This is a genomic window from Nonomuraea cypriaca (assembly GCF_015645445.1).
In the GTDB taxonomy this organism is placed as follows: domain Bacteria; phylum Actinomycetota; class Actinomycetes; order Streptosporangiales; family Streptosporangiaceae; genus Nonomuraea; species Nonomuraea cypriaca.
Window position 1 is genome coordinate 1 of sequence record NZ_JADOGI010000017.1, and the last position, 55,768, is coordinate 55,768.

At 69.8% G+C, this 55,768-nt stretch carries 54 protein-coding genes (1 of these 54 cut by a window edge); 33 read left to right on the top strand and 21 right to left on the bottom strand.

What is annotated here, in order from left to right:
• Positions 1-141: 141 nt before the first annotated feature.
• Positions 142-339, bottom strand: coding sequence for a hypothetical protein (locus tag ITP53_RS08020; protein ID WP_195894670.1), 198 nt, complete (start codon positions 337-339; stop codon positions 142-144).
• Between the two features lie 127 nt (positions 340-466).
• On the opposite strand from ITP53_RS08020, the gene ITP53_RS08025 reads away from it, so the two are divergent.
• The 5 genes from ITP53_RS08025 to ITP53_RS08045 all read left to right on the top strand — a co-directional run bounded on the left by ITP53_RS08025 (position 467) and on the right by ITP53_RS08045 (position 4,176).
• Positions 467-1,150 (top strand): winged helix-turn-helix transcriptional regulator, encoded by a 684-nt coding sequence (locus ITP53_RS08025; RefSeq protein WP_195894671.1) that lies wholly within the window; start codon positions 467-469, stop codon positions 1,148-1,150.
• 76 nt (positions 1,151-1,226) lie between these two features.
• Positions 1,227-2,120 (top strand): ABC transporter ATP-binding protein, encoded by an 894-nt coding sequence (locus ITP53_RS08030; protein WP_195894672.1) that lies wholly within the window; start codon positions 1,227-1,229, stop codon positions 2,118-2,120.
• Positions 2,117-2,932, top strand: coding sequence for a hypothetical protein (locus ITP53_RS08035; protein ID WP_195894673.1), 816 nt, complete (start codon positions 2,117-2,119; stop codon positions 2,930-2,932). Before ITP53_RS08030 ends, ITP53_RS08035 begins: the two co-directional genes overlap by 4 nt.
• Before the next feature lie 24 nt (positions 2,933-2,956).
• Positions 2,957-3,613 carry a TetR/AcrR family transcriptional regulator gene (locus ITP53_RS08040; protein ID WP_195894674.1) on the top strand — a complete coding sequence of 219 codons (657 nt, stop codon included), beginning with the start codon at positions 2,957-2,959 and terminating at the stop codon, positions 3,611-3,613.
• A 113-nt stretch (positions 3,614-3,726) separates the two neighbouring features.
• The gene (locus ITP53_RS08045; RefSeq protein ID WP_236050573.1) at positions 3,727-4,176 is read left to right on the top strand and encodes an aldo/keto reductase; all 450 of its coding nucleotides are present in this window, start codon (positions 3,727-3,729) and stop codon (positions 4,174-4,176) included.
• 495 nt (positions 4,177-4,671) lie between these two features.
• Here ITP53_RS08045 and ITP53_RS08050 read toward each other — a convergent pair whose 3' ends face one another.
• The 3 genes from ITP53_RS08050 to ITP53_RS08060 form a co-directional block, all read right to left on the bottom strand.
• On the bottom strand, positions 4,672-5,595 hold the full coding sequence (locus ITP53_RS08050) for a methyltransferase domain-containing protein (RefSeq protein ID WP_195894675.1): 924 nt from the start codon (positions 5,593-5,595) through the stop codon (positions 4,672-4,674).
• Between the two features lie 225 nt (positions 5,596-5,820).
• Positions 5,821-6,039 (bottom strand): DUF397 domain-containing protein, encoded by a 219-nt coding sequence (locus ITP53_RS08055; protein ID WP_195894676.1) that lies wholly within the window; start codon positions 6,037-6,039, stop codon positions 5,821-5,823.
• Complete coding sequence (locus tag ITP53_RS08060) at positions 6,036-6,854, bottom strand: helix-turn-helix domain-containing protein (protein ID WP_195894677.1); 819 nt, start codon at positions 6,852-6,854, stop codon at positions 6,036-6,038. The genes ITP53_RS08055 and ITP53_RS08060 overlap by 4 nt, the downstream gene beginning before the upstream one ends.
• A 234-nt stretch (positions 6,855-7,088) precedes the next feature.
• Here ITP53_RS08060 and ITP53_RS08065 point away from each other — a divergent pair, with 234 nt between their 5' ends.
• The 4 genes from ITP53_RS08065 to ITP53_RS08080 all read left to right on the top strand — a co-directional run bounded on the left by ITP53_RS08065 (position 7,089) and on the right by ITP53_RS08080 (position 12,014).
• Positions 7,089-7,499 (top strand): hypothetical protein, encoded by a 411-nt coding sequence (locus ITP53_RS08065; protein WP_195894678.1) that lies wholly within the window; start codon positions 7,089-7,091, stop codon positions 7,497-7,499.
• Between the two features lie 200 nt (positions 7,500-7,699).
• Entirely contained in the window at positions 7,700-9,289 is a 1,590-nt protein-coding gene (locus tag ITP53_RS08070; protein ID WP_195894679.1) for an alpha/beta fold hydrolase, read from the top strand.
• A gap of 240 nt (positions 9,290-9,529) precedes the next feature.
• A complete protein-coding gene (locus ITP53_RS08075) occupies positions 9,530-10,387 on the top strand; it encodes an SAM-dependent methyltransferase (protein ID WP_195894680.1) in 858 nt (285 codons plus the stop codon).
• 211 nt (positions 10,388-10,598) lie between these two features.
• Entirely contained in the window at positions 10,599-12,014 is a 1,416-nt protein-coding gene (locus tag ITP53_RS08080) for a hypothetical protein (RefSeq protein ID WP_195894681.1), read from the top strand.
• A gap of 51 nt (positions 12,015-12,065) precedes the next feature.
• Here the strand turns inward: ITP53_RS08080 and ITP53_RS08085 are convergent, their stop codons facing one another.
• From ITP53_RS08085 to ITP53_RS08105, 5 genes are all read right to left on the bottom strand, one after another.
• A complete protein-coding gene (locus tag ITP53_RS08085) occupies positions 12,066-13,403 on the bottom strand; it encodes a lipase family protein (protein WP_195894682.1) in 1,338 nt (445 codons plus the stop codon).
• Between the two features lie 285 nt (positions 13,404-13,688).
• A complete protein-coding gene (locus ITP53_RS08090) occupies positions 13,689-15,734 on the bottom strand; it encodes a xanthine dehydrogenase family protein molybdopterin-binding subunit (protein ID WP_195894683.1) in 2,046 nt (681 codons plus the stop codon).
• Position 15,735: 1 nt separating this feature from the next.
• The gene (locus tag ITP53_RS08095; protein ID WP_195894684.1) at positions 15,736-16,707 is read right to left on the bottom strand and encodes an FAD binding domain-containing protein; all 972 of its coding nucleotides are present in this window, start codon (positions 16,705-16,707) and stop codon (positions 15,736-15,738) included.
• A complete protein-coding gene (locus ITP53_RS08100; protein WP_195894685.1) occupies positions 16,707-17,321 on the bottom strand; it encodes a (2Fe-2S)-binding protein in 615 nt (204 codons plus the stop codon). Before ITP53_RS08100 ends, ITP53_RS08095 begins: the two co-directional genes overlap by 1 nt.
• Before the next feature lie 100 nt (positions 17,322-17,421).
• Positions 17,422-18,489, bottom strand: coding sequence for a LacI family DNA-binding transcriptional regulator (locus ITP53_RS08105; protein ID WP_207755657.1), 1,068 nt, complete (start codon positions 18,487-18,489; stop codon positions 17,422-17,424).
• A gap of 164 nt (positions 18,490-18,653) precedes the next feature.
• On the opposite strand from ITP53_RS08105, the gene ITP53_RS08110 reads away from it, so the two are divergent.
• From ITP53_RS08110 to ITP53_RS08135, 6 genes are read left to right on the top strand one after another with little or no spacing between them, the layout of a single operon-like run.
• Complete coding sequence (locus ITP53_RS08110; protein WP_195894686.1) at positions 18,654-19,985, top strand: extracellular solute-binding protein; 1,332 nt, start codon at positions 18,654-18,656, stop codon at positions 19,983-19,985.
• 45 nt (positions 19,986-20,030) lie between these two features.
• A complete protein-coding gene (locus ITP53_RS08115) occupies positions 20,031-20,879 on the top strand; it encodes a carbohydrate ABC transporter permease (protein ID WP_195894687.1) in 849 nt (282 codons plus the stop codon).
• Positions 20,879-21,763, top strand: coding sequence for a carbohydrate ABC transporter permease (locus ITP53_RS08120; RefSeq protein ID WP_195894688.1), 885 nt, complete (start codon positions 20,879-20,881; stop codon positions 21,761-21,763). The genes ITP53_RS08115 and ITP53_RS08120 overlap by 1 nt, the downstream gene beginning before the upstream one ends.
• Positions 21,764-21,792: 29 nt before the next feature.
• Positions 21,793-23,190: a glycoside hydrolase family 5 protein gene (locus ITP53_RS08125; protein ID WP_195894689.1), complete on the top strand. Its 1,398-nt coding sequence runs from the start codon at positions 21,793-21,795 to the stop codon at positions 23,188-23,190.
• On the top strand, positions 23,187-24,278 hold the full coding sequence (locus ITP53_RS08130) for a mandelate racemase/muconate lactonizing enzyme family protein (RefSeq protein WP_195894690.1): 1,092 nt from the start codon (positions 23,187-23,189) through the stop codon (positions 24,276-24,278). The genes ITP53_RS08125 and ITP53_RS08130 overlap by 4 nt, the downstream gene beginning before the upstream one ends.
• 32 nt (positions 24,279-24,310) lie before the next feature.
• A complete protein-coding gene (locus ITP53_RS08135) occupies positions 24,311-24,874 on the top strand; it encodes a TetR/AcrR family transcriptional regulator (protein WP_195894691.1) in 564 nt (187 codons plus the stop codon).
• A gap of 14 nt (positions 24,875-24,888) precedes the next feature.
• On the opposite strand, the gene ITP53_RS08140 is transcribed toward ITP53_RS08135, so the two are convergent.
• On the bottom strand, positions 24,889-25,860 hold the full coding sequence (locus ITP53_RS08140; protein WP_195894692.1) for a CapA family protein: 972 nt from the start codon (positions 25,858-25,860) through the stop codon (positions 24,889-24,891).
• A 174-nt stretch (positions 25,861-26,034) separates the two neighbouring features.
• Between ITP53_RS08140 and ITP53_RS08145 the strand changes: the two genes are divergently transcribed.
• The 5 genes from ITP53_RS08145 to ITP53_RS08165 all read left to right on the top strand — a co-directional run bounded on the left by ITP53_RS08145 (position 26,035) and on the right by ITP53_RS08165 (position 29,009).
• Entirely contained in the window at positions 26,035-26,490 is a 456-nt protein-coding gene (locus ITP53_RS08145; RefSeq protein WP_195894693.1) for an Hsp20/alpha crystallin family protein, read from the top strand.
• Between the two features lie 15 nt (positions 26,491-26,505).
• Positions 26,506-27,471, top strand: coding sequence for a DUF6221 family protein (locus ITP53_RS08150; protein ID WP_195894694.1), 966 nt, complete (start codon positions 26,506-26,508; stop codon positions 27,469-27,471).
• 25 nt (positions 27,472-27,496) lie between these two features.
• Positions 27,497-27,841 (top strand): hypothetical protein, encoded by a 345-nt coding sequence (locus ITP53_RS08155; RefSeq protein ID WP_195894695.1) that lies wholly within the window; start codon positions 27,497-27,499, stop codon positions 27,839-27,841.
• A gap of 156 nt (positions 27,842-27,997) precedes the next feature.
• Positions 27,998-28,255 (top strand): hypothetical protein, encoded by a 258-nt coding sequence (locus ITP53_RS08160; protein ID WP_195894696.1) that lies wholly within the window; start codon positions 27,998-28,000, stop codon positions 28,253-28,255.
• A gap of 91 nt (positions 28,256-28,346) precedes the next feature.
• On the top strand, positions 28,347-29,009 hold the full coding sequence (locus ITP53_RS08165) for a class I SAM-dependent methyltransferase (protein ID WP_195894697.1): 663 nt from the start codon (positions 28,347-28,349) through the stop codon (positions 29,007-29,009).
• A 35-nt stretch (positions 29,010-29,044) separates the two neighbouring features.
• On the opposite strand, the gene ITP53_RS08170 is transcribed toward ITP53_RS08165, so the two are convergent.
• A complete protein-coding gene (locus ITP53_RS08170) occupies positions 29,045-30,223 on the bottom strand; it encodes a glycosyltransferase family 4 protein (RefSeq protein WP_195894698.1) in 1,179 nt (392 codons plus the stop codon).
• Complete coding sequence (locus ITP53_RS08175; protein WP_236050574.1) at positions 30,220-30,930, bottom strand: sulfotransferase family protein; 711 nt, start codon at positions 30,928-30,930, stop codon at positions 30,220-30,222. The genes ITP53_RS08170 and ITP53_RS08175 overlap by 4 nt, the downstream gene beginning before the upstream one ends.
• A gap of 411 nt (positions 30,931-31,341) precedes the next feature.
• Here ITP53_RS08175 and ITP53_RS08180 point away from each other — a divergent pair, with 411 nt between their 5' ends.
• From ITP53_RS08180 to ITP53_RS08200, 5 genes are all read left to right on the top strand, one after another.
• On the top strand, positions 31,342-32,745 hold the full coding sequence (locus ITP53_RS08180; RefSeq protein ID WP_195894700.1) for a family 2B encapsulin nanocompartment shell protein: 1,404 nt from the start codon (positions 31,342-31,344) through the stop codon (positions 32,743-32,745).
• A 23-nt stretch (positions 32,746-32,768) separates the two neighbouring features.
• Entirely contained in the window at positions 32,769-34,061 is a 1,293-nt protein-coding gene (locus ITP53_RS08185; RefSeq protein ID WP_236050575.1) for a family 2 encapsulin nanocompartment cargo protein terpene cyclase, read from the top strand.
• A gap of 34 nt (positions 34,062-34,095) precedes the next feature.
• Positions 34,096-34,950, top strand: a complete 855-nt coding sequence (locus tag ITP53_RS08190) for a geranyl diphosphate 2-C-methyltransferase (protein WP_195894701.1) — start codon at positions 34,096-34,098, stop codon at positions 34,948-34,950.
• Between the two features lie 133 nt (positions 34,951-35,083).
• Complete coding sequence (locus tag ITP53_RS08195; RefSeq protein WP_195894702.1) at positions 35,084-35,551, top strand: septum formation family protein; 468 nt, start codon at positions 35,084-35,086, stop codon at positions 35,549-35,551.
• 283 nt (positions 35,552-35,834) lie between these two features.
• A complete protein-coding gene (locus ITP53_RS08200) occupies positions 35,835-36,710 on the top strand; it encodes a hypothetical protein (protein ID WP_195894703.1) in 876 nt (291 codons plus the stop codon).
• 382 nt (positions 36,711-37,092) lie between these two features.
• On the opposite strand, the gene ITP53_RS08205 is transcribed toward ITP53_RS08200, so the two are convergent.
• From ITP53_RS08205 to ITP53_RS08225, 5 genes are all read right to left on the bottom strand, one after another.
• Complete coding sequence (locus ITP53_RS08205) at positions 37,093-37,866, bottom strand: trypsin-like serine protease (RefSeq protein ID WP_195894704.1); 774 nt, start codon at positions 37,864-37,866, stop codon at positions 37,093-37,095.
• Positions 37,867-38,029: 163 nt separating this feature from the next.
• Positions 38,030-39,073 (bottom strand): trypsin-like serine peptidase, encoded by a 1,044-nt coding sequence (locus ITP53_RS08210; RefSeq protein ID WP_195894705.1) that lies wholly within the window; start codon positions 39,071-39,073, stop codon positions 38,030-38,032.
• Positions 39,074-39,169: 96 nt separating this feature from the next.
• Entirely contained in the window at positions 39,170-40,186 is a 1,017-nt protein-coding gene (locus tag ITP53_RS08215) for an ABC-2 transporter permease (RefSeq protein ID WP_236050576.1), read from the bottom strand.
• A gap of 20 nt (positions 40,187-40,206) precedes the next feature.
• A complete protein-coding gene (locus ITP53_RS08220) occupies positions 40,207-40,836 on the bottom strand; it encodes a protein-L-isoaspartate(D-aspartate) O-methyltransferase (protein ID WP_195894707.1) in 630 nt (209 codons plus the stop codon).
• 13 nt (positions 40,837-40,849) lie between these two features.
• Positions 40,850-41,827 (bottom strand): ribose-phosphate diphosphokinase, encoded by a 978-nt coding sequence (locus ITP53_RS08225; RefSeq protein WP_195894708.1) that lies wholly within the window; start codon positions 41,825-41,827, stop codon positions 40,850-40,852.
• Positions 41,828-42,001: 174 nt separating this feature from the next.
• On the opposite strand from ITP53_RS08225, the gene ITP53_RS08230 reads away from it, so the two are divergent.
• On the top strand, positions 42,002-43,915 hold the full coding sequence (locus tag ITP53_RS08230) for an aconitate hydratase (protein ID WP_195894709.1): 1,914 nt from the start codon (positions 42,002-42,004) through the stop codon (positions 43,913-43,915).
• 57 nt (positions 43,916-43,972) lie between these two features.
• On the opposite strand, the gene ITP53_RS08235 is transcribed toward ITP53_RS08230, so the two are convergent.
• A complete protein-coding gene (locus ITP53_RS08235) occupies positions 43,973-44,404 on the bottom strand; it encodes a proteasome activator (RefSeq protein WP_195894710.1) in 432 nt (143 codons plus the stop codon).
• Positions 44,405-44,585: 181 nt separating this feature from the next.
• Between ITP53_RS08235 and ITP53_RS08240 the strand changes: the two genes are divergently transcribed.
• Together ITP53_RS08240 and ITP53_RS08245 are read left to right on the top strand one after the other, a co-directional pair.
• The gene (locus tag ITP53_RS08240; RefSeq protein ID WP_195894711.1) at positions 44,586-45,452 is read left to right on the top strand and encodes a universal stress protein; all 867 of its coding nucleotides are present in this window, start codon (positions 44,586-44,588) and stop codon (positions 45,450-45,452) included.
• A 2-nt stretch (positions 45,453-45,454) separates the two neighbouring features.
• The gene (locus tag ITP53_RS08245; RefSeq protein WP_195894712.1) at positions 45,455-46,315 is read left to right on the top strand and encodes a universal stress protein; all 861 of its coding nucleotides are present in this window, start codon (positions 45,455-45,457) and stop codon (positions 46,313-46,315) included.
• Here the strand turns inward: ITP53_RS08245 and ITP53_RS08250 are convergent.
• The 3 genes from ITP53_RS08250 to ITP53_RS08260 form a co-directional block, all read right to left on the bottom strand.
• Positions 46,302-47,981 (bottom strand): SulP family inorganic anion transporter, encoded by a 1,680-nt coding sequence (locus tag ITP53_RS08250; protein ID WP_195894738.1) that lies wholly within the window; start codon positions 47,979-47,981, stop codon positions 46,302-46,304. The genes ITP53_RS08245 and ITP53_RS08250 overlap by 14 nt on opposite strands.
• A 5-nt stretch (positions 47,982-47,986) precedes the next feature.
• Positions 47,987-48,334, bottom strand: coding sequence for an ArsR/SmtB family transcription factor (locus tag ITP53_RS08255; RefSeq protein ID WP_195894713.1), 348 nt, complete (start codon positions 48,332-48,334; stop codon positions 47,987-47,989).
• 256 nt (positions 48,335-48,590) lie between these two features.
• The gene (locus tag ITP53_RS08260) at positions 48,591-49,082 is read right to left on the bottom strand and encodes a hypothetical protein (protein WP_195894714.1); all 492 of its coding nucleotides are present in this window, start codon (positions 49,080-49,082) and stop codon (positions 48,591-48,593) included.
• Positions 49,083-49,388: 306 nt separating this feature from the next.
• On the opposite strand from ITP53_RS08260, the gene kdpF reads away from it, so the two are divergent.
• The 5 genes in view from kdpF to ITP53_RS08285 are tightly spaced (at most 1 nt apart) and all read left to right on the top strand, a layout consistent with a single transcriptional unit that may run on beyond the window.
• Positions 49,389-49,478 (top strand): K(+)-transporting ATPase subunit F, encoded by a 90-nt coding sequence (kdpF, locus tag ITP53_RS08265; protein ID WP_195894715.1) that lies wholly within the window; start codon positions 49,389-49,391, stop codon positions 49,476-49,478.
• Positions 49,478-51,139, top strand: a complete 1,662-nt coding sequence (gene kdpA, locus ITP53_RS08270) for a potassium-transporting ATPase subunit KdpA (RefSeq protein WP_195894716.1) — start codon at positions 49,478-49,480, stop codon at positions 51,137-51,139. Before kdpF ends, kdpA begins: the two co-directional genes overlap by 1 nt.
• Before the next feature lies 1 nt (position 51,140).
• Positions 51,141-53,258 (top strand): potassium-transporting ATPase subunit KdpB, encoded by a 2,118-nt coding sequence (gene kdpB, locus ITP53_RS08275; RefSeq protein ID WP_195894717.1) that lies wholly within the window; start codon positions 51,141-51,143, stop codon positions 53,256-53,258.
• Complete coding sequence (locus ITP53_RS08280) at positions 53,258-54,094, top strand: potassium-transporting ATPase subunit C (RefSeq protein WP_195894718.1); 837 nt, start codon at positions 53,258-53,260, stop codon at positions 54,092-54,094. Before kdpB ends, ITP53_RS08280 begins: the two co-directional genes overlap by 1 nt.
• Positions 54,091-55,768 carry the 5' portion of an ATP-binding protein gene (locus ITP53_RS08285; RefSeq protein WP_195894719.1) on the top strand. The gene runs 869 nt beyond the window's last position, so only the first 1,678 of its 2,547 coding nucleotides appear in the window; it begins with the start codon at positions 54,091-54,093; the stop codon falls past the right edge of the window. The genes ITP53_RS08280 and ITP53_RS08285 overlap by 4 nt, the downstream gene beginning before the upstream one ends.

Consider the following 55,768-nt stretch of genomic DNA (forward strand, 5'->3'; position numbering starts at 1 on the left):
GTTTTCCGGACCGTCGTCTTCACAAACATGATCTCTAGACGATAGCGGCAAATCCCTGTGATATGCACACCGTTGACCACTGACCGCGTCTCTAGGCCATTCCATCGCCATAAGCTCGATCTAACCCGTTGACCTGCACCTTCATCCCATCACCGTCTCTAGATGGCCGGAATTACGTCGAACGCAGGTAAGAGGCCCTCCCTGCTCGGCCAGGAGCGGGGTTCGCACGAGGAACCCCAGGAAGAGCGGGACGAAAATCAAGAGCGTCAGTACGCCGTAGATGCGCAGAAACCAGGCAAAAGCGGTGATCCTTCGGGGCTGGACGTCGAGGGTGTCCATCATCGTCTCCTTGTTGATCTTCCGGTACGCGGATTCAGCTGAGGGCTGGTCCGAGAGTACGACCATATAGTCGCAAAAAACAACCAAACAGCCGAACTTTCGGACCTGCGCTGGTACGGTGGGTGTCATGGCAGGCAAGCGGAAGTACGACGACGGCTGCGCGGTGGCCCACGGCCTCGACCTGATCGGCGAGCGCTGGGCCCTGCTGGTGGTGCGTGAGCTGCTGCTCGGCCCCAAACGCTTCACCGACCTGCGCGCCGGCCTGCCCGGCGCCAGCGCCGACGTACTGACACAGCGGCTACGCGAACTGCAGGAGGCCGGAGTCGTGCGACGCCGCAGACTCCGCCCGCCCGCCGGCTCCTGGATCTACGAGCTGACGGAATGGGGGGCGCAGCTAGAGCCGATCGTCACCCAACTCGGCCGCTGGAGCGCCCGCTCACCCACGATGCGCCACGACGCGGAGATCGGCGCCGACTCGCTCATCCTGTCCCTGCGGGCGCTGTTCGACCCGCAGGCGGCACGCGGGCTCACCACCACCATCGGACTCAGAATCGGCGAGGCGGTCTTCCGCGTGGACATCGCCGACGGCCGGATCGAGCTCGCCCGCGACGAGGCGGACCGGGCCGACACGACCATCACCGGCGACGCGCGCGCCCTCGCCGCGCTCCTCAGGAACACGCGCACGCTCGACGACGTCCTGGGGACCGCGGAGCTGTCCGTCGACGGCCCCGCGGACCTCGTCGAACGCTTCCTCGCAGCCTTCCCGCTACCCCAGCCCGCCCCGCTGGAGCAGGCACACGACCCCGCCTAGCGCCACGCATTGACGACTGTTTACCAATTGGTTAGTTTTCATACTGCTCGGTTAATCGAATCGAGGAGTGACCCTCGTGATCACAGTGGAGAACCTGACCAAGCGGTTCGGAGCGGTGACCGCAGTGCAGGAGCTGAGCTTTGACGTTCCCGCTGGGGTCGTGACCGGGTTCATCGGGCCGAACGGCGCCGGGAAGTCGACGACACTGCGTGTGATCCTCGGGCTCGACCGGCCGACATCGGGGCGGGCGCTGGTGAACGGTGTTGAGTACGCTCGGTTGACCGCGCCCGCTCGTGAGATCGGAGCGGTGCTCGATCCGCACGCTGTTCACCCTGGCCGCACCGCGCGGGATCAGTTGCGCTGGGCGGCGACGGCCGCGGGTGTGTCCACGGCTCGCATCGCCACGCTGCTCGATCAGGTGGGCCTGGCGCACGCGGGCTCGCGCAAGATCGGGGCATTGTCGCTGGGGATGCGGCAACGGCTCGCGATCGCGGTGGGATTTCTCGGGGAGCCGGGGATTCTCGTCCTGGACGAGCCGCTGAACGGCCTGGACCCCGAGGGCATCGTCTGGCTCCGTACGTTGCTGAAGAACCATGCCGCACGCGGTGGGACGGTGCTCATTTCCAGCCATCTGCTCAACGAGTTGGAGGAGACCGCCGACCGGGTGGTGCTCATCGCGGCCGGCCGCCTGGTCGCGAACCTGACCATGGCCGAGCTCACCGCGCGTACGTCCGGCGCGACCCGCGTCGTGACCGATGACGGCGTGAGATTCGCCGAGACGCTGGAACGTGCGGGGGCGACAGTGCATCCGGGGGCGGACGGCGCGCTGCAAGTGAACGGTATCGACTCCCGCGCGATCGGGCGGATCGCCTTCGAACACGGGGTAGCGCTCGTGGAGCTCACCCCCATGCGCGGCGGGCTCGAACAGACCTTCCTGCGACTCACCAACGGGATGGAGCCGGCCACATGACGACCCGGACAGCACCTGACGACAACCAGGCCGGCCGTTCGGAGAAAAGCCCCAGTGCGATCGCGGCCGAGGCGATCAAGCTATGGTCGCTGCCGACGCAGCGGGCTCTCATAGTGGTCGCGGTGGGACTCGCGGCCGTGACGGCGGCACTCTTCTACCTCACCCTCCCCGTCACGCAGGGTCGCACGCTGGCGCAACTGGCCCCTGGCGAGATCTTTGGCGCGGGCATCTTCGGCGTGGACGCCGCGGCATTCGCCGTCATCGTGGTCGCGGCCATCCACGTCGGCTCGGAGTACTCGACCGGAGCCATCTACACAACACTGACGCTCACCCCGTCCAGGTGGCGAATCCTGGCCGGCAAGCTCGTCACCGTAGGGCTCACCGCGCTCGCCGTCGGCATCCTCGCCGCCGTCGTGTGCGTTCTGGCGGCGGTCATCGCCGGCGCGACTGCCGGGATGGACGCGGGCTTGCTGCTCACCGGAGCAAGCCTGCGGTTGGCGGCAGGGTCGGTCGCAATGCCGGTGCTGTACGCCGTCCTCGCCGCGGCGGGGGCGTTCGTGTTCCGCAGCACAGCGCTCGGGATCGTGACACCGCTGACCGTGCTGATGGTGGGCGGGATTTCAGGCTTTTTCGGGGACACGGTCAGCTCAGTCGTGACTCCGCTGATGCCCGTCTCCGCCATCCACAGCCTCGCCGGCAGCGCCACCGGGCACGAGGGGATCGGACTCTTGGGCGCCTTCATGTCGCTCATCGCCTGGATCGGGATCGCGGCCGGCGCCGCGGCATGGCGACTGCATGGGAAAGATGCCTAGCATCAGGCACGTGGAAAGAGCATCGTGAGTCAAACAAGACGGCGGCGCGGCGATGGAGAGTTCACCTTCACGGAGGCCGCCAGGCGGGAACAGATCATCGGCCTCACGATCGATCTGATCGCCGAGCACGGCCTCGCCCGCACCACCCTGGCGCGGATCGCGGAGGCGGTGGGGGTCTCCAACGCGGCAGTGCTGTATTTCTTCGGCTCCAAGAACGCCGTGATTCAGGAGGCGGTCCAGCGCGTGCTCACGGGCGTGGTCGACGCCATCGCAGCGGCGATCGCCGAGGCATCCACCGCCCGCGAGGGAATCGACGCGTATGTACGCGCCCTCGTCGGGCACATGGCCGCGCATCCGACGCACGTACGGGTGGTCATCGAGATGCTCACCAGCGATATCCCTGTCGCCTCCGAAGCGCTCACGGAGGCCGGCTCACGCCAGCCACCGCGGTGGCGGCCGCTCGCCGACCTCATCGAACGCGCCCAACTCGACGGTGACCTGCGCGCCCTCGACGCCCGCACCACCGCGATCGCACTGAGCGGCGCCATCGACGCCGTCTTCGCCGAGTCGCTCACCGATCCCGACTACGACCTGACCGCCGCCGTCGACACGCTCCTGGACCTGTTCGACCGTGCCACCTCACGCGATCCATGCCGGCAGGACGATCGTGCGCGAGAGTGACGATGTGGCCTCTAAGCGGGCAGCTCCCAGCTGAGCCCACGCTCCGCCCCCGAAATCCCGAGATCTACAGATGTAGTACCGGGCGGGCGCATGGTTCAGAACAATTTTGGCTGATGATCTCGGCGGGTCTTCGTGATGTCCTGTTGCGGTCGCCGGGGAGACATCAGGAGGTCATCGTCATGGCTCGTCGCCACACTCTTCTGCGTAGCGGCACGGTCCTCTCGGCGAGACCGCCCGCGTGGGGAAATCCTTGTCCCACCGTCACCTCGCCCTCCCTGGGGTGCCTGGGCCTGTCCGATGGGTACGGTCCCACCGACGACGAACAGGGCGTGCGCACCATCCACGCCTACCTCGATGCCGGTGGCTCCCTTCTCGACACCGGCGATTTCTACGGCTCCGGCCACAACGAATGGCTGATCCGTCAGGCGCTAAGCGGTTGTGACCGGGAGGACGTCGTCTTCCCGGTCGAGTGTGGGCTTGGCCAAGGAATTCGGATACGACAAAACAATGCCGAGGCGAAATTGCGTCGTCGGTCATTCGAGGAAAACCATCACAATCAGTAGATAGCGATCGTCGCTATCTACCACTAATTTCTGGAGGCTATATGCTGGTTCGCAAGGCCCTGGTCATGCTCGGGTGCGTGGCAGCGATCGGAATGGCGGGTGCGGGTACGGCTTCGGCGGCTGCCGCGGAAGCAGTGTACGTCGACACATACAACAGCCAGGCTGAATGCGGAAAGGTAGGAAAAGCCTGGACTGGATTGTTGTGGAAAGGCTTCGGTTGCGAGAATTGGGACCACGACGGGACATGGGAGCTGTGGGTTACGCCCAGGAGTTGATCGCGGACAGTTGACCCGGCAGGTTCGTGATCGTGCCGCCGGCCGAGTCTGAAGATGGGGAAAGCGCCTTCGCCGTATGGGAAACTGGCCTATTTCAGAGTCCAGGTTTACTGAGCGGGAAGGTGCTTTCTTGGGCCAAGCCGATCCTGGTCCGCGCCGACGTGGGCCGCGAGATGGCCACCGGCTCGGTAGCGTCTTCGGGCGTGACGCCGTCCGCAGCTCAGGCGGGCAGTTCCCAGCTGGGCCCATCCTGGTCACCGAGCCATACCCACTGCCTCTCGCGCGTCACCGTGAGGCCGAAGCCGGATTGGTGGGGTCGGCCCGCTTTCTGCGAGATCTCGATGGCCGTTTCGATCTCATCCCACAGTCTGACCCGCCCATGCTGGTGCACCGTCCACCCGCCTGCGGGGTCTGGGCTGGCGTCGGCTCGTGAGCCGGTGCCGACATCGATGAGGAACGTGGTATCGGCGTTCCAGGAATGCTGTGCCTGGGGAACGGCAAGCTGGGCGACCCACGCGGCTGCCTGGTTGTCCTGGAGAAGCGACGGATCGATCCTGCTCCCGCGCGAGTCCCCGATGCCTTCCACCATCGGGGGACGCGGAGGCGGCAGGTGGGATCGAGCGGTCATGAAGTACAGGTCGTCTTTCAGGAAACGACCACTCGCGGTGCCGTCGTGGTCCACGCTGAGGTGAGCGAACGCGACCCCGCCCATCCATCCCCCCATCGGGGCCGTAATGGTTCCGCCTGTGCGAACTTGCCGCGTCCAGGCCAGGGGGATGGTGCGAACCGAGCAGGTTGCGATGAGGCGATCGTATTCGGCGTTCTCGGCGTATCCGTACAGCCAGGCCGGGCGAGGTGGACGACGACCTGGGATCCCGGTCACAATGCCTGTTGCGTCTTCGGCCAGGATGCCGGCCACCAGGGTTACCCACGTCTCATTGGCGTAGGCCAGGGCCAGCCAATCGTCCGTGCTCATATCGGCGCGCCGCACCGGCGTCCACAGGTCGCCTCGGGTTTGGTCGGGCAGGTAGACGGCGTTTCCCAGGAACCGCTCGCGAGGAACCACTTCCAGTGCCTTCCGCCAACCGGCTGATTCGATTTCATCCGCCAGTAGAAGGCGAGGCCGTGCGGCCGTGTTGCTCATGGCCGCCATCCTTCCAGTAGTACGTGAGCGAAGGCGTGTGCTATCGCTTCGGTGTTAGTGCCTTCTTAGGCGAAGTCAAACAGGCAAATTCAATACCGATGATGTCGAGATAGGTGAATAGGGCCTTCGTGATCGCTTGGGGCTTGTTTGCGGCAAAACAAACAAAACGCATCGATAGCAGCAATAGCAAAGCCCCCAACACTACGTCAGGGGCTTTATGTGGTGTTAGAAGTCGAATTCGCCCTTCTTTGCGCCGTCGATGAAGGCGTCCCAGACTTCGGGGCGGACAACGAACGGGGCCTTCTCGGGGGCTTCGGAGTCACGGATGCCGACGCGCCCGCCGGACAGGGGTGCAACTTCCAGACAGTTGCCGCCGTTCGAGCCCGTCTTCGTGGCCCTACGCCAAGCGGCGTTGGCCAGCTCGTCGAACTGCTCGTCGCTCATTGCTCATACCTCACAATCGTCTCTTTGAGCAGGTCCCTGGTGACGTGCACGGGATGCGCCCATGCACGAATAGTGTCATATCTGAGGCTAATTGCCTCTACCTCCTCCACGCGATCGGTTACCTGCCCGTTGCTGGCCGTCTCCAGATAGGCGGCGTCAGGCGCGCCGGGTACGTGTGCGATAGCGAACCCGCCCAGCAGGCCGCAGTTCATTCCTACCGATAGGGGGACAACCTGGATCGTGATTTTGTCCATCAGTGTGAGCAGATACGTGAGCTGCTCGTGCATAACGGCCGCACCCTCGACGGAGCGATGCAGGACCCCTTCGTCGATCACGAATTGCACCGTAGGTGGGTTCGGCCGGCTAAAGATCGACTGGCGGCAGAGCCGAGACTTCAGCGCTTCCTCTACTTTCTCCTTCGTCGCGCCCGGTTCCGCGCGCAGGACAGCGCGAGCGTATTGCTCGGTCTGGAGGATTCCAGGGACGAGCAGCGGTTCCCAGAAGCGCAGCAGGCGGGCCGCTGACTCGATCTTCGGCCACTGCCTGAACCACCTCGGCGGCGCCTTGGGATTGATCTCTTTCCAGAGGGCGACCAGTTCGCCCTTCAGGCCGAAGACGCCCTCGGCGGCGGTAACGGCCTCCTCTGGGACGGGTCGCTTCGCTCGTTCCCAGTAGCCGATCATGGTTCCGGAGTAGCCGAGCCTGTTTCCGAGCCCGTCGAGGGACCAGCCCTCGGCATGGCGCAGTCTGCGTAGCTCAGCACCGAAGACGGCTTCTGGCGACACGTCAGAGGGAATGTTCAGCTCGGCTGACATCTCGGCTCCGCTCGTGGGGCAACGGGAGTTGCGGAGCACCACAACAACAGCCGAAACAGGACTGCTTGGACTCGTTGTGGTGACTCCATCACCGAACGTAGCTGGTAGTGGTCATTCTTGGAATGCCTTTCCGGCAACAAACGAGTGCGGCCCATGAGCGTAGAACAGGACAATTCCCTTTCTTGCTGCGGGCGCGGGTTGCATTCCGGACAGAAACACGGTTGGTGATAGGCAATGACTCGCAAACTGATCGAAACGCCACAAATAAGCCAAGCCCGCGAACCGATCCATCACAAGGTCGCGGCTGCGCATGAGAAGGCGCTGTCCGAGATTCGGGCGTTGCTGGCCGCACGGGGGATTCACAGCTGCGTCGTCGAATGGCTCAAGCTCACGCTGCACTCCGGGGACTTCGCCGCATCCGCTTCCAGCAGTCTGGAGCGGTACGAGCCGGAGCTCCTGGTCTTCGTGCCTCAGGGGCGGCGAGTGGCCACCGTACGCGTAGTGTCGCGGTCGGGCGCGTACGTCGTCGAAGTGGCTCAGGTCGGGGAGGGTGGCGCCGTGACGCCGGACCAGTGGCACACCGTCCCGTCAGGCGATCCGGAGCAGGTCGCTGTTCTGATCCCCGGTTATCTCTCCAGCATGTGACTGCTCACGGTTTGACCCGAAAGTCGCACCATCGTCACAGGGTGCTGTTGTATCGTGCTTGCCGTCGATTTGTCGCGTTTTACGTGGTGGCTGAGCTCGCCACCGCGGACTTCGAGGCCGTCGCGGGGGACCGACCAGGGGTGATGAGGGTTTGGGCGCGTGCCGCGCGAGGGGGCCGATCGACCGACGATTGGAGCAATGTGCGTAGAAGGTTTTCTCTGCTCGCCGGCGCCTTCGTGGCGGTGGCGGTGCTGTTACCCGTCTCGCCGGCCGCCGCTGGGGCCGTAAACGGAAACGAGAACGAAGCGGCCGTGGCCATGGATGAAGGGGAGAAGTGGGGCGGTATCGAGTGGGCGCCCTGTGAGGAGGAGCCGGCCGCAGACTGCGGCAAGCTGACCGTACCGATCGACTGGTCCAGGCCGTGGGGGCCCACCGTCGACATCGCCGTAGCCCGGCGCAAGGCCACCGACCCCGCTGCCCGCGTCGGATCGCTGGTGATCAATCCCGGCGGACCGGGTGGGTCCGGCGTGGAGGCCGCGTACGGCGCCCCCGGGTTCTTCACCGAGGAGCTCCAGCGGCGGTTCGACATCGTGGGGTTCGACCCGCGGGGCGTCGGCCGCAGTAACCCGGTGATCTGCTCGGCGTCCGTGTACAACCAGATGCCGGCCACCGTCATGACCAGCCAGGCCGACTTCGACGCCTGGAACACCTTCACCAAGAAGCTGCACCAGGACTGCCGGGAGCGTACCGGCCCCCTCTACGACCACGTCGACTCGGTCGACGTCGCCCGTGACCTGGACGCCCTCCGCGCCGCGCTCGGCGAGCGCAGGCTCACCTTCTACGGGATCTCGTACGGCACGCTGATCGGCCAGATGTACGCCGAGCTGTTCCCGCACCGGATCCGCGCCATGGCGCTGGACAGCAACATGGACCACAGCCTCGGCGTCAAGGCGTTCCTCGACACCGAGGCCGCCGCCGTCGAGGACGCCTTCGACGAGTTCGTCGCCTGGTGTGAGGCGGATGAGACCTGTCCCCTGCATGGTCGTGACGTCCGGGAGCTGTGGGAGCGGCTGCTCGCGAAGGCGCGGGCCGGCGAGCTGTACTACCCGGGCGTCCCTGATCGTCCGATGACCGAGGCGCAGGTCCTCTGGCAGGGCGTGCTGGGCAACGAGGGGCCCGCCTGGCAGCTGCTGAGCGAGATGCTCATCGCCCTGGACGGCGGGCCGGTCCCGTCGGAGATGCCTCCGCTGCCCGGCAGGCAGCCCGTGACGGGGGAGGTCGCCTACCTGCCGACCGTGATCCTCTGCCAGGACTACAACCTTCGCGTACGCGACTACGAGGAGTACGCCGCGCTCCTGCGCAGCTCCGCGGCCCTCGCCCCCGACATGCGGTACAACCCGATGCCGATCGAGGACCTGCCCATCTGCCTCAACCACCGCACCACCAACCCGCAGCACCACCTGCGGTACAGGGGCAGTGCTCCGCTGCTGCTGGGCAACTCGTTGCACGACCCGTCCACCCCGTACGGCTGGTCCGCCAACGTGGCCCGCCAGCTCGGCCCCAAGGCGGTGCTGCTCACCTACGAGGGATGGGGACACCGCATCTACGGCAAGGACGAGTGCAGTACGGTTCCCATCGACAACTACCTGATCTCGCTGGTCGTGCCCCCGCACGGCTTCCGCTGCCCGGTAGGCGGCAGAGTCGAGACCACACTCAAGCGGCAGGCTGGGGTGTGGCCGACGGACTCGCTCTCCTGGGGCGGTTCGGTCCCGGCCTTCGCCGGCCACTGAGACCGGCCACTGAGACCGGCCACTGAGACCGGCCACTGAGAGAGGCGGCTGAGAGAGGCGGCTGAGAGAGGCGTGAGCCGGGCGGCGGCCCGGCTCACGCCTTCGGCTTGCGCCCGACGCCCGCGTAGAACGACCTGGAATGCCAGGCGGGAGAGGGTGAAGGACCAGGTCAGAGGTCTGTGAATCTTGAAATACCGTAATCGCGACCATGAACGGTCCGGCGGTCCTAAGATCCCAACCGTGTCGCTCGATCCGAACACACCGAACCTCGCCCGCATGTACGACTACATGCTCGGCGGCAAGGACAACCTCCCCGTGGACCGGGTGGCCGTCGACCAGCTCGCCCAGCACATTCCGGCGGCCACGCCGCTGGCCAGGGCCAATCGCGCGTTCCTCCAGCGCGCCGTGCGCCACCTGGCGGCGGCCGGTGTCCGGCAGTTCCTTGACCTGGGCAGCGGCCTGCCCACGCAGGGCAACGTGCACGAGGTCGTCCGCGACGTGGCGCCCGGCGCCAAGGTGGTCTACGTCGACCACGACCCGGTCGTCGCCGCGCACGCCGCGACGCTGCTGCAGGGGGAGGAACGGGTCCGGTTCGTCCGCGCCGACCTGCTGTGCCCGGCCGAGCTGCTGGCCGCTCCCGAGGTCTCGGACTTCCTCGACCTGGCCGAGCCGGTCGGTGTGTCGCTCGTGTCGATACTGCACTTCGTCCCCGACGCCGGCGACCCGGCGGCGATGGTCGCGATCCTGCGAGACGCGGTGGCGCCCGGCAGCCACCTCGCGCTCACCCACGCGGTCTCCACACTCGGCCGGGGCGACACGAAGCCGAGTGCGAGGGAAGCTGCGAAGGGCGCCGGGGAGGCGAGTGCGGAGGAGGGCACCGAAGGGGAGGAGGAGGGGGCGAAGACGGTCTATCGGGGCTCGTCCGCCGGTGGGGCGACGGGCCGGTCCCTGGCGGAGATCCGGGGGTTCTTCGGCGACTTCGAGCTGGTCGAGCCGGGGCTCGTCCAGGCCGCCGACTGGCGGCCCGACGGTTCGGCCGGGCACGTCACCCTGCCGGGCTACCTGCTGGCGGGCGTCGCAAAGAAGACCTTGCTGTAGAAATCTCCCGGTAGGAGGGGAAGACGTCCCGGTAGAAGCGGGCGGCAAAGGTACCTTTAAGCCATCTGGCGCACCCCCTACGTAATCGGATACGTACGGACAGTTACTATGGCCAGGATCGTGCATGTACGCATCGTGCGGGCGCTGCCCCGGAGCGAGCGGTTCCGAGTCCTTGGCCCGCACGGTCGCAACTGCTCCAGGGGGGCTGGAAATGACCGATGAAACCCGGGCCGACAGGACAGAGACCACTGAGCTGGGCACGGAGGCCGAAACCGTACTGCTGCACGCCCAGGACGACCCGGTGGCCTCGGCGGCTGTGGACGCGGCCGTCGAGACCGAGTTGCTGGAGGCCGGCGACTTCGCGACGCGCGCGGCCGTGGAGGCGGAGTGGCTGGCGGCCAAGAGGGAGAGCGACCGCCAGATCGGCGAGCTCGACCCGACGGACCAGGACCGCGTACGCCGGCTCCAGCGTGAGCTGCGTGCCCTGGGCGTCGACGTCTGGCCGGTGGCCAGGTGGTGGGGCTTCGAGATCCACATGAACGAGGCCGGCGCGCTCCGGGCCGCCGAGGTCGCGGACAAGCTGGGCGAGGTCTCGGGCACGGTGCTCGGCGCCTGGCTTGCGCCGATCGTCGAATGGTCGGTGCGCAACAAGTCCGGCTGGATCACCACGATCGCCCGCCCGTACGGCGTCAAGCTGGTCTCCCCCTGGACCGCGCCCGCCACGGTCGTCCCGGCGCGCCCGGCGGGCACGGCAGTGGGTGACTCCAGGCTGTACTGGACGGTGTTCGAGCCAGGCGAGGGCTGGAGCCCGGACCAGCGGTTCGTCGACCACTTCAGCGTGTCGGGCCCGGCCGTCGCCGAATTCCAGGACCGGCTGTACATCGCCCACCGCGGCACCGCCGACGACTCCAGCCTGTGGTGGACGGTCTACGACGCGGAGGAGGGCTGGAGCGAGGCCCAGAAGTTCCCGAAGCACTTCAGTGACGCGGGGCCGGCGCTGGCCGCGTACGACGGTCAGCTCTACTGCGTGCACCGGGGCAACGGCGGCGACGGGAGCCTGTGGTGGACCCGGTGGGACGGCTCCCGCTGGACGCCCGACGCCAAGCTGCCCAAGCACTCCACCGGCACCAGCCCGGCGCTGGCCGCGTACGACGGTCAGCTCTACTGCGTGCACCGCGGCAACGGCGACGACGCCGCCCTGTGGTGGACCCGCTGGGACGGCAAGAGCTGGAGCGCCGACCAGAGGTTCCCGAACCACACCACCGCCGCGAACCCGGCGCTGGCGTCCTACCGCGGCCACCTCTACTGCGTGCACCGCGGCAACGGCGACGACGCCGCCCTGTGGTGGACCCGCTGGGACGGCAAGTCCTGGAGCGCCGACCAGAGGCTGCCCGGCCATCTCGCCACCGGGGGCCCGGCCCTGACCGTCTACAAGGACCGGCTCTACTGCGTACACCGCGGCGGCTCCGACCAGAGCCTGTGGTGGGCCTGCTTCGACGGCTCCACCTGGAGCGGCGACGAGCGGCTGCCCGACCACTACAGCGCCGAGAGCCCGGCCGCGATCGCCTTCCGCGACAAGAACGCCACCCGCGACCAGCTCCTGTGCCTGCACCGGGGCACCCGCTGAAACGGCAAGTGCCGGCTCGCACGCGAGCCGGCACTTGATCGTTCGTCAGCCTCACCAACCGGCCAACTGCTCCACGAACCACTCGGCCAGCGTCTTGGACACGGCGCTGTGCGGCTGGTTGCCCGGGTCGCAGCAGAACGCGTCGAGCAGCGTCTCGTCCTTGGGCAGGTCGCTCAGGTCGGCGTAAAGGTCCGACTGCCACTTGCGCGGGTCCCTGGCCAGCGCGGCCGCGCTCACCGACGGGACGAAGCAGGTGTTGCGGAACCGGTCCTGGATGGGCAGCCCCATCGCGTCGGCGATCCTGCTGAACGAGTCCAGCGTGCCACCGGGCGCCCCGTCGAACCCGGCCACGTGCGAGGTCGCGCTCGACCAGATCGGTTCGCCGGTGAGACGGATCTCACCGATGTTCCTGCGCTCGCCCAGATCCGGCTGGATCCGTACGGTGAGCTCCAGCGGGCCCTCGTTCAGGTCGAACACCGGCGTGCCAGGCGGCAGGTCCTCTCCCGTGCCGTCGCCGGTGCCGTTGACCAGGCCCAGCTTGTACGGGCGCATCGGGAACCAGCCGATCCGCTGCAGGTCCTCCAGGAAGTCGTTGCGCAGGTCGCTGGAGGTGGTCACCTGACCCGAGTAGTTCTCGTTCGGAACCCAGCCCCACAGGAGCTGCTGCGCGGCCGGGCTGCGGATCAGGTCGGCCTGGCCCGGCTTGCCCGGGTTGGGTGTCAGCGACTCCTGCAGGTAGGCGAGCTGCTGGAGCACGAGCGGGATCCAGGCGCCGAGGTGCGGGGTGTCCCAGGAGAAGTACTTGTCCGTCTGGTGGTCGTCGCCGTCGCTCTCCATGCGGGCCAGCGCGTACCTGGTGATCATGCCACCCATGCTGACGCCGCCGACGACCAGCGGGTTGTCGCCTTCCCGGTCGGTGATGGCCCGCCGCACACAGCTGACCGCCACCGCCGCGTTGGCCTGGATGAAGGTGTGCCGCTGGTCGAAGCCGAGCAGCACCACGTCGATGCCCATCATCCTGAGCTGGTCCAGGAGTCCGGGCGTGCCCTTCTCGTAGGCCGCGTTGAGGTGCTGCCACAGCTCGTCCAGGTCGCTCGGCCCGTAGTTGAAGCCGTCGGCCAGGATCAGCGGCCTGACCAGCGCCGAGTGGCCGTCGGCCAGGTAGACGCCGGCCCGGCCGGTGGCCGTGTGGCCCTGGTGCGGCTGGTCGCCCACCAGGTCCCACACGCGGTCGGGGGCGGCCGCCCTGCGATGGCGGGCCGGCGGGGTCGCGAACCAGACCCCCTGGTCGCCCAGCGTGTTCGCGATCCGCTGGGCCTGGTCGGGACTGAGGCCGCGCTCGACGGCCCTGGCTATGGCATTGACGTCGATCCTCGGTTCCTGAGCCATTGCTCGATCCTCTCCTCGGGCCCGCGCGCGGGGCCACTGACCACACTCTATGGTTACTGAGCGTGATATATCGAGCACAAAAGGTAGTGTTGCCGCAGGTCACGGACCTGATCGGGGCGCGCAGGGAAAGTCAGTCGAAGAGCTTGTCCGGCGTGATCGGCAGGTCCCTGATCCGCTTGCCGGTGGCGTTGCGGACGGCGTTGGCGATCGCGGCCGCGCTGCCCACGCTGCTGAGCTCGCCGATGCCGCGTACCCCGGCCTCGTTGTAGTTGGTGTCCGGATAATTCAGGAAATGTACGTCGATTGGGGGATGTCGGCGTTGATGGGGACGAGGTAGTCGGCGAAGTTGGCGTTGGCGTACCGGCCGGTGGACGGCTCCAGGTGGGCGTCCTCCAGCAGCGCCTGGCCCAGGCTCATGACGATGCCGCCGACGATCTGGCTGCGCGCGGTCTTCGGGTTCACGATGGCGCCGGCGTCGACCACCGCGGTCATGCGGGAGAGCACCGCCTCGCCGGTCCACCGGTTGACCCTGACCTCGCAGAAGTACGCCGCGTACGACGCGAACTTGTACCGCGTGGTCTCCGGCTTCAGCGTGGCGGAGGCGGTGACGCCGACGCCGTCCATGCCCGCCGCGGTGAGCACCTCCCCGAAGCCGAGCCGCCGGCCCCCGCCGACGAGGTCGCCCCCGTCGTAACGGACCTCGGCGGGGTCCATGCCGTGGAACGGCGAGCCGGCCCGCTCCACGGCCTGCCTGATCAATTCCTTGACGGCCTCGGCGGCGGCGTCGTGCACCGCGGAGGCCACGTTGGCGGTCGTCATCGAGCCGGCCGCGCCCAGCATGGCGTCACCCTCCCAGCGCACCGGCAGGGTCGAGTCGCCGAGCGCGGGCTTGACGCGTTCGGCCGGGATGCCGAGGAACTGGGCGCCGAGCAGGGCCATCACGGTCCACGCGCCGGTGCCGAGATCGGCGGTGGAGGTGGCCACGGCCACCGTGCCGTTGGCGCGGAAGCGTACGGACGCGTCCGTCGCGAACTGGGTGTTCGGCAGGACGCCACTGGCCATGCCCATCCCGACGAACCAGTCGCCGTCGACGACCGAGCGCGGCCGTGCGGCGCGCCGCGCCCAGCCGAACCGCTCTGCCCCGACTCTGTAGCACTCGTCCAGGTGCTTGCTGGAGAAGGGCAACGGCTCCGGCGCGTCCGGCGCGGGGTAGGTGGTCGTGAGGTAGTTCTTCGTACGCAGCTCGACCGGGTCGATGTCAAGCTTGATCGCCAGCTCGTCCAGGGCGCACTCCAGCGCGAACGACCCCGCTTCGTACCCCGGCGCCCGCATGATCGTCGCCTTGGGCGTGTCCATGATGCCCAGTCGCGGCTCCAGGTACAGGTTGGGGGCCTGGTAGAGGTCCTTCGCGACGCCCGTCGGGTTCTCGATCACCATGGCGGAGACGCCGACGTTCTTGATCGCGGTCAGCCTGCCGTCCCTGCTCGCGCCGAGCGCGATCTCCTGGTGGAACTCGGTGCGGTGGCCGGTCACCGTGTAGAGCTGCTCGCGGGTGGTCACCACCTTCACGGGCCGGCCCAGCGCCCGCGCCGCCGCGGCCGCCAGGAACGTGGGCGACCAGGTGACGACCTTGCCGCCGAAGCCGCCGCCCACGTGCGGGCTGATCACGTGTACGTCCGTCTTGTCGATCCCGAACGCCTCGGCGAGCTCCAGGGCGTGCATCGACGGGCTCTGCGTGCCGCTGTAGATCGTCAGCCGGTCGCCCTCCCACATGGCGACGGCCGCGTGCGGCTCCATGGGGTTGTGCTGCTTCGGCGGCTGGTCGTAGGTCGCCGAGACCGTGACCTCGCTGCCGGCGAGCGCCTCGTCGATGGTGGGGACGCCGTCGGCGAGAATCTCGACCTTCGGCGCCGCCGGCGACGGCTGCGAGTCCCGGCAGGCCTGCTCCCACGACGCCATCGGCTGCCGCGCGTCGTACGTGACCCCGACCAGCGTGGCGGCGTCGCGGGCCTGCTCGAACGTCTCCGCCACGACCAGGGCGACGACCTGACCGTAGTAGTTCACGTCGTGGTCCTGCAGCGGGCGGCGCGCCTCGCCGCCGATCTGGATCACCAGTGACTGCGGCGGGAGCATGGTCAGCGGCTCGTCCGGCGTGTAGACGGCGATCACGCCGGGCGCGCTGCGGGCGGCGGCGATGTCCATGGCGGCGACCAGGCCCTTGCCGACCGTGCTGGTCACCAGGTAGCCGTACGCGACGTCGTGCGGGGTGTTGTCGGCGGCGTACTTGGCCGCGCCGGTGACCTTGAGACGGCCTTCGATCCGGTTGAGCATGTCAGCCTGCCAGCTTCATGAGAGCGCGGACGATGGTTCTGCGCAGCAGCGAGGGCTTGAAGCCGTTGTGCGCGAGCGGCCTGGCCCCCTCGGCGGCGCCGGCCGTGGCCGACTCGAACGCCTCCTCGGTCATCCGCCGGCCGATCAGCGCACGCTCTACGGCAGGCAGCCGCCAGGGCCGCGTGCCCACGCCGCCCGCCGCGACCCGCGCGCCTGCGATGACGCCGTCCCTGACGTCCACGGCCACGGCGGCCGAGGTGAGCGCGAACTCGTACGAGCGGCGGTCGCGTACCTTCACGTACGTCGAGCGCCGTGCCCAGGGCAGGGCGGGCACCGACACGGCGGCGATCAGCTCGCCGGGCCGTAACTCGTTCTCCTGGTGCGGGGTGCCGGCCGGCAGCCGGTAGAAGTCGGCGAGGCGTACGTCGCGCGTGCCGTCGCGGCCGGCCAGGCGTACCGTCGCGTCCAGCGCCACCAGCGCCACCGCGAGGTCGCTGGGGTGCGTGGCCGCGCAGGCGTCGCTGGTGCCCAGCACGGCGTGCGTCCGGTTCGCGCCCTCGATGGCCGGGCAACCCGACCCCGGGTCGCGCTTGTTGCACGGCATGGCGACGTCGCGGAAATAGCCGCAGCGGGTGCGCTGGAGCAGGTTGCCGCCGATCGTGGCCATGTTCCTGATCTGCGGCGACGCGCTCTGCGTCAGCGCCTCGGCGAGCACCGGGTACGCGCGGGTGACCAGGGCGTGCTCGGCCACGTCGCTCATCCGCTCCATCGCGCCGATGCGCACGCCGCCGCCCTGCCGCTCGATCCCGCGCAGCGGCAGCCCCGTGATGTCCAGCACGTGCTCGGGCGCGACGACCTCCAGCTTCATCAGGTCGACCAGCGTGGTGCCGCCGGCCAGGAACGCCGAGCCGGCGCCCGCCCGCTCCAGCGCCTCCCGCACGCTTTCCGGAGCCGCGTACGTGAACGGCCGCATCAGCCCTCCCCCTTCCCCGCCGCCTTCACGGCCTCCACGATGTTCGGGTACGCCCCGCAGCGGCAGATGTTGCCGGACATGAACTCCCTGATCTCGGCGTCGCTCCCGGCGTGTCCTTCGTCGATCAGCGCGACCGCCGACATGATCTGACCGGGCGTGCAGTAGCCGCACTGGAAGCCGTCGCACTCCAGGAACGCCTCCTGCACCGGATGCAGCCGATCGCCGTCGGCCAGGCCCTCGATGGTGGTGACCGGCCGGCCGGTCACGGACGCCGCCAGGGTCAGGCAGGACAGCACCCGCCTGCCGTCCACGTGTACGGTGCACGCGCCGCACTGGCCCCGGTCGCAACCCTTCTTCGTCCCGGTCAGGTCGAGCCGCTCGCGCAGCGCGTCCAGCAGCGTCACCCCGGCGTCCAGGGTGAGCCTGCGGGTGTGCCCGTTGACGTTCAGCGCGACGTCCAGGGTCGTCGCGCCGACCTGTGCTGGGGCGGTGGCGGCGGCGGGGCTCGCGCCCTGGCCGGCGGCCACCAGGGCGGCCGCCGAGACGGCCGCGGAGCGTGCCAGGAAACCCCGGCGGGAGACGTCGTCGCGGATCTCCTCATCCGACTGGTCCATCGGCTCTCCTCCATGAGACACTTCAGACCTCTGATGAGACGTCACTGTCTCAGCAAAGGGATGCAAGTGTCAACGAGCGCGCGCCAGGAGGAGAGCCGTCCTACGACCGGGGCTGGACGGGCAGGCGGGCGTCGTCCGCCAGGTCCGGCAGGCCGGGCCCGCCGGGGAGAGGGGCGCACGAGGCGCGGGTGACCAGGCGAGTGGGCAGGCGCACGTGCCGCTGGGCAGGCTCGCGGCCGGCCAGCATCTCCAGCAGCATCTCCACCGCGAGGCGGCCCATGAGCTGAATCGGCTGCTCGACGGTGGTGAGGGCCGGCTCGGTCATCATGCTCTCTGGAACGTTGTCGAAGCCGATGACCGAGAGGTCGCCCGGCACCCGCAGGCCCATGGCCATGGCGACCTCCATGGTGGAGATGGCCGACACGTCGTTGGCGGCGAAGATCGCGGTGGGCCGCTCGGGCAGGCTGAGCAGGTCGTGGACCGCGTTGCGCACGTCGCTCTCGTCGTAGCCGGCGGCCCGGACGAGCTGTGGGTCGACGGGGATGCCGGCGTCGGCCAGCGCGGCGCGGTAGCCCGCCTCGCGCAGGGGGCCGGACTCCAGGTCGCGCGGCGGCCTGCCGAGGAACCCGATCCGCCGGTGGCCGAGGCCGATGAGGTGGTCAGTGGCGATCCGGCCGCCCTGCAGGTTGTCGGCGTCGACCGTCGGCACGGTCTCGCGCCCGCTGTGCGGGTCGACGGCGACGACCGGGGAGCCGCTGTCGACGTCGAGGACCGTGGGCGTGACCATGACCGCGCCGTCGATCAGCGTGCCGGACAGGCGTGACAAATAGCGGCGCTCCCAGCCGAGCCGGCCTGAGCCCTTGCCGCCGCCCGCGTAGACCACCAACTCGTAGTCGGTGCCCCTGATCGCGCCTGCGGCGCCCTTGAGCAGCTCGGCGCTGAACGGCTCGATGTCCCAGACGAGGACCCCGATCACGTTGGTGCGGTGGTTACGCAGACTCCGGGCCACGAGGCTGGACTCGTAGCCCAGCTCTTCGATGACCTCGCGCACCCGGTCGACGGTGGCCGCCGCCACGCCGTAGCGGTCGTTGAGCACCTTGGAAACCGTCGCCACCGAGACGCCGGCCCGCTCGGCGACATGGCGGATCGTCACGCGGCCACTGTTCACAGCAAGGATCGTACCTCATGTAAAACGTTATCGATAACGATTGACATGAGCGTGGGCACCCTTGCACGATGTCGGCTAACCGAAGCGAAACCGGCTGTGTGCGGGGCCAGGCCGGAGACGTGTCCGGACGGTCAGGTGTCCGGACGGTCAGGAAGGTGAAGGACATGAAGACAGCGGTCGGCTCGCCCAGGGTGCTGCTCGCCATGGGGCTCGCCGCGCTGATGACCGGCGTCGCCGCGTGCGGGACCTCCGGCCCTCAGCCGGGCGGCGGCACCTCAGGAGGCGACGGCGGTGGCCCCTCGGCGTGGATCATCAGTGGCGTCACCGAGAAGGCGTTCCAGAGCTCCTTCGACTCGTGGAACGCGGCGCATCCACAGCAGAAGTTCGCCATCCAGAAGTTCGCCAACGACCCCTACAAGCAGAAGATCAGGACCGCCGTCGGAGCGCGGCAGGCGCCCACGCTGATCTACGGCTGGGGCGGCGGCGTGCTCAAGTCGTACGTGGAGGCCGGTTCTGTCGAGGACCTCAGCGACCTCGCCGCGGACCCGGCGGTCAAGGAACGCTTCCTCCCCGCGATCGCCGCGGCAGGCACGGTGGACGGCAAGACCTACGCGGTGCCGAACAACGGCGTGAAGCCCGTGGTGATCTACTACAACAAGGACATGTTCGCCAAGATCGGCGCGCAGCCCCCGAAGACGTGGGGCGAGCTGATGGCGCTGGTGCCGCGGTTCAAGTCGGCGGGCGTCGCGCCGTTCACCGTCAGCGGGCAGGCCAAGTGGCCGCTGCTGCCGTGGCTGGCGTACCTGATCGACCGCATCGGCGGCCCCAGGGTCATGAACGACGTGATCGCCGGCAAGAAGGACGCCTGGTCGGACCCGGCGGTGACGCAGGCCAACCAGAAGATCCAGCAGTTGGTCAAGGCCGGCGGATTCGTCAACGGCTTCTCCTCGATCTCCACCGACAGCGGCGCCGACGTGGCGCTGATGTACACCGGTAAGGCCGCGATGACGCTCGGGCTGCCGGCGACGTACCAGACGATCAAGACGGCCGACCCCGAGTTCATCAGCGGCGGCAAGCTGGGCTACTTCCCGTTCCCGGCCGTCGAGGGGGGCAAGGGCGACCCCGCCGACGTGGTGGGCAACCCGACCAACTTCTGGTCGATCTCGTCGGCGGCGACCCCGGCGCAGAAGCAGGCGGCCCGCGACTACATCAAGAGCGACCTTCTGAACGAGAAGTACGCCGCCGAACTGCTGGCGGCGGGCAACGTGCCGCCCGTGTCCGGCATGGAGGACGCCATCGCCAAGTCGGAAGACCCGGCGTACTTCTCGATGATCTACGACGTGGCGGCGAAGGCGCCGAACTTCCAGCTCTCCCTGGACCAGGCGCTCGCCCCCGAACAAGCCGACAAGCTGCTGACCGGGCTGCAGCAGATCTTCCTCGAACAGATCACCCCGGAGCAGTTCGCCGCCTCCATGAACGCCACGATCCGCGGCTGAGGCGGGTACGACGTGTCTGTTTCGCATACCAGTACCCGCAGCGGGATGCTCGCCCTGCCGGCGCTCGTGATGTTCGTGATTTTCGCCGTGGTCCCGCTGGCGGGGGCCGTGGTCCTGAGCCTGACGCACTGGGACGGCCTCGGCCCCATCACCTGGGAAGGGCTGGGCAACTGGACCAGGGTGCTGAGCGACCCGGTGACAGGGAACGCGCTCATCCTGACGGTCAAGATCATGGTGGTCTCGTGGCTGGTGCAGACGCCGATCAGCCTGCTGCTTGGCGTGTTCACGGCCGGGACGCAGCGCTACCGGGCCGTGCTCGCCGTGCTCTACTTCATCCCGTTGCTGCTGTCCTCGGCCGCGGTGGCCATCGCGTTCAAGGCCGTACTCGACCCGAACTTCGGGCTGGGCGGGGTGCCGGGCCTCGGCTTCATGAGCCAGGACTGGCTGGGCGATCCGGACCTGGTGCTCTACATCGTGATCTTCGTGATCGCGTGGCAGTTCGTCCCCTTCCACACCCTGCTCTACCAGGCCGCCGTACGGCAGATCCCCGGCTCGCTCTACGAGGCCGCCGACATCGACGGAGCCGGGCGGGTGAAGCAGTTCCGCTACATCACGCTGCCGCAGCTCCGCAACACCATCGTCACGTCGTCGACGCTGATGGTCACCGGTTCGCTGACCTACTTCGACGTGGTCTTCGTGCTCACCGCGGGCGGTCCTGGGAACTCGACGAGGCTGCTCCCGCTCCACATGTACCTCACCGGCTTCACGGCCAACGACATGGGGAGCGCCAGCGTGCTCGCCGTGATCCTGGTCGTGGTCGGGCTGGCGCTGGCCTTCACGATGACCAAGTACACCGGCTTCGCCCGCATGCGCAGTGAACAGGAAGGTCTCTGATGGCCGCCCCGACCACGATCGCCACCTCCGGCCACCGCTCCCGGGCCTCGGCCCCCGGCAGGCGGGTGCGCAGGCTGCCCAACATCGGCGCCGGCATCGGCGGGTTCGTCTGGCTGGCCGTCATCATCGTGCCCATCTACTACGTGGTGATCTCCAGCCTGCGCGGCCAGGCCGGGTTCTTCTCCGGCAACCCGCTGGCGATCCCCGACCACGTGTCGCTCGACAAGTACGCGCTCGTGCTGCAGAGCGGCTTCGGCCGATACTTCCTCAACAGCGTCGTCATCACGGTGGCCTCGGTGGTGGTGACGGTCGCGCTGTCGCTGATGGCGGCGTACGCGGTGGTGCGCGGGGAGGGCCGGATCGCCCGCATGAGCTTCTCGGCCTTCCTGCTCGGCCTGGCGATCCCCGTGCACGCCACGATCATCCCGCTCTACTACATGATCACGCGGCTCCACCTGTACGACAGCCTGCTCGCGCTGATCCTGCCGTCCATCGGGTTCGCGATACCGATCACCGTGCTGATCCTGGCGAACTTCATCCGCGACATCCCCAAGGAGCTGTTCGAGTCCATGCGGATGGACGGGGCCACCGACTGGGTCATGCTGTGGCGTCTGGTGCTGCCGCTCGCCCGGCCCGCCCTCGTCACGGTGGGCATCTACGACGCGCTGCACGTCTGGAACGGCTTCCTGTTCCCCCTCATCCTCACCCAGAGCGCCGACCTGCGCGTGCTGCCGATGGCGCTGTGGGCGTTCCAGGGTGAGTTCACGGTGGACGTCCCCGCGGTGCTGGCCGCCGTCGTGCTGTCCACCCTGCCCATGCTGGTGGCGTACGTGCTCGGACGCCGCCACCTCGTACGCGGCCTGACGGCCGGATTCAGCAAATGACCCCCATCTCAAGGAGCTGTCGCACCACCATGCACGACGAGTCCGTAAGGCTGCACATCAACGGCGACCGATTGGTGACCGCGTCGGGCGAGGCGGTTCGCCTGCGCGGCGTCGGGCTCGGCGGCTGGATGAACATGGAGAACTTCATCACGGGCTACCCCTCGACCGAGGAGCTGCAGCGTGCCGCGCTGCGCCGGGTGCTCGGCCAGGACGTCTACGACGCCTTCTTCGAGCGTTTCCTCGACGTGTTCTTCGCCGACGACGACGCGAGCTTCCTCGCCGGCCTCGGCATGAACTCCGTCCGGGTGCCCTTCAACTACCGGCACTTCGAGGACGACGACCGGCCGATGGAGCTCAAGGAGGAGGGCTTCCTGCTGCTCGACCGGGTGATCGAGACGTGCGCGCGCAACGGCCTCTACACCGTGCTCGACCTGCACGCCGCGCCCGGCTACCACAACCAGCGCTGGCACAGCGACAACCCCACGCACCGGTCGCTGTTCTGGACCCACCGGCACTTCCAGGACCGGGTCGTCCACCTGTGGGAGGCGCTCGCCGACCGGTACAAGGACAACCCGTGGGTGGCCGGCTACAACCCGCTCAACGAGCCCGCCGACCCGTCCGGCGACCGGATCGGCCCGTTCTACGAGCGGCTGCACGCGGCCATCAGGGCCGTCGACCCCGCGCACGTCATCTTCCTGGACGGCAACCGGCACGCCACCGACTTCGAGCAGTTCGAGGACCCGCTGCCCGGCACGGTCTACACCGTGCACGACTACGCCCTGGCCGGCTTCGCCGACAGCGGCGACTACCCGGGGATCTCACGCGGTCAGCACGTCGACCGAGCCTACCTGGAGAGCAGGTTCCTCGAGCGGTCGGCGTACATGCGCCGCACCGGCACACCCGTCTGGGTCGGCGAGTTCGGGCCCGTCTACAGCACGCCGTACGGCGGCGATCCCGCGTACGACGCCGCCCGGTACCGCGTACTCGCCGACCAGCTCGGCATCTACGACGAGCACTCCGCCGGCTGGAGCCTGTGGACGTACAAGGACATAGGGCTGCAGGGCGTGGCCCACGCCGCCGCCGACTCGCCCTACGTGCGCAGGATCGCCCCTGTCCTGGAGAAGAAGGCACGGCTGGGGGTGGACGTGTGGGGCGGCGTCGACACCGGTGTGCGGCACCTCCTGGAGCCGATCGAGAACGCCGTGGCCGAGGAGTATCCGCGCTTCGACCCGCCGCCGTTCGGCCAGCGGCAGTGGATCCACGTGCTGGTGCGCCACATCCTGCTCGCCGAGCCGATGGTGGACGAGTTCGCCGAGCGCTTCGCAGGGATCGACGCCGAGCAGGCCCGCGAGCTGGCGGACTCCTTCAGGTTCGACCGGTGTGACGTACGAACCGATCTGGTCGACGCGTTGAGGAAGCACCTGTGAAGATCACCGAGATCGAGACCCTGACCCGGGGGCCGCTCGCCGTCGTCCGGGTGCGTACCGACGACGGCGCGGAGGGCATCGGGCAGGCCGCGCCCTACGAGGCGGACACCACGGTCCGCGTGTTGCACACGATGGTGGCGCCGATGTTCCTCGGCCGCGACCCGTGGGACGCCGAGGCACTGGTCGACGAGTGCCTGAGGACGCACTACAAGTTGGCGAGCAGCTTCCTGCACCGCGCCGTCGCCGGGGTGGAGACGGCACTGTGGGACGTCATGGGCAAGGCCGCGGGGCGGCCCGTGTGCCAGTTGCTCGGCGGGCGCGCCAGGGCCACCGTGCCGATGTACGCCTCCAGCATGTCCCGCACCATCAGCCCCGAGGACGAGGCCGAGCGGCTGGGCGGCCTCATCGCCGAGCAGGGCTTCCGCGCGGTGAAGATCAGGGTCGGGGAGGCCATGGGCCGCGACGGCGACGCCGCGCCCGGCCGTACCGAGCGCATCATCGGGCACCTGCGGGAGGTCCTCGGCCCGGACGCCGACCTGTCGGCCGACGCCAACGGCGGCTTCTCGGTGCCCCGGGCGATCCGGGTCGGCCGGATGCTGGAGGAGCACGGCTACTTCCACTTCGAGGAGCCCTGCCCCTTCCCCGACCTCGAGGCCACCGCCCAGGTCGCGGCGGCCCTGGACATCGCCGTCTCAGGCGGCGAGCAGGACTTCTCGCTCCCGCAGTTCAACCGCATGATCGCCACCCGCTCCGTGGACATCGTGCAGCCGGACATCGGCTACATCGGGGGCGTCTCACGGGCCCGCAAGGTGGCCGTACTCGCCGAGGCCGCCGGCATCCCGTGCACTCCGCACTGCGCGAACGACTCACTGCTGCGCGTGTTCAGCCTGCACCTCGCCGCGGCGATGCCCTCCTGCATCCACCCCCAGGAGTGGAGCATCGAGACCACCCCGTGGACCCAGGACGTCTACGGCCCGATGCCCCAGGTGACCGACGGCGCCGTACCGGTCCCCACCGCCCCGGGCTGGGGTATCGAACTCCTCCCGTCCTTCGTCCACGCCTCCGACCACGCCCTGTCACGGCTGTAGCCCCCTCTGAGGCGGAGGTAACATCGGCCGGGATGGTCAAGAACTCAACGCTCCGGGCCCATGTCGAGGCCGGGATCCTGCGCGTCGCGGCGACCGTGCTCGCCGAGCGTGGCGACAAGGCGAGCATGGCCGACATCGCGACGGCCGCCGGCGTCGCCCGCGCCACCCTCTACCGCTACTTCCCGAGCCGCGACGCCCTGGTCAAGGCGCTGACCGAGGCCGCGCTCGCCGACCTGCACGACCGGATCACCGATGCCAGGCTCGACGAGGTGGCCCCGGACGAGGCGATCGCGCGGCTGACCCGCGCCGTGGTGGCGGCGACCCACGAATACCGCGCGCTGGCGCTGTTCGGCGAGGAGCACGGCGCGGAGGAGTTGAAGGAGCGGCTGCTCGGGCCGCTGCGCGACCAGATCGAGCGCGGCGTGCGCGAGGGCCGCTTCCGCGCCGACATCCCGCCGGACGTGCTGTTCGCGCTCTACCGTGGGATCGTCGAAGGCGGCGTGTCCCAGGTCATGTCCGGCCGCCTGGGAGCCGAGCAGGCCAGCGCCGCGATCACCACGGTCTTCCTCAACGGCACGCTGACCGAAGCCACCTGACCCCGGGATCCCCATCACGCGGGGGGCCGGAGGGTGACGGCGAGCGTACCCGCCTCCTCGCGGACCTCCGTGCCGAAGGCGGCGCACGCGGCGGCGAAGCGGGCGCGGATCCAGCGGGCCTCCTCCTCATCGGCCAGCCGGGTACGGCAGAAGTCGAGCGCGATCGGCACCGCACGCAGCCGCAGCGGCCCCCGCTCGTCAAGGGTGACCAGGAAGATCAGGCCGAGGTCGTTGCGCAACACGGGATCGACGGCGTAGTCGTCGACGAAGTCGCCCAGGTCGTACAGGATGGGCCCGGTCACCCCGTGGAAGACGTGCGCGGAGTGCCCGGCCACCAGCGACGCCCCGGCGTCGACCAGCTTCCCGGCCACGCGGCGGACGTGCGGGACGGGCTCGGCCGTCATGTTCGGGCCCCAATGGACGGTGACGAGGACCAGGTCGGCGCGCTCGCGCAGCTCGTTGATCGCCGCCGTGAGCCGCTGCGGCACCCCCGCGGTCAGGTCGGCGTACGCGACCCCCGGCCGGCCGCGGGTGGCCGCGAAGTCGGCGGGATGGTCGGTGACGCCCAGCACGCCGAGCCGCAGCCCGCAGGCCTCCAGCACGGCGGGTTCCCAGGCGCGCTCCAGGTCGGCGCCCGCCCCCACGGTACGGATCCCGGCCTCGGCCAGCCCGTCGACGGTGTCGAGCAGGGCGTCGTCGCCGTAGTCGAGCGCGTGGTTGTTGGCCAGGTTGACCGCGTCCGCACCCAACTCGGCGAGCATCGCGGCGGCCCGCGGCGGGGCGCGGAAGTGGAACGCCTTGTGCAGCGCGTCCCACGGCCGGCCGCGGGCGGAGACGCAGCATTCCAGGTTGAGCAGTACCAGGTCGGCTCCGGCGAGCGCGGCACGGACGCCCGCGTCGAAGAACTCCCTGGGATCGGCGGTCTGCTCCAGCCGTTCGGCCACCCCGCGCCCGAGCATGGTGTCTCCGGCCAGTGCCAGCGTCATCTCGGCCATACTCTCCGGCTGCCCTGTTCCGCGGGCTCGACACCCTCGTTGACCTGCGGTGGAGCCCTTTTCAGCGACGTCGGCGGGCTGGTTTGCGGATGAGAGCGGGGGTAGGGGCGAGGTGAATCGGAGCGGGACGGTACGCGTCCCTCGTCGTCATGGAGGTGAGCGGCGATGACATTGCCGATCAGGCGCCATCGGGTACCGGCGCAGGGCGGCCCGTGGCCGGCCCGGCCCTGGGACCCCTTCACCGAGCTCCAGCAGCTGTGGGACCAGATGGGCCGGCTGTTCGAGCAGGGCGGGGAGACCGAGACCGCCGCCTGGCGGCCCATGGCGGAGACCGAGGAGACGGAGGAAGCCTACATCGTACGCGCTGAGCTGCCAGGGCTGAAGCGGGAGGACATCCAGGTCGAGCTCGACGGCAACCAGCTGTGCGTCTCCGGCGAGATCAGCGAGGAGGACAAGGGGCGGACGCTGCGGCGGCGTACCGGGAAGTTCGTCTACCGTACGATCCTGCCGAACGACGCCGACATGGAGCACATCGACGGAGAGCTGACCGACGGCGTACTCACCGTACACGTGCCCAAGACCGAGCAGGGCCGCGCCCGCCGCATCGAGATCAAGGGCTGACCTTCGGGGGAGCGCATGGCCGGGACGCAGGCGTTCTGGATCGACGCCGGGCACGAGGGCACACAGGCCCGGTACGGCGAGCACCTGCGCAGGTGGCGGCACGCCTTCGCGGCGGCGGAGGGGGAGCCGGCGGCCGGCGGCGTCACGCTGGATCCGCTGCATTTCGCGCTGGGCGCGTGGGAGGTGGCCACCCGCCCGATGGCCGAATCCCCCTATGTCCGCTGTCATCCCCGCGTGCTCGACGCGACCTGCCACCGGCCAGAGGAGGCGCCGGGCCCGCTGGCCGTCGTCGAACTCGCCGCCCCGGCCCCCGTCCGGCTCCCCGGCGGGTGGTCGGGCTGGCAGCGGCAGGGCGCGGGCGAGCCGGGGTACGCGGCGCCGCCGTACGAGCGGCGCACCGCGCTGAGCACGCTGGAGCTGCGCGTGCCGCTGGCCGGGGAACGCCTGCCCACACCCACCCGGGCGCGGGCCGAAGGGCTGCCCAACCTCGACGACGCCCAGGCTTCGCTGGAGGCGCTCGTCGGGGAGCTCAACGCCGTCGTCACGCCGTTCCTGCGCCAGATGGACGGTCCCGAGGCGCCGGCCGGTGACGGAGGGGAGCTGCCGGAGTGGCTGCGTACGCAGATCGCCGCCGACCGGGCGATCGCCGAGACCGCCGGGGCACGGGCGTGGCGATACCAGCTGGACGACTCCGGGCATCGGCTGGACTTCGGCGAAGGACGCGGCGTCGAGGCGATCGGCTTCCACGACGGTGACCTGCTCCAGCCGGTCGAGGCGATCCACATCGCGCTGCACGACCCCGCCGACGCGATCGCCCGCTGCGAGGCGGAGCTCATGCTGCTCGACGAGCACACACCGACCGGCGCGGCGCGGCGCTGCCCGGCGTGCGCGGAGGAGACCGCCGCACCCTGCGGCACCCTGCGCCGCCTGGCGTACGGCTACCGCCTGCGCCCAGGCTGGCGCGACGAATGGCGCCCGTGACCCCGCGGACGGAGGTGACGGAGACATGGAAAGGCGAGACCGCGACACCGACGACGAGTTCTTCGCTCCCGTGCTGCGTGAGCCGCCCGAGCAGGAGGAAGTGAGCGACACCGGCGTGCCCGGCGTGCACGGCGCCGGCCGGGGAGGATGGGCGAAGGCGCCCCCGCCGTCGAACGCGCTCAGCCTCCGCCTGCTGGCGGCCGGGCTCCTGCTGCTCGCCGGGGTGGTGCTGGCCGTGCTGGCGCTGCTGGCCGGGCACCTCCCGCTGGCGATCCCGCCCGCCGTCGTGGCGCTGGCGGCGGCGGCGTACCTGGTGATGTTCGGGGTGCGGCGATCCCGCTCCGACGGCGGCCCGCCGACGTTCGGCTGACGGCTTTTCGCTGAGGCGGGCGGCTGAGGCAGCGGCTGAGGCGGGGCTGCTGAGGCCATCGAGGAGGGCGGCGGGCGCTTCCCGGGTTTCACTTACTCCACGTGGGTAGACGGGCTGCTGAGGCAGGCAATCGAGCACCACCGGCGAGGAGCCGACATGTGGACATCATCGCTCATCGACAGAGAATGCGTCCGTCAGCTGCTGACGTCCCAGGACACCGACGCCACGCTGGTCTTCGTACGGGGCGACTGCGTCGTCCTGCCGGCCGCGGACGTGGACGACGCCCACAAGGGGCTCGTCATCGCGACGCGTGACGAGGTCGCCGCCCATCTCCCGGCAGAGGCCCTCACCGACCGGGTACTCGACGACGTGGCGCACCGGCTGGACAACATCGTCCGCGACCTGGGCGCCTGACCGGCGCCGCCGGACAAGGGACAGCCGCTTCTTAAGTGATTTGTCCGGCGGTTCATCACGGTTTGGCGCGGAAGCTCATAGGTTCTAGTACATGCCCGAGTCCAAGAGCGCCAACGGTTCGCGTCCCTTCCCCGAGCTGATGCACCGCGCCCTCTTCAAGAGCGTGTCGGTGCTGCCGTCGCGCGGTCAGGCGGCGGTGCTGCGCCGCTACTTCGACTGGTGGCACCGCTCACCGGATCCCTGGCACCTGCAGACCGACGACTACGAGCAGCAGAAGTACGCCACCACCCTGCGCACCCTCCCCGAGCGCCCCTACAACCGGATCCTGGACGTGGGCTGCGCCGAGGGCGTCTTCACACACGCGCTGGCCGGCGCCTATCCCGACGCGGAGGTCACCGGCGTGGACGTCTCCGAGCGGGCGCTCAACCGGGCACGCGCCCGTCCCGGCACACCGCGCCCCGGCTTCGCGCGCGCCGACCTGCTCTCCTACGACCGCCATCACGCGTTCGACCTGGTCGTGTGCGCGGAGACGCTCTACTATCTCGGCCGCGACGACCGGCTCCGCGCCGCCTCTGCGGCGCTCGTCCGTTTCGTACGGCCCGGGGGCCTGCTGGCGCTCGTACACCCCTGGCCGGAGTCACAGCAGTTGCACGCGTACGTGGGCGGCGCGATGTCCCAGGTGGCCGAGCACGTGGAGGAGAAGACACACCGCCCGTTCGCGGTCACCGTCTTCGAGGCCGGCCCGTCGCGGTAGGGCAGCCGTCCCGCGGCCCTACCGCTACTCGTGTGTCAGTGTGAGGCGTGATGACCGTCGGAGATCGGCTCACCGGCGGTCAACGCGCGGAACAGGTTCTCCCACAGCGGCATCACGACCTCGGGGGTGTAGTCGTGGGCCGTCTCCGCCGCGGCCGCGCCCATGCGCAACCGGGCGTCGCGGTCGCTCATCACCTGCGCCAGCGCCTCGGCCAGCGCCTCCACCTTCCTGGGTGGCACCAGCACGCCGTCGACACCAGGTGTCAGCACGTCGGCGGGGCCGGTCGGACAGTCGAAGGCGACGACGGGCAGGGCGTGGCCCATCGCCTCGATCATCGCCATCGGCAGGCCCTCGATGCGCGAGCTCAGCGCGTAGATCGACGACCTGGCCAGCTCCTCGTGGATGGTGTTGCTGCGGCCCATCAGCTTGATCCGGTCGCCCAGCTCGGCCGCGTCGATCCTGGCCTGCAGCTTGTCCTTCAACACGCCCGTGCCGAAGATGCGCACCTGCCACTCGGGATACTCGTGGGCGATGATGTTGAACGCCTTGATGAGCATGTCGAAGCCCTTTTGCGGCACCAGCCGCCCGACCGCGATCACGATGGGCTCGCTCTGGTCGGAATGCTTGCGGTGACCCATGTGGACCGCGTTGGGCACGCGTACCACGGGGGTGCCGGGGATCAGCTCGTTGTACTCGCGGCGGCTGGTCTCGGTCAGCACGGCCACCGTGTCGAAGCCGCCGTAGTGACGGGCGATCTGCTCGCGTACCGCCTCGTGGTACGCGCCCAGGTTCATGTGCTCCTGGGCCACGCGGATCACGCCGGGGCCGGCGCGGCGGGCGGAGATGAGGTTGAGAGCCGGGCGGGTGGTGACGAGGATGCCGTCGCGCAGGCCGGAGACGTAGTCGATGACCGCGCCTTCCACCCGCTCGGTGAAGTATTGGGCGGCGAACTCACCGTACGGGACGATCTTGCCGCGGGCGCGCCGCCAGACCTTGCGGGCCAGCGAGTCGGGCTCGACTCCGTCGCGCTGGTCCACCAGCGCCGACACGCGGATCCGCTCGTCGATCTCGAACTGGGGGCTCTTGCGCCGGCGGATGGCGCTGACGATCTCGACGTCGTGGCCCGCCTCGGCCATCGCGTTGGCCTGGTTGACGACGGTCCGGATGGTGCCGCCCATGCCGTAGGCGTGCAGCAGCATGTAACGGATCTTCACGGCAGGTACTCCCAGGTCTGACACATGCTCCGCAGAGACGCGGGGATCTCCTCCGGCCGGGGCAGGTCACGGCCTTGTTGTACGGCGCCGGAACGGATCTTGTCCTTCCAGTCGCCGAGTCCCTTCTTCACGACGTCAGGAGTGCCGTACGAGAGCAGCTCCGGCGCCCAGGGCACGTTGAGAAAGTCGCAGATGGCGCGGCCGATCTTCTCCGGCTCCGCGGTCAGCTCCTCGTAGCGCACGGTCAGGCCGGGCAGCGCGGCCCGCGCCCGCTGGACCGCCTTCATGTAGCGCAGCGCGTCCTGCGCCGCCTCCTCGGCCGTGCGCCTGCCGGGGCTCGCCTCGTGCCAGGAGGTCGCGATGGAGGCGGGATGGCGCAGCAGGAAGACGAACCGCGCGTCCGGCCAGCAGGCGGCGAGCCGCTCGTACGCGAACGCGTTGGCGGGGGTCTTCTCCACGATGTGCCGCTTGCCGCTGCGTACGAGCTCCCGATGCAGGACCCGGTCCCACAGGAGGTGTTCGAGGTCGGCCCGGTTGTGCCCCAGTGCCGCCATCGCCTTCTCGGCCAGCGAGGTACCGAAATCCACACTCAACCGGCGTACATGCAGCTCGTGCGGCGCATGCAGGTCCGGATGCGCGTTCAGCATCGACCGCAGCAACGTCGAACCCGACCTGACTGGCGAGATGATGAACACCGGAGCGGTCAACAGGCGGTCGTTTTCCGGATCCGCCGGCGGCCTGAAAGGCGCGTCCGGACGCTTCTCCGGCGTCTTCACCGGTTCCGGCGCCTTCACCGGTTGCCCTGTTTTTCCTACTCGGTTAAGTTGGAATCCCGTGTACCTGGCCAGCGCTCCGTTGATTGTGCGCTGCCACTCCATGCTCATTGAGGGTACCTGCCCTACCTGAGAGCTACCTGTATAAGGAGCTCGTCACATCGGAGTCTGAGGCCGTGTTCGGGAGTTCGATATCCCACGGTCGTAAGCAATCCCTTGCCCATCGGATACTCTACGCAGGGTATCGGACTGGTTACGTTCGGTCATAGATCGATTCCCGAGCGTTGGCGAGGCGACCAGGCTCCCCGGACGGGGTCGGCCCATGGTCGGCGATTGCGAGGACACATGCCCCCTGAGCGCACCGAACCCCCCACCGAGTCGCGACTCAGCCTGGACACCCGGGCCGCGCGAAACCTGGCCACCACCACCAAGACCCGACCGCAGATGCAGGCCATCAGCTCCCGCTGGCTGCTGCGCATGCTGCCCTGGGTCGACGTGGCGGGCGCGACCTACCGGGTCAACCGCCGGCTGGTGCACCGGGTCGGGCGGGGGCGGGTGAGCGTGGCCCAGCACGGGGCCGACGACGTGCGGATCATCCCTGAGACGCTCGCCGAGGTCCCCGTGCTGCGCGGCTTCGACGACATCGAGGTGCTGCGGGCGCTCGCCGCGACGTTCCGGCCACGGGAGATCCACGCGGGCGAGGTCATCGTCGAGGCCGGCGCTTCGGTCACCGAGACGTACGTCGTCGCGCACGGCCGGCTCAACCGCCTGTCCGTCGGCAAGTACGGCAGCACGGAGGCCCTCGGTGTGCTCACCGACGGCGACCAGTTCGGCGACGAGGTCCTCGGCCAGGAGGATCCGCGCTGGCCCTGCACGGTCAGGGCCGACACCGCCGGCACGATCATGGTGTCGCAGTGGCCGGAGTTCCAGCGGCTGCTCGACGAGTCGCCGGCGCTGCGGGAGCACATCGACCGCTATGTGGCGGCCACCGGCAAGCCGGTCAACCGTCGCGGCGAGGCGGCCGTCGACATCGCCTCCGGCCACGTCGGGGAGCCGGTCATCAACGGCACGTTCGTGGACTACGACCTCAACCCCCGCGAATACGAGCTGAGCGTGACGCAGACCATCCTTCGCGTCCACACCCGCGTCGCCGATCTCTTCAGCGAGCCGATGAACCAGTTCGAGGAGCAGCTCCGCCTGACGATCCACGAGATCCGCGAGCGCGAGGAGTGGGAGCTGCTCAACAACCGCGAGTTCGGGTTGCTGCACAACGCCGACTACAGCCAGCGGATCAGCACCTGGTCCGGCCCGCCGACGCCGGACGACCTGGACGACCTGATCAGCATGCGCCGCAAGACCCGGCTGCTGCTCGCCCACCCGCGGGCGATCGCCGCGTTCTTCAGGGAGTGCAACAAGCGCGGGCTCGCCGTGGGCAGCACCGAGGTCGGCGGTCACGAGATCCCGGCCTGGCGGGGGGTTCCGATCTTCCCCTGCGGCAAGATCCCGGTCTCGGCCAAGCAGACCAGCTCGATCCTCGCCCTGCGCACGGGCGAGGAGGACCAGGGCGTCGTCGGCCTCCACCAGACGGGCATCCCGGAGGAGTACGAACCCGGGCTGAACGTGCGGTTCATGGGCATCAGCCGCGAGGCCGTGATGTCGTACCTGGTCAGCGCCTACTACTCGGCGGCGATCCTGGTGCCGGACGCGGTCGGCGTCCTGGAGAACGCCGACGTCGCCGCACGGTCCTGACGATCCAGGAAGGGGGCGGGGTCATGTCCGAGCATGAGACCGTACGACCACAGGCCGCCGGCGAGGGGACGCGGATCCCGGCGGGCCCCACCGGTCTGGGGGCCCCGACGCTGCACGTCCCGCGCGGCACCGAGAGCGCGGCCCGCGACGGCGTGGTGCGTGACGGCGCGGTCCGTGAGCGCCTGGCGCGGGCCCTGTTGCCGGACGGTCCCACCGGCCTGGGGACGCATTCGCTGCGCCGCCCCGAGGCCGATCGGCCGCTCCGCGACGACGACGGTCACGAACCCGCCGCGAGCCCGCCGGTTCCCGGCGCGTACAGCGTCGCCCCGGTGGTCTACCAGGAGCGGGAGTGGGGTGACGGGAGCCACCCGCCGCTCTACTGCCCCGGCACCGTACGCGTCGACGAGGGGCTCGGGGAGGAGGTCAACCGGCGGCTGGTGGCGTGGGCGGAGCGGGTCGGCCTGCACGCAGGGCGGATGGAGGAGTTCCGCGACACCGGGTTCGGGCGGCTGGCGATGCTCACCCATCCCGACACCGACGACCCCGACCTGCTCATGGTCGCCGCCCAGATGAACGCCGCCTGGTGGGCGGCCGACGACTACTACGCCGACGAGAGCGACCTCGGCGCGACGCCGACCGAGCTGCCCCCGCGGCTGGCGCTGGTGATGTCGGCCATGGACCCGCCGCCGTTCGCCGGCGACTACACCCGGCAACTGGAGGAGGCGATCCACGCCGACCCCGTACTCGTGGCGCTGCGCTCCGCGACCGGACACCTGAGCCGCCACGCCACGCCCACGCAGGTCATGCGGGCTTCGAGCACCACCTTCCAGATGTACGTGAGCTGGGCCGCGTACGCCGCCTGGCGATACCTGGACACGCCGCCGCCCGTGTGGCGCTATCTCGCGGCCAGGCAGCACGACAGCTTCTACACCTCCATGACGCTCATCGACGTCGTCGGCGGTTACGAGCTGCCCGCAGGCCTCTTCTGCGACAGGCGGTTCCACACCGCGCTCATGCAGGCGGGCACCGCCAGCGTCATCGTCAACGACCTGCACTCCGTCGAGCGGGAGGCCGCCGACGAGCTGCCCGACTCCAACGTGGTCCTGCTCATCGCCGCCGAGGAGGGCTGCTCCATCCGCGCGGCGACCGAACGCGCGGTGTCCCTGCACAACGACTTCGTCAGAGGGTTCGAGAACAGCCGGCGCGAGCTGGCCGGCGTCCCCTCCATCGAGCTGAAGCGGTATCTGCGTGGAGCGCAGGCGTGGATGGCCGGATGCCTCGAATGGCACGGCGCCAGCAGCCGCTACCAGACCTGACCCCGCATGTCCCAGACAGAAAGGAACGCGTCCCTTGACCGTCAACCAGGAGTCTCCTGTGCTCAGCAGCCTCTACCAGCGTTCGGTGGCCGACTACTGGAACGCCGAGCGTAACCCGGTCAACCTGCGCCTGGGCGAGGTGGACGGCATCTACCACCACCACTACGGCATCGGCGAGGTCGACTGGTCGGTGCTGGAGGGCCCGGAGGAGACCCGCGAGGAACGAGTCACCGCGGAGCTCCACCGGCTGGAGTCCGCCCAGACCGACCTCCTCATGAGCCAGCTCGGCGCGCTGCTGCCCGAGCACCGGATCCTGGACGCGGGCTCGGGCCGCGGCGGCTCCAGCATCGTCGCCAACCTGCGCTTCGGCTGCCAGGTCGACGGCGTCTCGATCTCGGAGTCCCAGGTGGCCTTCGCCAACGAGCAGGCCGCGCAGCGCGGTGTGGGCGACCGGGTCCGCTTCCACTTCCGCGACATGCTCGACACCGGGTTCCCTTCGGGCGCGTTCCAGGCGATCTGGAACAACGAGAGCACCATGTACGTCGAGCTCGCCCTGCTGTTCGCCGAGCACGCCCGGCTGCTGCGGCGCGGCGGCCGGTACGTCTGCATCACCGGCTGCTACAACGACGCCTACGGCCTGCCCTCCAGGGCCATCAGCCAGATCAACGCCCACTACATCTGCGACATCCACTCGCGCAGCACGTACTTCAAGGAGATGGCGGCCAACCGCCTCGTCCCGATCGACGTCATCGACCTGACCGCCGCCACGATCCCCTACTGGGAGCTGCGCGCCAAGACGTCCCTGGCCACCGGCATCGAGCAACCGTTCCTCGACGCGTACCGCAACGGCAGCTTCCAGTACCTCCTCATCGCCGCCGACCGCATCTGACCGCTCAGCCCACCTCGCGCAGTGCCGCCGCCAGAAGCGCGGCGGCACCCGGGCCAGCGCCCTCGCGAACGGTGTTCCGGACGTCGGCTCTCCGCGACGGTCTTGTGATCTCCGGCTGCCATCATCCGGCCTCATGGTTCGCTTCTCGCTGGCCATCGTCTGCCTGACCGGCACACTCCTGGGCTGCGCCGCCGCGCCCGACGAGACCCGCCCCGTGTCGTCGTCGCCCGGCCAGGACCCCACCGAGGTCGTGACCCCCGCATCGGAGCGGTACCACGCCACGGATCTGCGTCCGGGCGACTGCGTCGAACCGATGCCGGCGGACTTCGTGGTGACAGTGGTGAGTTGCGACGTGCCGCACGCGGCGGAGTTCGCCACCACGTACGTGCTTCGCCAAGGTCCTTGGCCGGGGGTGGAGGAGATGCGGACGCTGATCGAGCAGGGGTGCGGGCCGCGGATGCGGTACGTGGAGTCCAGACGGGCCGAGGTCGGCGTGACCGGGCTCGTGCCGTTGGAGAGCGACTGGCCGCGGCACCGGACGGTCTACTGCCTGGCCGTCCCGGTGGGCGGCGGGAAGCTCGTGGGCCGCGTCATCAAGTGATCTTCCGCCGGGCGCGGGCGCCTGGATGATCGTATTGACGGTTTTTCATCGGCTCTTTCCGAGTTCGAGGACTACGACTGCGGCGTGGCTTTGCGCAGTGACTATCCGTAACTGTAACCATCGAACCGGTTCCGTTGCTTAGGTACGGGCGGATTCGGGCCTGCGGGTCAGTCGCGACGAGGGGTCGCATTCCGAAAGGTACGGTGACATGTTCTCGCCCATTCATGGGACAAAAGCCACAGCCGCTTCCGATCGGCGGAAGAGGCGTCACACGATGAAGAGAATGTCGACCCTGGCCATGCGCGGCTCGCTTTCGGTGATCCTGGTCGCCACCCTGGCCCCGGCTGCGCACGCCGCCGACGACCCCGACTCGCCCAAACTCAGGCACGACCGTCGTCTCCACGACCGTCATCATCTCCGTCTCAAGGGCAGGCTCCATGACCATGAGGACAAGTGCGGGCCGCGTACCTTCTACAAGCTCGACAAGATCACACCGCGGAACTTCTTCCTGCCCCGCACCCAATACATCGACGGCCCGGGCGGCTCGATGACGGTGTCGGTCACGCGGGAGCACGAGGTGCTGGCGTTCCTCGAAACCGAGCGGGAGCGGCAGACGCAGACAAGGCGGGAGAGGCAGAGGGCGGCGGAGTTGGCGAGGACGAGGGAGTTGGCGAGGGCGAGGGAGTTGGCGAGGGCGAGGGAGGAGACGGAGGAGGAGACGGAGGAGGAGACGAAGGAGGTGGCACAGGATACGGAGACGGATACGGAGACGGAGACGGAGGCGGAGACGGAGGCGGAGACGGATACGGAGACGAAGACGAAGACGAAGACCAAGTCGGACACGGACACGGACTCCCACACCAACATCAGGGAAGTGGTCCGCCACCTGCGCAGGCTGGGGCTGCCCCACCTGGAGGAGCGGCACATGGTCTTCACCGGGCACGAGTACACGCGGGATATCACCGAAGGGAAGTACGGCCACATGTGGTACCGCGTCTTCGGCTACCGCATCGGCTGGTCGGCCTGGGAGGTGCTCGGCACGTGCCGGCACTACAGAGTCGCCGCCGGGATCGCCAACGTGCCCTCCAGGGTCGAGGGCTGGCGCTACTGGGAGACCAAGCATCCGAAGTTCCAGGGTCGCCGGCTGTCGTCCAAGTAGGCACCTACCTGGCAAAGACGCGGGCCGGGGTCGTTCAACCCGATTTCGGAGGTCATGCCCCGGGGTATCGGGGAGAGACGGATGCGGTTTATGTCCGGCCTCCGCCCCACGATTGGGGGGAACAAGGATGACCATCCAGCGGTATCTGCCCTTCCGCCTTCGGCCGGACAGGGCCCAGGATCCCGTGTACCCGGATCGCGGCGCCGAGACGAGTCGGTCACGACGCCGCCGTCGTCGCCATCGGCGCGGCGGCTGAGCGCTGACCTGAGGCTGACCGCGCTGGCTGCCGCCAGGGAAATGTCGCCGCCGAAGCTGGGCGAGGGAGTGTGCGCCAGCCGGTCGGCACCCAAGAGGGCCAGGGCGCGGGTTCAGGGCGCGGGGTTCAGGGCAGGGTGACGAACTTGCCGAGGAAGCGCCGGGCCGAGGTGGTGTCCAGGCGGTAGTCGTAGTTGACGCCCTTGCAGACGTCGTCCGCCCCGCTGATAGACGTGGCGACGAGCAGGTGTGAGTTGGCTTCGCCCAGGAAGTTGGGGCCGCCCGAGTCGCCGAAGCAGGTGCTGCCGTCGTCCTTGAAGCTCAGCTTCAGGTCAAGCCACTTGCGGGACAGGCCCTTGAAGGAGATCGACGCCTGGTTGCGGGTGTCGGTGTAGTGGTAGCGGTTTTTGTGCTTCTTCGTGGTGGGGGCGAGTGAGCCGTACCCGACCGGGGTGAAGCGGGCGGATTTCAGCCTGTTGTCGGCCTTGAGCTGGTCGAGCATGCCCAAAGAGGGCAGCAGGGCGGGTTTGATGTTCGGGATGGGCTCGGAGAAGACGACCACGGCCATGTCGTGGAGCGCCGATTCGTTCTTGTATCGCGGGTCCGGCACGTAACGGCCGGTGTAGAGCTTGCTCCCGGGCCGATAGTGGTCGGCGAAGGACACACGGGCGTGCTTTTGCCCTCCCTCCCCGCAGTGTGCGGCCGTGAGGAAGACGGTGGGCGAGATGAGCGTGCCGGTGCAGTAGGACCATGTGCCGTCGGGGTTCGGCTTCTTGCCGATCAGGGCTCCGACCTCCGGGTGTGCGTTTCCGTCGGCGGACCCGTTGGTGATGGCTGATGCGGGCGTGGCGGCACCGAGAAGAAACCCGGCACTAACCATGACAAAGGGGACAAAACGCATTCCACGAGTGTAGCTGTCTTGGTATTGGCGTGACAGTAGCCGGTAAAAGATCTACCGACAGGCCGTCAGATTCCCGGCGATTTTACGCGGAACGGCCGCACGAACAATGATTCGTGCGGCCACACGCCATTACTGGGTCCCCTGTTACCTGGGTTCAACGACCTCAGAGCGCGTCGGTGTTCTGCGCGGCTCGATAGACGGCCATCGCCTCGTTTCCGAAGAACGGGCCGAACATGAAACCCGGGGCGAAGTTGTAGGTGAAACTGTTGACGGAGTTCAGCCAGCCGGTCCCGGTGGACTCGTCGAACCCCTGGAACCACGGCCCGCCGCTCGACCCGCCGTTCAGGTTGCAGCGCAACCCCTGGTCCCTCGTCATGACGGTGTCGTCGAACGCCCGCCCGCTGCAGTAGATCAGGTCGGAGCCGTCGAAGGGCGCCGCCGCCGGGTACCCGAAGGCGAACGTCTGCTGCTGTCTGGACTGGTTGAACGCCACCCCCTGCCCGCCCACGACGTCGGTCAGCGTACGTCCATCGAGCGGTGCGACCACGGCGGCGGCGATGTCGAAGTTGATGTCCTCACGGGCGTTCCACTGCTGGGTGGTCAGCAGGGAGGTCGCCACCCAGGTGCCGAACGGGCGGCGGCCGTCGTCGAAGCCGGGGACGAACACCCAGTTGCGGTGGGAGGCGCCGTTCAGCTTCACGCAGTGGCCGGCGGTCATCACCACGCTCTCGTTGGCGCTGGTCACGGCCGTGCCGGAGCACGAGGAGTTGGCGCCGTCCGCGGTGGTGAAGAAGACGCGGCCCGTGGTGCGTACGACGGTGCCCTCGTCGGTCCACTGCAGGCCGCGGCTGTTGGGCGCCTGGGCTCCGGTGCCGGCCGAGGCCGTCCGGGTCCACGAGGCGCCCTGGGTGGTCCACGGGGCGCGGCGCGTCGTGGTGGCCGCCGCGCCGCGGGTCGCCCAAGGGGTGCCCCGGGTCGGCCCGCTCGACCTGGTGGCGCGGCGCGGCGGGGGCGCCGACAGCGGCTCGGCCGCCAGCATGCGCTGCGATGTCCAGTACTGCAGCACGGTCCTGCGTTCTGACGAGGAGTCCGCGGCGGACCACCCGGCGGGCCGGGGATCGACACCGGCCTGAGCGGTGCCGGTGGGGACCAGCGCGCCTGTCACGGTGAGCGCGACGGCGGAGAGCAGGGCGACTCTGCGGTGCATGACGTACCTCCCGAAACGGAACTTGCCGTTGAGAGGTACGCGCCGCACCCGCCGTCTCGCTCAATACACGCCAAAATGCCTATAGGAGGGGCGACCTCAACTCGGGGATTCGCGGCCGGTCAGCGGGCCGCGACCCTGCCGGATCAGGAAGACGGCGCACGAGCCCAGTGCCCATACGGCCAGTACCAGGAACGGTGTCAGGCTCTGGTGGCCGCCGAAGTAGACGGCGGTGTGCTGGGCGTTGACCGAAGCCCCCGGCGGCAGCCAGCGGCCGATGGCGCCGAGCGGCGACGGCAGCAGCGGCCAGGAGACGGCCCCGCCCGAGGAGGGGTTGCCGAGCAGCACCATCAACCCCCAGGTCGGGAGCATCGCCCAGCGCCCGATGAGGGCGTGGAACATGGTGTACACCAGCCCGGTGGTGATCATGGTCAGCGCCAGGATGAACCAGGACTCCAGGAACGGCAGCCTGAGCGCGCCGAGCAGCCAGTCCACGATCGCGACGATGGACAGCGCGCCCAGCATCGCGTACGCGGCCATGAAGGCGATGCGGGCGCCCGGCCTGAGCCCGGGGGCGTTCACGTTGAGCTGGGTCCCCCCGATGAAGCCGATGACGACCGCGGCGAGCGTGATGTAGAAGATCGCGAGCCCGCGCGGGTCGCCCCGCTGGAGCGGCTTCATGTCCTGCACCGTCAGCCGCATCCCGACCTTCGGGGCCACCTTCGGCGCCGCCGCGCTGAGCAGCTGCGCCACCGACGCGCCCGAGGCGCTCGACACGTGCAGCGTGACATCGTTTCCGTGCACGGTGAACACCCCGAACACCCGCTGCTCCTCGGCCTCCTCGCGGGCCCGCTCGAACGAGCCGGGGAAGGACAGGGCGAGCGAGGTGTTCAGCGCCTGCTCCATGCCCGCCACGAACGCCTTCCCGCGAACGGTCTCATAGCTGACGCCCACGACCGCCACGGGGACGCGGTGCGGGGTCGGGGCGGCCATGGCGTACGTGTACGAGCCGGCGAACAGCCCGGCCCCCGCGGCGAGGATCACCACCAGAACGGACGCGGGCAAGAACGGTGACTCCTTGAAGGCCGTCCACCACTCGCGTATCCGGTCGTTCATCCCGCGTTCTTTCCCCTCCATCAGAGGGGCGTGCCGTTCCTGCCGACAAGGGGGACGAACTGGGCGGGTGTCAGGGAGCGCCGCCGTTCCAGGCGGCCGCGCCGCTTGGCGAACAACGTGACGATGTCGGCCACGCCCGCCGCGATGGGCATGACCAGCCGCCCGCCCTCGGCGAGCTGCTCGGCCAGCGGGGCGGGCACCTCCGCGGCGGCGGCGGACACGATGACGGCGTCGAAGGGCGCCCGGCCGGGCAGTCCCGCGCTGCCGTCGCCGACCACCACCTCGGCGTTGGTCACGCCGGCCGCGGCGAGGTTGGCCCGCGCGTGCTCGGCCAGGTCGGCGTGGCGCTCCACCGAGTACACCTGGCGGGCCAGGCGGGCCAGCAGGGCGGTCTGGTAGCCGTACCCGGTGCCGATCTCCAGGACGGTCTCAGGGCCGGACAGCAGCAGCGCGTCGATCATCTCGGCGACCAGGGACGGCTGCGAGGTGGGCTGTCCGTGGCCGATCGGGATCGGCTCGTCGAACTGGGCGCGCGGGACCGAGCGCGCCGGTACGAACCGGTCGCGCGGTGTGGCGGCGATGGCGGCCAGCAGGCGAGGGTCGGTCACCCCTGACTGCCGGATGATCTCGACCAGAGTGTCGTACGGCATCGGCGGCCCCCGCTCACGGCTCGCCCTCGAACAGGCTGGTCACCGAGCCTTCGAGGAACACCTCTCTGATGGCCCTGGCCAGCAGCGGTGCGATGGACAGCACGACGAGCCCGCCGGGCGAGAAGCCCGAGGGGGTGGGCAGCGTGTTCGTGATGACGAGCTGGGCCAGGTTCGCCTTCTCCAGTCGCTCCAGGGCGTCGCCGGAGAGCACCCCGTGGGTGGCGGCCGCGATGACCTGGGTGGCGCCCCTGGCGGTCAGCGCCTCGGCCGCCCGCAGAACGGTCCCGCCGGTGTCGATCATGTCGTCGATGATCACGCAGGTACGGCCGGCCACCTCGCCCACCACCTCGTGCACGCTCACCTGGTCAGGGCGCTCGGCGTCCCTGCGCTTGTGGATGATCGCCAGCGGCGAGCTCAGCCGGTCGGTCCATCGCTCCGCCACCCGGACCCGCCCGGCGTCCGGCGCCACCACGGTCAGCGGGCCCGTGCCCACGTGCCGGGTGACGTGCTCGGCGAGCAGCGGCAGGGCGTGCAGGTGGTCCACGGGCCCGTCGAAGAACCCCTGGATCTGCGCCGTGTGCAGATCGACGGCCATGATCCGGTCGGCGCCGGCCGCGAGGAACAGGTCGGCCATCAGCCGGGCGGAGATCGGCTCCCGGCCGCGGTGCTTCTTGTCCTGGCGGGCGTAGCCGAAGAACGGCGCCACCACGGTGATGCGCCGCGCCGACGCGCGCTTGAGCGCGTCGACCATGATGAGCTGCTCCATGATCCAGGAGTTGACCGGGCTCGTGTGGGACTGGATCACGAACGCGTCCGAGCCGCGGACCGACTCGGCGAACCGTACGTAGATCTCGCCGTTCGCGAAGTCGCGCAGGTCGGTCGGCGTGATCTCGGTGCCCAGCTCCCTGGCCACCTCATGTGCGAGTTGGGGGTGCGCGCGTCCGGAGAAGAGCATCAGCTTCTTCTCCCCGGCTTGCTTGATACCCGTCACGGCCCGCTCCTTCGCCCGACGAGGCCCGCGGAGGTCCCTTGAAGGCGGCTACCCCGGCCCGGGAAACGCTAACCGCTGCGTCTGGTCGGCGTTTGGTCGCGGTCCCACCGGGTAGTCGCCGCTGGTTCGCGAGCCGGCGAATGGGGGACGGATGGCTCTGCGCAGGGGGGACCGGTGAACCTGGCCGAGAAGCTGATCAGCTCGCATCTGGTCAGCGGCGAGATGCGACCGGGCGGGGAGATCGGGCTGCGCGTCGACCAGGCGCTGATCCAGGACGCCACGGGGACGATGGTGATGCTGGAGTTGGAGGCGCTGGGCCTGGACCGCGTACGCACCGAGGTGGCGGCACAGTACGTCGACCACAACCTGCTGCAGTCCGACGAGCGCAACATGGCCGACCACCTGTTCCTGCGCTCGGCCTGCCGGCGGTTCGGGATCTGGTACTCGCCGCCCGGCAACGGCGTCTCCCACCCCACCCACATGCAGCAGTTCGGCGTGCCGGGCAAGACGCTCGCCGGCGCCGACTCCCACACCTGCGCCGCAGGCTCGCTGGGCATGCTGGCGATCGGCGTGGGCGGCCTGGAGGTGGCGATGGCCATGGCCGGGCAGCCGTTGTACGTGACCATGCCCAGGATCTGGGGGGTGCGGCTGTCGGGCGCGTTCCCCGCGTGGGTGAGCGCCAAGGACGTCATCCTGGAACTGCTGCGCCGCCACGGGGTGTCGGGGGGCGTACACAAGATCGTGGAGTATCACGGGCCCGCGCTGGAGACGCTGAGCGCGATGGACCGGCACGTGATCGCGAACATGGGCGCCGAGCTGGGCGCCACCACGTCCGTCTTCCCCTCCGACGGACAGGTTCGCGCGTTCCTCGACGCGCACGGGCGCGCGGACGACCACGTCGAGCTGGCGGCCGACCCGGACGCCGGATACGACCTGCGGGACGAGATCGACCTGTCCGCGCTCGAACCGCTGATCGCGCGGCCCGGCTCGCCCGGCCACGTGGTCCCTGTGCGCGAGGTGGCGGGCGAGCCGGTCCACCAGGTGGTGGTGGGCTCGTCGGCCAACCCGGGACTGCGGGACTTCGCGGTGGTGGCGGAGATGCTGCGCGGGCGGCAGGTGCACCCGCAGGTGTCGATGGACGTCAACCCGACCTCGCGGCAGATCCTGGCCGACCTCACCACGTCAGGCGCCGTCACCGCGCTGGTCGAAGCCGGTGCCCGCATCCACCAGACCGGCTGCCTGGGCTGCATCGGCATGGGCCAGGCGCCGGCCGTCGGGACCAACAGCCTGCGTACGTTCCCGCGCAACTTCCCCGGCCGCTCGGGCACCCACGACGACTCGGTCTGGCTCTGCTCGCCCGAGACCGCCGCGGCGGCGGCGCTCACCGGCGTGATCACCGACCCGCGCGAGCTCGGCCTGGACAGTCCTGAGGTACGCCTGCCGCGCGCCTCCGCCCCCATCACCGGCCCGTTCCAGCGGCCCCTGCCGGCCGAGGAGGCCCGCGCGGTCGAACTGGTGAAGGCGGACAGCATCGGGGCGCTGCCCGAGCTGGATCCGCTGCCCGACTCGCTGGTCCTGCCCGTCGTGCTCAAGGTGGGCGACGACGTCTCCACCGACGAGATCATGCCCGCGGGGGCGCGGGCGCTGCCGTACCGCAGCAACATCGCGGCGCTGGCCGACTTCGCCTTCGGCCAGATCGACGAGACCTATCCCGAGCGGGCCCGCGCGGCCGGGGCGCACGCCATCGTCGGCGGGCGCAACTACGGTCAGGGCTCCTCACGGGAGCACGCCGCGATCGTCCCCCGCCACCTCGGGCTCCGGGTCGTCATCGCCAAGTCCTTCGCCCGCATCCACTGGCAGAACCTGGCCAACTTCGGCATCCTGGCGCTGGAGTTCGCCGACGAGGCCGGCTACGACCGCCTCGGCCAGGGTGACGAGCTGCGGCTGGACGGGCTGCGCGCGGCGGTGGAGACGGGCAGCGAGATCGACGCCGGCGGCCTGCTGCTCAGGCACCGCCTGTCCCCGCGACAGCGCGCGATGGTCCTGGCCGGGGGCTGGATCCCGCAGGTCAGCCGCCCCGGCCCCTGACTCACCCCGGGTGGCGCGTGTCTCAACCCCGGCTCCTGACTCGTGCCGCCCTCTGACTCACCCCGGTGGCGCGTGCCCGGGGTGGTCCAGCTCCTTTTCTCGGGCCTTTGCCCGGCGTGTGGCGAGGCCGGCCTGTACGCCGTGGAAGACCCCTTCCAGCCAGCCGACGAGCTGCCCGTGCATGATGCGGAGCTCGGCCTGGGTCGGCGGCCGGTCGCCGGGCACGTCGGGCCGTAGCCGGGCGAGCTCGTCGCGGAGCTCGGGGCCGACGGCGCGGCCGATCTCCTCGACCGCCCGGCTGTGGATCACGCGCAGCCGCTCCCGGGCACGCTCGTCCAGAGGCAGTTCCCGGGCCTCGTCCAGCAGTTGGCGCACCATGGTGCTCACCCGGATGAGATGCGCGGGCTCCTCGATCTGATCGAGCTCGGCCGACGACGACTGCTGCTCTACGTGCCGCTCTTTCGGGCCGGGGTCGGGAATGCGTGCCATGCCGGTGTGTCCTCCAGCGAGCGTCATTCACCAACCCCTTGCCCACGACGCGCGGGCTCAGTCGTGTGAGGGAGCCCCTGATAGTTGCCGTGATTTCGGGATAGAGGAGTCGCGAGGGGCGTGCCAGTGCCCGCTCTCCCGAGGACGAACCGGGGGGCCGGGCTCGTGAAGGAGAGGCGTGATGGCCGGTCAGATCGTGGCCGGCGTGGACGGGTCCGCGCCGGCGACCGCGGCACTGGAGTGGGCCGCCGCCGACGCCGAGCGGCGCGGGCTGGGCCTGCGGCTGGTGCACGTCTGCGAGACGTGGCGGCACGAGGTGCCGAGCACGAAGTACTGCGCCGGGGTTCTCGAGGCGGCCGCCGACCGGGCGCGCGACCTCACCCGCGACGTCGAGGTGACGACCGCCCTGCTGCCGGGAAAGGTCGTGGACACCCTGGTCGAGGAGTCGGCCACGGCCGACGGCCTGGTGGTGGGGAGCCGTGGTCTCGGCGGGTTCGCCGGGATGATGATGGGCTCGGTCAGCATGGCCGTGGCCGGGCACGCCGCCGGCCCTGTCGTCGTCGTACGCGCTCCCGCCGTGCTGCGGCACGACCGGGTCGTCGTCGGCTACGACGGCTCCGAGCACGCCCGGGTGGCGATGGAGTACGCGCTCGAACAGGCCCGTGCCCGTCTCGCGCACCTGCACATCGTCTCGGCCTGGCAGGTGCCGGGCTTCGCGCCGTACGCGCTGGCCGACGGGGGCCTCATCGAGCAGGCCGTGGAGGAGGAGACCCGCGCGGCCCGCCGGCGCGTCCTGCCCTGGCTGGAGGCCAACAGCGACCTGATCATCACGGACGAGGAGCCCTGCGAGCATCCGGTCTCCGCCCTGGTCAGGGCATCCGAGACGGCCGATCTGGTCGTGGTGGGCTCGCGCGGGCATGGCGGCTTCATGTCGGCGGTGCTCGGCTCGGTCAGCCATGGCGTGCTGCACCACGTGACCTGCCCGGTCGCGGTGGTGCGGCCGCGCGCGGGCCTGACCCCCGGCGCCGGGGGAACATCGGGGGAGTAATCATGATCATCGTGGGGGTGGACGGCTCCACGGCCGCGCAGGACGCCGTGGAGTGGGCGGCCGACGACGCCTTCCGCACGGGGGAGCCGCTGCGGATCGTGCACGCGGTGGACCGTGCGCCGTACCAGGTCGGCAGGTACCGCCATCCCGAGCTGGCCGACCTGCTCCTGCGGGAGGGACAGCGGATCCTGCGGGAGGCGGCGGTCGTGGCCCGTGTGCGCCGGCCCGGCATCGAGGTGACGACCAGGGACATCGAGGGCGCGCCCGCTCCCGTGCTGCGCGAGCAGGCGAGGGACGCGACCGAGGTCGTGATCGGCAGCCGGGGGCGCGGCGGGTTCGCCGGGATGCTGCTGGGGTCGGTCAGCGTACACGTGGCCGGGCACGTCAACTGCCCGGTCGTGGTGTTGCGTGGCGAGCACCGGCCGCCGCGCGGTGAGATCGTGGCCGGTGTGGACGACTCGCCCGAGTGCGAGCCCGCGCTCGCGTACGCCTTCCGCCAGGCCGAGCTGCGCGACGCCACGCTGCGGGTGGTGCACGCGTGGCAACTCCCTGTGCACGCCTTCGCGCCCGAGGCTTCGTACGCCATGGACGAGGTCCGTGCGGCGCAGCGCCAGGCCGTCCAGGACCGGCTGGCGATCTTCAGCAAGGGCCACCCGGAGGTGGCGGTCGTCGAGGACCACCCGGCGGCGCACCCGGTGGACGCGCTCACCGACGCCTCCACCAGGGCCGATCTGCTGGTGGTCGGCTCGCACGGGCGGGGCGCGGTGGCGTCGATGCTGCTCGGCTCGGTCAGCCGGGGCGTCCTGCACCACGCCCACTGCCCGGTCGCGGTGGTGCGCGCGCAGGGCGTCAGGAGAGCGTGAGCACTCCGGAGTGGTGCAACTGGTCGCGGGCGGCCGCGATGGCCTCCGGGGTGCCGCCGAAGACGCGTCCTGCCTGGTCGAGCCGGGCGATGGCGCCGAGGGCCCGCAGGGGCTGCTGGTGGCCGTCGCGGATGCCGGAGACGTAGACGGTGATGCCGCGGCGTTCGAGCCGTTCGATGGCGTCGCCCAGCACCAGCGCGCCGCTCGCGTCGATGGTGGTGACGCGGGACATGCGCAGGATCACCACGGAGACGTCGGCGACGTCGGACAGCTCCAGCAGGAACCGGTGGGCGGCGGCGAAGAACAGCGGCCCGTCCAGTCGGAAGGCGACGATGTGCTCGGCGAGCAGGTCGTGCTCCTGCTCGGTGTGGTCGCCCGGCAGGTGGGGCTGCAGCGACACGGGCTCCAGGCGTACGTTGCGGGAGATGGCGCGCAGGGCCAGCGCCCCGGCCACGACCAGCCCGAGTATGACGGCCTGGACCAGGTCGAGTGCCAGGGTGGCGAGCGCGGTCAGTACGAGCACCACGGCGTCGCCACGGGTCGAGCGCACCATGGCCTTGACCGAGCCGACCTCCACCATGCGCACCGCGGTGGCGAGGAGGACGCCGGCCAGCGCGGCGAGCGGGATGCGGGCGACGAGCCCGGCGGCGCTGAAGACGATCACGGCCAGGACGGCCGCGTGGACCAGCGCGGCCAGCCGGGAGTAGGCGCCCGAGCGGACGTTGACCGCCGTACGGGCGATGGCCCCGGTGGCGGGGACGCCGCCGAACAGCGGCGCGGCCAGGTTGGCCAGCCCCTGGCCGAACAGCTCCCGGTCGGGGTCGTGCTTGTGGTTGACGCTCATGCCGTCGGCCACGGCGGCCGACAGCAGCGACTCCAGCGCGGCCAGCGCGGCGACGGCGACCGCGGGCATGAGCAGCGTGCTCAGCGCGGCGGCGTCGAAGAAGGCCAGTGAGGGGGCGGGCAGCGCGGCGGGCAACTCGCCGATGCGGGCCACGTCCAGGCCGGCCACCTCGGCGACGAGGGTCGCGGCCGCGACGGCGATCAGCGAGAACGGCACGGTCGGCCGCCGGCGCGCGCCGAGCAGCATCAGGGCGGCCACGGCGACGGCGATGGCCGGCGGCCACCAGGTCGGCGCGGCCACGAAGTCGAGTATCCCCTGCCAGGCCACGGCGACGACCTTGTCGCCTTCAGGAGTCGGGATGCCGAGCGCGGCGGGGATCTGCTGCAGTCCGATGACGCAGGCGATGCCGATGGTGAAGCCCTCCACCACGGGCGCGGGCACCAGGGCCATGTACCTGCCCGCGCGGGCCAGCGCGAGCGCGATCAGCAGCAGCCCGGCCAGTACGCCGACCGTCAGCACCCCCGTGGCGCCGTATTCGTGCACGATGGGCACCAGCACCACCGTCATGGCCCCGGTCGGGCCGGACACCTGCAGTCCGGAGCCGCCGAACAGGGCGGCGATCGCGCCGGCGACCACCGCGGTGGCCAGGCCCGCCTCGGCGCCCAGGCCGGAGGAGATGCCGAACCCGAGCGCCAGCGGCAGCGCCACGATCGCCACCGTCAGACCGGCCACCAGGTCGCGGCGGGGACGGCGGCCCATCGCGGTGAGGTCGGCGCGCGCGGGCAGCACCGAGCGGACGCGGGCCCAGCCCGCGGACATCATGGAGTTCACGAGGGACCGCTCTGCCCCTTCGCCTGGAGCAACTCGCCCAGGAGCTCGTGCTGCCCGGACAACTTCGCGGTGAGCAACTGGCGGGCCGCGCGCAGCAGCTCGGCGACGTCGCCGCCGGCCAGCGCGTAGACGACCGTGGAGCCCTCGCGCTGCGCGGTGACCATGCCCGAGCGGCGGAGCACGGCCAGGTGCTGTGACAGGCCCGTCGGCTCCACCTCGATGGCGGTCAGCAGCTCGCGCACCTGCATCGGCCCGTCCTGCAGCAGCTCCAGCACCCTGATCCGGACCGGATGGCCCAGCAGGCGGAACAGCTCCGCCTTCGCCTCATACAGCGGCAGCGACATCACACCGCCGCTTTCCCGGCCGATGCAGCACAAGCCCCGGTCACGTCATCTCCCGTCCAGCATTCAGAACGGACCCCATCATGTACGTAATTGCAAAGTTTCGCAATTCGTTGATCCGTCCGGCCACGAGGAGCCCGCCCGGCGCCAGGCGGCGTCAGGGACTCGGCCGCGGCTGTGATGGGATCTAAGCACGACGGGTTGGCGGCACGGGGCTGCCTCGCCGCAACGACGCTGATCAGAGCCTTGGCTCAGTCGGTCAGCCGCACTTGTATTCGTTGAGCGCCTTCTGGTCGGCGTCCGCGCGGTCGTTGTACATCGGGTCGACGACGTCGAAGGCGTTGTTGCCGGTGGACAACTTGCCGGACGACTTGCGGACCGCCGTCAACTGGCGGTGGAAGGCCTCGGCGATGTCGGCGGGCGCGCTGTCCTCCATCCCCTCGCCGAGCCTGGCGATCACCCCGGCCAGCCTGCGTGCTTCCTTGAAGTCCACCGGCTTGCCCTCGATCGCCTGCCCCACCTCGGCGGAGTAGGCCACCAGCGCGATGTTGAAGGTGGTCAGGTCGAGGCAGAACGCGGACTGCGACGCGCCGGCCGACGGCGTCGTGCTCGCGGCCGGCGCGGCGGTCCCGGAAGCCCGCGCCGGCCCCGTGGCCGGCGGTTCGCCGGCCTGCCGTTCGCCGCCGCAGGACACGAGCGCGATCCAGGAAACGAGGACGATCAGCACCCGCCATACCCCGCCGGCCCGCATGGCCCCTCCAGTGTCGTCGGCTACCACGACCCTAGTACGCCGGTATCCGTTCCCGTGGCGCTCGTCACAACGCCCGGGTGGCCGCGTACTGATCGCGTCAAGAACCGACCTCCGGCCGTATGAAAGCCGTCAAGAAACGCTAAACGCCGCTATTTCCGCGTTTTCCTAGGTCAGGCACCGCTCATCCCGGGCGGTAGGGAATGTGTTCCGGAGTTGAGGAGTCGGGATGGCTGACGTCATCTTCGTCGCCCTGACGATCGCGATCTTCGTGATCTTCGGGTTCGTCGTGAAGGCGGTGGAGCGCCTGTGAGCGCTGTCAACGCCATCGGTCTGGCGGTCGTCGTGGCCCTGGTGATCTTCATGGTCGCGGCCCTGCTGTTCCCGGAGCGCTTCTGATGACTACGACCGCCGCAGGCATGATCTTCATCGCCTCCCTGATCGTCGTGCTCGTCCTGGTGCACAAGCCGTTCGGCGACTACATGCACCGGGTCTACACGAGCACCAGGCACAACGTCGTCGAGCGGGGCGTCTACCGGCTGCTCGGCGTACGCGCCGACGCCGAGCAGAGCTGGGGCGTGTACGCGCGCAGCCTGCTGGCCTTCTCGGTGATCTCCATCCTGGTCGTGTACGGCATCCAGCGCCTGCAGGACAGGCTCCCGCTGAGCGTGGGCATGGAGCCGGTCACCGACCACATCGCCTGGAACACCGCGATCAGCTTCGTCACCAACACGAACTGGCAGGCGTACTCGGGCGAGTCCACGATGGGCCACCTGACTCAGATGGCCGCGCTCGCCGTGCAGAACTTCGTCTCCGCCGCGGTGGGCATGGCGGTGGCCATCGCCCTGGTCCGCGGCTTCGCCAGGCGCAGGGCCGACACGATCGGCAACTTCTGGGTGGACCTGGTCCGCGGCTCACTCCGCATCCTGCTGCCGATCGCGTTCGTCGGCGCGCTGGTCCTGGTGGCCGGCGGGCTGGTCCAGAACTTCTCCGGCCTGCACGAGGTCACCACGCTGACCGGCGGCAGCCAGTCGATCACCGGCGGCCCGGTCGCCTCGCAGGAGGTCATCAAGGAGCTGGGCACGAACGGTGGCGGCTTCTACAACGTCAACTCCGCCCATCCCTTCGAGAACGCCACGAGCTGGACCAACTGGGTCGAGATCTTCCTCATCCTGGTGATCCCGTTCTCGCTGCCGCGTACCTTCGGCAAGCTCGTCGGCCAGGTCAGGCAGGGTTACGCCATCGTCGCCGTGATGGGCGTCATCGCGCTCGCCAGCGTCCTGCTCACCAACGTCTTCGAGCTCAGCGGCGACGCCACCGTGCCGCAGGCGGTCGGCGCGGCCATGGAGGGCAAGGAGATCCGTTTCGGCGTCTCGAACTCCGCCACGTTCGCCGCCTCCACCACGCTCACCAGCACCGGCGCCGTGGACTCCTTCCACGACTCCTACACGCCGTTCGGCGGCATGATGACGCTGTTCAACATGATGCTGGGCGAGGTCGCCCCCGGCGGCGTCGGCGCCGGCCTGTACGGCATGCTCATCCTCGCCGTCATCACCGTGTTCGTGGCGGGCCTGATGGTCGGCCGCACCCCCGAATACCTCGGCAAGAAGATCGGCGCCCGCGAGATCAAGCTCGCGTCGATGTACTTCCTGGTCACCCCGGCGCTGGTGCTGATCGGCACGGCGTTCGCGATGGGCTCGGCGGAGCGGCGCGCGAGCATGCTCAACTCGGGGCCGCACGGCCTCTCCGAGGTCCTCTACGCCTTCACCAGCGCCTCGAACAACAACGGCTCCGCCTTCGCCGGCCTCACCGTCAACACCCCCTGGTACGACGTGGCCCTCGGCCTGTGCATGGTGTTCGGCAGGTTCCTGCCGATCATCCTGGTGCTGGCCCTGGCCGGTTCGCTGGCCAGGCAGGCGCCCGTGCCAGAGAGCGCGGGCACGTTGCCGACGCACCGGCCGCAGTTCGTCGGCATGGTCGTCGGCGTGACCCTGATCCTGGTCGCCCTCACGTTCCTCCCGGCGCTCGCGCTCGGCCCCATCGCAGAAGGACTGTCCTGATATGTCGACCCCAGTGCTCCAGGCGCCGGGCCAGGCTCCCGACCCCAAGCGCACCGGCCGCGTGGGCGGCGGTCTGCTGGACCCCAAACAGCTGATCGTCTCGCTGCCGGACGCGCTCAAGAAGCTCAACCCCGCCACGCTGTGGCGCAACCCCGTGATGTTCATCGTCGAGATCGGCGCCGTGTTCACCACGGTGCTGGCCGTACTCGACCCTTCCTTCTTCGCCTGGGCCATCGCCGTGTGGCTCTGGCTGACCGCGATCTTCGCGAACCTCGCCGAGGCCGTCGCGGAAGGCCGCGGCAAGGCGCAGGCCGCGACCCTGCGCAGGGCCAAGACCGACACCCAGGCCCGCAGGCTCAAGGACGAGCGGCGGCACGACGCGTGGGAGACCGTCGGCGCGCCCGAGCTCAGGCAGGGCGACCTCGTGATCGTCGAGGCCGGGGAGATCGTCCCCGGCGACGGTGACGTCGTGGACGGGATCGCCTCCGTGGACGAGTCGGCCATCACCGGCGAGTCCGCCCCCGTCATCCGCGAGTCCGGCGGCGACCGCTCGGCGGTCACCGGTGGCACGAAGGTGCTGTCTGACAAGATCATCGTCCGGATCACGCAGAAGCCGGGCGAGAGCTTCATCGACCGCATGATCGCCCTGGTGGAGGGCGCGAACCGGCAGAAGACGCCGAACGAGATCGCGCTCAACATCCTGCTGGCCGCGCTGACGATCATCTTCCTGGTCGCCACCGTCACCATGCAGCCGCTGGCCATCTACGCCAAGCTCACCAACCCCGGCGTGCCTGACTCGCTCGCGCTGAACGCCGACGGCGTCACGGGCGTCGTCCTGGTCTCGTTGCTGGTGTGCCTGATCCCGACCACGATCGGCGCGTTGCTGTCGGCCATCGGCATCGCCGGCATGGACCGTCTCGTGCAGCGCAACGTGCTCGCGATGAGCGGCCGCGCGGTCGAGGCCGCCGGCGACGTGTCAACGCTGCTGCTGGACAAGACCGGCACCATCACCCTGGGCAACCGGCAGGCCAGCGAGTTCGTCCCCGTGGACGGCGTCACCGAGAAGGAGCTCGCGGAGGCGGCGCAGCTGTCCAGCCTCGCCGACGCGACGCCCGAGGGCCGCTCGATCGTGGTCTTCGCCAAGGAGAGGTACGGCCTGCGCGAGCGCGAGCTGCACGGCGCGGAGTGGGTGCAGTTCACCGCCCAGACCCGGATGTCCGGGGTCAACCTGGACGGCCGCGAGGTCCGCAAGGGCGCGGCCACGGCGGTGATGAAGTGGGTACGCGACCACGGCGGCCACCCGACCGGCGACATCGGGCACCTCGTGGACGGCATCTCGGCCTCCGGCGGCACCCCGCTGGTCGTGGCCGAGAAGGGCCGGGTGCTCGGCGTCATCCACCTCAAGGACGTGGTCAAGCAGGGCATGCGGGAGCGGTTCGACGAGATGCGCAGGATGGGCATCAGGACCGTCATGATCACCGGTGACAACCCGCTGACCGCCAAGGCTATCGCGGACGAGGCCGGGGTGGACGACTTCCTGGCCGAGGCGACGCCCGAGGACAAGCTGGCGCTGATCAAAAGGGAGCAGGAGGGCGGCCGGCTGGTCGCGATGACCGGCGACGGCACCAACGACGCCCCGGCCCTGGCCCAGTCGGACGTCGGCGTCGCCATGAACACCGGCACCTCCGCGGCCAAGGAGGCCGGGAACATGGTCGACCTGGACTCCAACCCGACCAAGCTCATCGAGATCGTCGAGATCGGCAAGCAGCTGCTCATCACGCGGGGCGCGCTGACGACGTTCTCGATCGCGAACGACATCGCCAAGTATTTCGCGATCATCCCGGCCATGTTCGCGGCCGTCTACCCGGGCCTGGACGCGCTCAACGTCATGCGCCTGGCCAGCCCCCAGTCGGCCATCCTCGCCGCGGTCATCTTCAACGCGCTGGTCATCATCGCGCTGATCCCGCTCGCCCTGCGCGGCGTCCGCTACCGCCCCTCCAGCGCCTCCAAGCTCCTGTCCCGCAACCTGTACGTCTACGGCCTTGGCGGCATCATCGCGCCGTTCATCGGCATCAAAGTCATCGACCTGCTGATCCAGTTCCTTCCGGGGATGTCGTAATGGAACGTCTGCCCAGCTGGCTGCGCCAGCATCTCGCCGCGATCCGGGCGGTCGCCGTCTTCACCGTGCTGCTCGGCCTGATCTACCCGCTGGTCACCACCGGCGTCGCCCAGGCGCTCTTCAACGACAAGGCCAACGGCTCGATCGTCGAGAAGGACGGCAAGGCGGTCGGCAGCGCGATCATCGGCCAGTCCTTCACGGACGCCGACGGCAACCCGCTCAAGAACTACTTCCAGTCCCGCCCCTCGGCCGCCGGCGACGGCTACGACCCCACCTCCACCAGCGCCAGCAACCTGGGCCCCGAGGACATCGTGGACACGCTGCAGAACGGGTCCGACGAGGGCAGGCAGTCGCTGCTCACCCAGGTGTGCGCCAGGTCCAAGGCGGTCGGCGAGCTGGAAGGCGTCAACGGCGCGCGGCCGTACTGCACGCCCGACGGGGTGGGCGCGGTGCTGAAGGTCTTCCCCCACCGGGCCGTCAGCGTCAACCGGGCATGCCCGGCCGCCCCCTTCGTGGCGGAGTACGAGGGGCTGCGGGTGGAGTGCGCCAGGCCGGGCGAGGACTACGCCGCCGGCCGGACCGTCCCGGTCAGGGGCGACGCGGGCACCCCCGTCGTCCCCGCCGACGCGGTGACGGCCAGCGGTTCCGGCCTGGACCCGCACATCTCGCTCGCCTACGCCGAACTCCAGGCGCCACGCGTGGCCAGGGAGCGCGGGCTGGCGGTCGATCGGGTCAGGGCGCTGATCGACGAGCACACCACCGGCCGGGCGCTCGGCTTCATGGGCGAACCCGCCGTCAACGTGCTCGAACTCAACCTGGCGCTCGACCGCTCATGATCCGGGGCCGCCTGCGGGTCTACCTCGGGGCGGCTCCCGGGGTGGGCAAGACGTACGCGATGCTCGGCGAGGGCCGCCGGGCGGTGGAGCGCGACCGTGACGTGGTCGTGGGTTTCGTCGAGACCCACGGCCGCAGCCGCACCGCCGCCCTGCTGGAGGGCATGGAGATCATCCCGCGCAGGACCATGACGCACAGGGGGGCGACGTTCACGGAGCTGGACACCGAGGCGGTGATCGCCCGCGCGCCCAAGGTGGCGCTGATCGACGAGCTGGCCCACACCAACGTGCCCGGCTCGAAGAACATCAAGCGCTGGCAGGACATCGACGAGATCCTGGACGCCGGCATCGACGTCGTCTCCACGGTCAACATCCAGCACCTGGAGTCCGTCAACGACGTGGTCCAGGAGATCACCGGCGTGCCGCAGCGCGAGACCGTGCCCGACGAGGTCGTACGGCGGGCCGACCAGGTCGAGCTGGTCGACATGTCGCCCCAGGCGCTGCGCCGCCGGATGGCCCACGGCAACATCTACACCCCGGCCAAGGTCGACGCCGCGCTGTCGAACTACTTCCGCGTCGGCAACCTGACCGCGCTGCGCGAGCTGGCCCTGCTGTGGGTCGCGGGCAAGGTCGACGACCAGCTCGACCGCTACCGCGCCGACCACGGCATCGCCAAGACCTGGGAGACGCGGGAGCGGGTCGTGGTCGCCCTGACCGGCGGACCTGAAGGCGACACGCTGGTACGCAGAGCCGCCCGCATCGCCGCCCGTACCAAGGGGGCCGATCTGCTGGCGGTGCACGTGACCAGCGCCGACGGGCTGGCCGGAGCGGATCCGGCGAGCCTGGCCCGCCAGCGCGTCCTGGTCGAGAGCATGGGCGGGACCTACCACCAGGTCGTCGGCGACGACATCCCGGGGTCCCTGCTGGACTTCGCCCGCGGCGTCAACGCCACCCAGCTCGTGCTGGGCGCGTCAAGGAGGGGGAGGTTCGCCCAGCTCTTCTCGCGGGGCGTCGGGGTGGAGACGACCGCCAGGTCGGGCTCCATCGACGTCCACATGATCACCCACGAGGAGGCCAAGAAGGGCCGCAGGCGGCCGGCCCACTCGCGGGCCGTGCTCACGCGCGCGCGGCGGCTGACCGGCTGGGTCCTGGCGGTGGCCGGGATGCCGGCGCTGGCCGCCCTGTTGTCGCCGTTCCGCGGTGTGCTGTCGCTGCCCAGCGAGATCCTGTTCTTCCTCTGCCTGACCGTCGGCGTCGCGCTGGCCGGTGGCATGTGGCCGGCCATCACCGCGGCCGTCGGCGGGTCGCTGCTGCTCAACTGGTTCTTCACGCCGCCCGTCTACACCTGGACCATCGCCGATCCTGAGAACCTGTTCGCCCTGGTCGTGTTCGTCCTGGTGGCCGCCGCGGTCAGCACGATCGTGGACATCGCCGCCCGCCGCACCCGCGAGGCCGCCCGCGCGAGCGCCGACGCCGAGTCGCTGTCGACGCTGGCGGGGCACGTGCTGCGCGGGGAGGCCGCCGTGTCGTCCCTGCTGGAACGTACGCGGGAGACGTTCGGCCTGACCTCCGTCACCCTGCTGGAACGCCGCCCCGAGGCCGCCCGCACCCCCGACTACCAGTCGGACCCGGACGCCTGGCGGATCGTGGCCACTTCGGGCGGCGCCCCGTCCACCT

What these genes read in the sequence shown, in the direction of transcription:
- kdpA (WP_195894716.1), top strand. Translation starts at nt 49,478, where the DNA reads ATGACTACGACCGCCGCAGGCATGATCTTCATCGCCTCCCTGATCGTC.
- ITP53_RS08135 (WP_195894691.1), top strand. Translation starts at nt 24,311, where the DNA reads ATGGTCAAGAACTCAACGCTCCGGGCCCATGTCGAGGCCGGGATCCTG.
- ITP53_RS08085 (WP_195894682.1), bottom strand. Translation starts at nt 13,403, where the DNA reads ATGGCTCAGGAACCGAGGATCGACGTCAATGCCATAGCCAGGGCCGTC.
- ITP53_RS08200 (WP_195894703.1), top strand. Translation starts at nt 35,835, where the DNA reads ATGTCGACCCTGGCCATGCGCGGCTCGCTTTCGGTGATCCTGGTCGCC.
- ITP53_RS08145 (WP_195894693.1), top strand. Translation starts at nt 26,035, where the DNA reads ATGACATTGCCGATCAGGCGCCATCGGGTACCGGCGCAGGGCGGCCCG.
- ITP53_RS08250 (WP_195894738.1), bottom strand. Translation starts at nt 47,981, where the DNA reads ATGATGTCCGCGGGCTGGGCCCGCGTCCGCTCGGTGCTGCCCGCGCGC.
- ITP53_RS08025 (WP_195894671.1), top strand. Translation starts at nt 467, where the DNA reads ATGGCAGGCAAGCGGAAGTACGACGACGGCTGCGCGGTGGCCCACGGC.
- ITP53_RS08150 (WP_195894694.1), top strand. Translation starts at nt 26,506, where the DNA reads ATGGCCGGGACGCAGGCGTTCTGGATCGACGCCGGGCACGAGGGCACA.
- ITP53_RS08155 (WP_195894695.1), top strand. Translation starts at nt 27,497, where the DNA reads ATGGAAAGGCGAGACCGCGACACCGACGACGAGTTCTTCGCTCCCGTG.
- ITP53_RS08255 (WP_195894713.1), bottom strand. Translation starts at nt 48,334, where the DNA reads ATGTCGCTGCCGCTGTATGAGGCGAAGGCGGAGCTGTTCCGCCTGCTG.
- ITP53_RS08165 (WP_195894697.1), top strand. Translation starts at nt 28,347, where the DNA reads ATGCCCGAGTCCAAGAGCGCCAACGGTTCGCGTCCCTTCCCCGAGCTG.
- ITP53_RS08245 (WP_195894712.1), top strand. Translation starts at nt 45,455, where the DNA reads ATGATCATCGTGGGGGTGGACGGCTCCACGGCCGCGCAGGACGCCGTG.
- ITP53_RS08185 (WP_236050575.1), top strand. Translation starts at nt 32,769, where the DNA reads ATGTCCGAGCATGAGACCGTACGACCACAGGCCGCCGGCGAGGGGACG.
- ITP53_RS08215 (WP_236050576.1), bottom strand. Translation starts at nt 40,186, where the DNA reads ATGAACGACCGGATACGCGAGTGGTGGACGGCCTTCAAGGAGTCACCG.
- ITP53_RS08220 (WP_195894707.1), bottom strand. Translation starts at nt 40,836, where the DNA reads ATGCCGTACGACACTCTGGTCGAGATCATCCGGCAGTCAGGGGTGACC.
- ITP53_RS08020 (WP_195894670.1), bottom strand. Translation starts at nt 339, where the DNA reads ATGGACACCCTCGACGTCCAGCCCCGAAGGATCACCGCTTTTGCCTGG.
- ITP53_RS08055 (WP_195894676.1), bottom strand. Translation starts at nt 6,039, where the DNA reads ATGAGCGACGAGCAGTTCGACGAGCTGGCCAACGCCGCTTGGCGTAGG.
- ITP53_RS08035 (WP_195894673.1), top strand. Translation starts at nt 2,117, where the DNA reads ATGACGACCCGGACAGCACCTGACGACAACCAGGCCGGCCGTTCGGAG.
- ITP53_RS08065 (WP_195894678.1), top strand. Translation starts at nt 7,089, where the DNA reads ATGACTCGCAAACTGATCGAAACGCCACAAATAAGCCAAGCCCGCGAA.
- ITP53_RS08120 (WP_195894688.1), top strand. Translation starts at nt 20,879, where the DNA reads ATGGCCGCCCCGACCACGATCGCCACCTCCGGCCACCGCTCCCGGGCC.
- ITP53_RS08205 (WP_195894704.1), bottom strand. Translation starts at nt 37,866, where the DNA reads ATGCGTTTTGTCCCCTTTGTCATGGTTAGTGCCGGGTTTCTTCTCGGT.
- ITP53_RS08180 (WP_195894700.1), top strand. Translation starts at nt 31,342, where the DNA reads ATGCCCCCTGAGCGCACCGAACCCCCCACCGAGTCGCGACTCAGCCTG.
- ITP53_RS08260 (WP_195894714.1), bottom strand. Translation starts at nt 49,082, where the DNA reads ATGCGGGCCGGCGGGGTATGGCGGGTGCTGATCGTCCTCGTTTCCTGG.
- ITP53_RS08045 (WP_236050573.1), top strand. Translation starts at nt 3,727, where the DNA reads ATGATCTCGGCGGGTCTTCGTGATGTCCTGTTGCGGTCGCCGGGGAGA.
- ITP53_RS08095 (WP_195894684.1), bottom strand. Translation starts at nt 16,707, where the DNA reads ATGCGGCCGTTCACGTACGCGGCTCCGGAAAGCGTGCGGGAGGCGCTG.
- ITP53_RS08100 (WP_195894685.1), bottom strand. Translation starts at nt 17,321, where the DNA reads ATGGACCAGTCGGATGAGGAGATCCGCGACGACGTCTCCCGCCGGGGT.
- ITP53_RS08210 (WP_195894705.1), bottom strand. Translation starts at nt 39,073, where the DNA reads ATGCACCGCAGAGTCGCCCTGCTCTCCGCCGTCGCGCTCACCGTGACA.
- ITP53_RS08140 (WP_195894692.1), bottom strand. Translation starts at nt 25,860, where the DNA reads ATGACGCTGGCACTGGCCGGAGACACCATGCTCGGGCGCGGGGTGGCC.
- ITP53_RS08080 (WP_195894681.1), top strand. Translation starts at nt 10,599, where the DNA reads ATGACCGATGAAACCCGGGCCGACAGGACAGAGACCACTGAGCTGGGC.
- ITP53_RS08195 (WP_195894702.1), top strand. Translation starts at nt 35,084, where the DNA reads ATGGTTCGCTTCTCGCTGGCCATCGTCTGCCTGACCGGCACACTCCTG.
- ITP53_RS08240 (WP_195894711.1), top strand. Translation starts at nt 44,586, where the DNA reads ATGGCCGGTCAGATCGTGGCCGGCGTGGACGGGTCCGCGCCGGCGACC.
- ITP53_RS08160 (WP_195894696.1), top strand. Translation starts at nt 27,998, where the DNA reads ATGTGGACATCATCGCTCATCGACAGAGAATGCGTCCGTCAGCTGCTG.
- kdpB (WP_195894717.1), top strand. Translation starts at nt 51,141, where the DNA reads ATGTCGACCCCAGTGCTCCAGGCGCCGGGCCAGGCTCCCGACCCCAAG.
- ITP53_RS08115 (WP_195894687.1), top strand. Translation starts at nt 20,031, where the DNA reads ATGCTCGCCCTGCCGGCGCTCGTGATGTTCGTGATTTTCGCCGTGGTC.
- ITP53_RS08125 (WP_195894689.1), top strand. Translation starts at nt 21,793, where the DNA reads ATGCACGACGAGTCCGTAAGGCTGCACATCAACGGCGACCGATTGGTG.
- ITP53_RS08060 (WP_195894677.1), bottom strand. Translation starts at nt 6,854, where the DNA reads ATGTCAGCCGAGCTGAACATTCCCTCTGACGTGTCGCCAGAAGCCGTC.
- ITP53_RS08050 (WP_195894675.1), bottom strand. Translation starts at nt 5,595, where the DNA reads ATGAGCAACACGGCCGCACGGCCTCGCCTTCTACTGGCGGATGAAATC.
- ITP53_RS08235 (WP_195894710.1), bottom strand. Translation starts at nt 44,404, where the DNA reads ATGGCACGCATTCCCGACCCCGGCCCGAAAGAGCGGCACGTAGAGCAG.
- ITP53_RS08110 (WP_195894686.1), top strand. Translation starts at nt 18,654, where the DNA reads ATGAAGACAGCGGTCGGCTCGCCCAGGGTGCTGCTCGCCATGGGGCTC.
- ITP53_RS08280 (WP_195894718.1), top strand. Translation starts at nt 53,258, where the DNA reads ATGGAACGTCTGCCCAGCTGGCTGCGCCAGCATCTCGCCGCGATCCGG.
- ITP53_RS08090 (WP_195894683.1), bottom strand. Translation starts at nt 15,734, where the DNA reads ATGCTCAACCGGATCGAAGGCCGTCTCAAGGTCACCGGCGCGGCCAAG.